Origin of the sequence: Mesobacterium hydrothermale (genome assembly GCF_035818635.1) — a bacterium.
GTDB classification, from domain to species: Bacteria; Pseudomonadota; Alphaproteobacteria; order Rhodobacterales; family Rhodobacteraceae; genus Mesobacterium_A; species Mesobacterium_A hydrothermale.
This window is the reverse complement of record NZ_JAYLLH010000009.1, coordinates 115,343-157,800: the sequence shown is the minus strand read 5'-3', so window position 1 is coordinate 157,800 and position 42,458 is coordinate 115,343. Positions and strand designations below refer to the sequence as shown.

The following is a 42,458-nucleotide window of genomic DNA, read 5'->3' as shown; positions in this document are numbered from 1 at the left end:
CGTCCCGTCGTGCGCCTCAGCGCCGCCGGTGAAGGGGCTTTTACGGTTACCCAACAAAACCCGCAACCCCTTTTTTTGACCAAATGCGAATTTTTTGCGAAGAAGTTCAAAGTTTGTTTGTTTTCAGTGAGTTGGTCTGAAAAATTTGTTCGTGTACCGCGGTTTTTCGGGGTTCTCGAAGGGCTTTGGAACGACTCACCAAAGCGCTTCCACAAGATGTAGGGGCAAATCACCAGACTCGCCCCTACAGGATGATTTCTCCGGTCGTTCGACCCCTCAGGCGAGGCGCAGTTTCCGCATCGGCGGCAGGCGCAAGGCCAGCAGAATCGCAACCAGTGTCAGGTAGACGACCGGCTCGATCTGGAATCCCTTTACCAGCATGGTGAAGTGTACGGCCCCCAGAAGCGCGACTGCATAGGTCAGCTTGTGAAGCTTGGCCCAAAGCGGACCCAGCTTTCGCACCGCAAAGTTATTCGAACTTAGCGCCAGCGGAATCATCAGCGCGAATGCGACCATACCGATGGTGATGTAGGGGCGTTTCAGAATGTCGGCCCAGACTTGCGCCAGGATTTGCACATCCAGCACCAGCCAAACGAGGAGGTGCAGCACGACATAGACAAATGCCATCACTCCGATCGCCCGGCGGAACCGTAGCAGGTTCAGCCGCAGGATCCGCCGCAGCGGTGTGATCGCCAGAACCAGCACCATCAGTTGCAGCGCCGTCAGTCCCAACTGGTGTTCCAGCGCCTTGACCGGGTCGATACCCAGCCCACCAGTGAAAAGCTGCACCAGCAACCATGCAAAGGGCAGCGTCAGCAAGCCATAGACCACAGGCACCGGCAGTTTGCGGACCGAACCATTGAAAGCTTCGACAAAGCCCATCAGAAGTTCGCCTTCAGGTCCATGCCTTCATAAAGCGAAGCCACCTCGGACTCGTAGCCGTTGAACATCAGCGTCGGCTGGCGCTTGGCAAAAAAGCCATCCCCGATGCGCCGTTCCGTGGCCTGAGACCAGCGCGGATGATCGACGTTTGGATTTACGTTGGAATAGAATCCGTACTCGCGATGGTTGGCCTTTTTCCAAGTTGTCGGCGGCTGGGTATGGGTCAGGGTAATCCGGACAACCGACTTGATCGACTTGAACCCATATTTCCACGGCACCACCAGCCGGATCGGTGCCCCGTTCTGATTTGCGATCGGGCGGTCATAGACGCCAGTTGCCATGATCGTCAGCGGATGCATCGCCTCGTCCAGGCGCAGACCTTCGACATAAGGCCATTCGATCACCGGAAAACGTGTCCCGGGCATTTCCTCCGGGCGATAGACGGTTTCGAAAGCGACGTATTTCGCACCGTCCTGAACCCCGGCCATGGTCAGCAAATCTGCCAGTTCAAACCCGTTCCAGGGCACGACCATTGACCACGCCTCGACACAGCGGAAGCGATAGATCCGCTCCTCCAACGTCATCTGCGACAGGACATCGGAAAGGGCATAGTCGCCCGGATTGTCGACCATTCCGTCGATGGTGATCGTCCATGGGTCGGTGGTCAGCATATGGGCGTATTTTGCCGGATCATCCTTGCCTGTGCCAAACTCATAGTAGTTGCAATACCCGGTGATCTGTTCCCAGCTGTTGGGCTCCAGATCCTCACCTGCGGCAAAGGCCCCGCGCGGCAATGCCGCGGCGATTGTGCCGGCCGCCACACCGGTCAGCAGCTTGCGCCGGTTGAAAAACAGCCCTTCCGGTGTGGTATCGTTTCGCGTCAGATCATTTTTCCAGCGGTGCGCCATCGGTTCCTCCGTTTGCCCCTGCCGGGAAAGTTAGGCGTCGGCACGCGTTTCGCCAAACCACAAAGACTCACGTTGAAGTGGCGGCATTGAAATATTTGCCGCCCGATCGCGTCAGCGACTAGGCTGACTCTGTTCGCAGCGACAGGAGCACGCCATGTCTGACCGTTACCTTTTGACGGCAGAAGAAATTGCCGAAATGCCCGGTCTGGAAAAGACCCACTTCCTGAACCCCAACGCCACCCGGATCAACAAGTCACTGGGCGACATGACCGGGCTGACCGGGCTGGGGTTTCATATCATCGAGGTGGAACCAGGCCGCGAAACCACCGAATACCACAAGCACCACCACGAGGATGAATGCATCTATGTGCTGTCGGGTCATGCCACGGCGGTGATCGGGGAAAAGGCGCATGCGATCAAGCCCGGCGATTTCATTGGCTACCGAAAAGGTGGGCTGGCACACACGATCAAGAACACCGGAGACAAGGTGCTTCGCTGTATCGTCGTCGGCCAACGGTTGCCACATGACGTGGGCGACTATCCGAACCGTGCCAAACGAATCTATCGCAACGTCGGGATGGACTGGAACCTGGTCGATCACGACGCGATTGCCACCCCCGACGCCGGGCGCAAGGTGTGAACAGAAAACCCCGGCGCGGACAGGACACGCCGGGGTCTCCGAAGGGGCCGTTCAGGGCAGCAAGGGTTAGTTGACCTTGGTGCCGTCAACCAGCGCGCCCTGGGCGGCGCTGGAGGACGCAATCTCGATCCGGCGGGGCTTCAGCGCTTCGGGGATTTCTCGCTTCAGGTCGATATGCAGCATCCCGTCGACATGGCTTGCGCCTTCGACACGGACATGGTCGGCAAGGTGGAACCGGCGCTCAAATGCACGTGTGGCAATCCCACGATGCAGGAACGTCCGGCTTTCGTCTTCGTCGGCCTTTCGTGCAGACACGACCAGCGCGTTTTCCTTGACCTCGACAGCAAGGTCAGAGCCCGAGAATCCGGCGACCGCAATCGAGATACGATAGCTGTCGTCATCGGTCTTTTCGATGTTGTAGGGCGGATAGGATTGGTTGCCGTGATCTGCGGACAGCACGCGGTCCATCATGTCGGCGATCTGATCGAAACCAACTGTGGCACGATACAGCGGGGCAAAGTCAAAGCGTTGCATGGGTCATCCTCCTATGAGCGATACCGATATGAAAGGCGCCTTCCCTTCGGGACAGGCGCAAGAGAGTTATCCAAGCCCATGATGGCGCCCGGATACCGGTTAGCTGGGGATGTTTTCAGGGGATTTCAAGGGGCCGTCAGGGGCGCACGAACCGTGCGCCTGAACTGCCGTTGCGCTGGCCCGCGGTGATCCGTTTGGCCCCGGCGCTGACCGTCGGTGCCTGCCCGCCGCCATAGCGCAGGTCCTGTTTCAGCTGGGCCACCACATCGGGCAGAACCATGCCGAACGACACCACGTTGTCGGTGCCGAAATCCGAACCGGCGGACACCAGCGACAAGATACGGAAGCGCGAACCGTACCGGACAAAGACCGGCGCCCCAGAAGACCCATAGGTCACGTCGCAGTCAAACGACATGATGCCTTCTTGATAGCGCGCTGTAACCTTGCAGGACCGTTGCTGCGACAGGACCTCCATCCGGCCAAGGCCATAGGACAACACGCTGACCACTTCGCCCTGCTGGGGGTCTTCGTGAATCCGGAACGGGTCGGCCTCGGACGACGAAATCGGACTCGACAGCCGGACCAGAGCCACGTCAGTAACCACGTCCTTCACCATGATCTGCCCTGTCCGTGACGGGGTATAGCCACGGGCGACGACAATTTTTTCTCCGCGGCGATCAACGATGGACTTTCCCTTTGCATAGCCCGCGCGGAACACGATCTGTTCCGGCGCGATCTGCCGGGCGTTCTTGTCGAACAAGCAATGCGCCGCTGTCAGCACCAGGTCACTGGAAATCAACACGCCTGTGCAATGCCCGCCCGGTAGATCCAGCCGACCCACCGCTTCCCAGCCAAGAATGTCTCCGCGCCAGTCCAGCGCGTTCAGCGGGTCGTTGGCCAGAACGGCGGATGGCGCTGCAATCGGCAGCGCCAGCGCAAGAAATACGATCAGCCGCGTGATCATGGCTTGATAAACTTCGCGCCGGTCCCGTCCCGGGCCGACTGACTCGATGTATCCGCGATGTTCCGGAACGGGCTCGCTTCGGCGATCATTGCGCGCAATTGGGTCAGCGGGTCCAGCAACTGGGTGCCCAGGGACACCTGCTGACCCTCGACCTTGGCCTTACCCGACACAATGGACACGATCCGCGGCGCGCCACTGGCAAAGCTGAACACCGGCGACCCGGAACTGCCAAAGTCGACCTCGCAGGACATCACCAGAACGCCCTGTTCGCGCGCGAGGATATTGCAGGTTTCTTGCAATGACGGCGCCTCTGACCGGTCGTGCGTATAGGACACCACGCCAATATCCGCGCCGTTGTCCGGCTGGGTGTCGGTTTCAAACGGAACGATGGTGGTGTTGCGGATCGGGTGTTGCAGTTCGAGCAACGCAATGTCGTTGCGCACACGATCCGGCCCCGGCTTGGCGGAGTATTCATAGGCGGGCAAGTGCACCGCGTTGCGGACATAGCGATAAGCCGCAGCCCGCCCGTTGCGCCAGCCGGCCAGGAACTGGATATCCTTGATCGGCACCCGCTCCTTGGTTTTGGGATCATACAGGCAATGCGCGGCGGTCAGCACCAGCTTGGGGGCAATCAGCGCACCGGTGCAAAACGCCTCGCCCGCGATTTCCAGACGGCCGACAGCCTCCCATGACCGGCCTTCCTCGATCGATTCCATCGAGAACAGCCCAAACCCCTGTGCAGAGACCATCGACGACCAAAGGGCCATCAGCGCCACGATCCATGCTGCTTTCATTACCTGCTCCCCGAATTTGACGTCCGGGGACCGGCTTAGCTTTGTGTTTGGGCAAAATTTAGGCGCAACAAGGGTCGTCGCGCGCCCAAATCCTTAACCGTCAGTCAACGCCCGGGGCTTCGGTCCCCCCGTCGCCCAATCCAGCAGTTCGACCGTATGCACCACCGGCACGCCGGTACCGGACCCGATCTGCATCATGCACCCGATGTTCCCAGCGGCGATGATATCGGGGGTCTTTGCCTCCAGCGTCTTGATCTTGCGTGCCTTCAACTGCTTGGAAATCTCGGGCTGCAACAGGTTGTAGGTCCCGGCGGAACCGCAGCACAGGTGGCTGTCGGCAGGTTCGACCACCTTGAACCCGGCCTTTTTCAACAGATCCTTCGGATGTGTCTTGATCTTTTGCCCATGCTGCAACGAACAGGCCGCATGATACGCCACGGTGATACCCTTGTCTTCGCCCTTGGGCACGTCCAGCTTGACCAGCAGTTCCGAAATATCCATCGCCAGCCCCGACACCCGCGCCGCGTCCGCCGCCAGCGGATCGTTGCGGAACATGTGGCCATAGTCCTTGACCGTCGTGCCGCAGCCGCTGGTATTGATGACGATCGCATCCAGACCGTCACCGTCCATCTCGGCCACCCAAGCGCGGATATTGGCGGCGGCGCTGGCATGCGCCTGGTCCGACTTGCCCATGTGATGGGTCAGCGCCCCGCAGCAGCCTGCCCCCTTGGCCACCACCACCTCGCAGCCCAGCCGGGTCAGCAGACGGATGGTGGCGTCGTTGATATCCGTGTTCAGCGCCTTTTGCGCGCAACCGGTCATCAATGCCACGCGCTTCTTCTTCGGCTCAACCGGGGCAAAACTTTGCGGATCGTCGTTGCGGCTGACCGGCGGAATGGTCTTGGGCGCCATTTCCAGCATCGCACGCAGACGCGCATCCGGCATCAGAAAGGCAAACGGCCGGCCGATCTTGGCCCCCAGCAACGCCAGTCGGAACCGCGTCGGATAGGGGATGATCTGCGCCAGCACCCAGCGCAACAGCCGGTCTGACAAGGGGCGCTTGTAATTGTTTTCCACGTATTCCCGCGCATGGTCGATCAGGTGCATGTAGTGCACCCCCGACGGACAGGTCGTCATGCAGGCCAAGCAGCTCAGGCAGCGGTCGATGTGCTTGACCGTCTTTTCATCAGGCGTGCGCTGGTTTTCCAGCATGTCCTTGATCAGGTAGATGCGCCCGCGCGGGCTGTCCAGTTCATCCCCCAGCACCTGGTAGGTGGGGCATGTCGCGGTACAGAACCCGCAATGCACGCAGGTGCGCAAGATCTCGTTCGCACGCTGGATCCCCGGCTCTTTCAGTTGCTGTTCGGTAAAATTCGTCTGCATGTCAGGTCGCCATCATTCGGGCCGTGGCCAAACCGAACCACGGAAGTGTCGTTGCAAGAAGCCCGGCCAGAAACAGTCGGCGCTTTCCGCGATGTGTGGTGAACCGGGATCGGAATGACAGTGCCACCATTGACACCGCCAGAACCCAGGACAACCAGATGAAGAACAGCGCCACCAACGGGCCCGGCGTCGCTGAACCCGTCAGGCTGTGGCGCATTTGGGAAAGCGCGATCCCCGCCGTCGCGATCACCAAACCCGCAAGGATCAGCACCGCCCAAAGCCCCCCTTTCAGCCGCATCAAGACGGAATAAAGCGCGGGCCCGCCGACAAAGGTCGATGCATACCCTATGAGCAGCTCTGCCGTCATCCGGCCATCAGCCCCGGGTTCAGAACCCCCTTTGGATCAAACCTCTGGCGCAGCCCCGCCTCGATCGCCGCGATCGGCGCCGGTTGCGGTTGGAACACGGGCACGCGGGCACGCAGGTCCGCAGACCCCCGGATTAGGGTCGCATGGCCGCCAAGGCGCGCCACCTCTTGCCGGATGCGCGCGGCCCCGGCGTCGCCTGCCTCGGGTATCAACAGCCAGATCAGCCCGCCACCCCAGTCATACATCGCCTTGAATCCCAGCCCCTGAGCGCGCAACGCGGCGGTCAGCGCAGGCGCGTCGCCCGGCTTGACCGAAACTTTCCAGACCGCGCCCTCGTGCCCTGCAAAGGGCGTAACATCTCGCACCTCTTGCCATAGCCTGGCGCTGTCTTCACCGGTGACCGCGTCGAACCCGGCCAGCACCCCGCCCTGCAGCGCCTTCACGCGATAGCTGACAGATGCCTCCATCCCCTCGATCCGCACCTGCGTACGCGCACTGTCGCCGTCCAGCCCGGCCTCAAGATGCGACGCGCCGGTGATGTCGAACGGCGTGCCCAGCGCCGCGCACAGCGCCGCGACGCCCGCCGCCGGTTCCTTGCCACGGAAGACCAGCGTCGCCTCGGTCTCGGGTTCGGCCAGAACCTTGAACGCCACCTCGGTCAGCACGCCCAGCGTGCCCCAGCTGCCGGCCATCAGCTTGACCAGGTCATAACCGGTGACGTTCTTCATCACCCGGCCGCCGTTTTTCAGAATCGTACCGTTTCCGTCCACGAACCGTACGCCCAGCATCACGTCCCGGCAGGCCCCAGTCTGGATCCGTCGCGGGCCGGATACGTTGCCCGCCACCATGCCTCCGACGGTCGGTGTCCCGCTTGTCCCCAGAAGCGCGCGGTGATCCATCGGCTCGAACGGCAGGCGCTGCCCTTCCGCGGCCAGAACCTGTTCCAGTTCCGCCACCGGCGTGCCGGCCTGCACCACGACGGTCAGCGCGCCCGGTTCGTACAGCGTAACCCCCGAAAGCCCCCCGGTTTCCAGAACGCTGCCGTCAAGCTCCGCACCGATCGGTCGTGTCCCACCGCCCCGGACCCGCAAGGGCCCGTTGGCGGCCTTGATCAACTCGGCCAGATCGGCCTCCGACTCAGGTCTCATGCTTTCATCTTTCCAATAAATACTCCGGGGGGAATCGCGGTTCGCCGCGATGGGGGGCAGCGCCCCCCTATTCCGCCGCCATCCGGACGTTGCGCCTCGATTCCGACGATCCAAGCGGGAACACCTTGGCCGGGTTCAACAGCCAGCTGGGGTCGAACACATCCTTCACCGCCATCTGGATTTCCAGGTCCTCGGCCGCGTATTGATCCGTCATCAGGTCGCGCTTCTCGATCCCGACGCCGTGTTCGCCGGTCAGGCATCCCCCCACTTCGACGCACAGCCGCAGGATATCGGCGCCGAACGCCTCGCACAGTTCCAGATCGCCCGGCTTGTTGGCATCAAACAGGATCAGCGGATGCATATTGCCATCCCCCGCGTGGAACACATTGGCCACGCCCAGCCCGTATTGCTTCGACATCTCGCCGATCCGGCGCAGAACATAGGGCAATTCGTTCACCGGGATCGTGCCGTCCAGGCACATGTAATCGTTGATCTGCCCCATCGCGCCAAAGGCGGATTTCCGGCCGAGCCAGATGCGCCCGGCCTCATCGGCATCCTTTGCCTCGCGCAGTTCCACCGGGTTGTGGCGGCGGGCAATCTCCAGAATACGTTCCAGCTGCGCTGCGATCTCGGTCACGCTGCCCTCGACTTCGACAATCAGCAACGCCTCGCACATCGGGTAGCCGGCCTTGGCAAACGCCTCGGTTGCTTCGATGCAGGGTCGGTCCATGAACTCGATGGCCACTGGCAGGATTCCCGCCTTGATGATGTCGGACACGCAGGCGCCTGCCACTTCGTTTTCATCAAACCCCATCAGCACAGGCCGCGCGCCTTCGGGCTTGCGCAGGATGCGCAGCGTGGCCTCGGTGACCACGCCCAACTGGCCTTCGGATCCGCAGATCACGCCCAGCAGGTCATAGCCGCCCGAATCCAGATGCGCGCCGCCCAGTTCGACGATGGTGCCGTCCATCTGCACAAGGGTGACACCCATCAGGTTGTTGGTCGTCACACCGTATTTCAGGCAATGCGCCCCGCCGGAATTCATCGCGATATTGCCGGCAATCGCGCAGGCCAGCTGTGACGACGGGTCAGGCGCGTAAAAGAAATCTTCTTCCTCGACCGCACCGGTGACCGACAGGTTGGTGCGCCCGGTCTGAACCCGGATGAACCGGTTTTCGTAATCGGTCTCGATCACGTCGTTCATTCGCGCCACGCCAAGGATGACCGAATCCGCTGTCGGAAGCGCACCGCCGGCCAGCGATGTGCCGGATCCGCGCGGCACCACGGGCACGCCTTCCTCGTGGCAGATGCGCAGCACGTCGGAGACTTCCTGTGTACTCGCAGGCAACACCGCGGCCAGTGGCGGGCAGCGATACGCAGTCAGCGCGTCGCATTCATAGGCGCGCGTTTCCATCTCGTCCTCGATCACCGCGTCGGCGGGCAGAACGGTGCGCAGGCGCGCCACGATCTGGGCCTTGCGGGACAGGATTGAAGGGTCGGGCTCCGGCATCTGCATGGGTATTCCTCCTGAATTGGTAAAATTATATAACCAAAATTCGCTGTTTGACCAGAGTTTTTCGCGTGCGACGTCTGCTCAGTCTTGCATGTTTTCGCGCAAAAGGATCAGTTGCCGCCATGGATTGGGTCAAGATCATACATATTCTCTGCGTGATGGGGTGGATGACCTCTATCTTCGCAGTTCCCCGCGCGATCATTTACTGGAAGCGTGATTATGCCCTTAAGGGTGAATTCGGGCCGCTGGGTGACCTGACCTATCGTCTTTACCGGTTTTCCGCGGGTCTTGCCGTGATCGCGGTCATCACCGGTCTCTGGTTGGCGTGGGATTGGGGTTTCCCGGTCTGGGTGCTTGTGAAAATCGCAGCCGTCACGCTGCTGGCCGCGCATTACGTCTGGACCGGCGTCCTTGTCGCACGCGCGAAACAAGGCATGTTTCGCGAATCCGACCTTTACCTGCGCATCTTCAACGAGATCAGCGTCTTCGGTGCGATCTTCATTCTCTGGCTTGTCGTCGTAAAGCCGTTCTGAACGATGACCTGGGTTGAGCGGTTCAGCTTTTTCTCGACCCCCGACATCGTTGCGCTGACCGTTTTGGCGATTGTCTGGCTGGGGTCGTCGCGCATCATCGAACACCCGCCCAAATCGCGCCCGTCGGTGTCCATGTTGATGGCCGATTATCGCCGGACCTGGATGACAGCGTTCGTGCAACGCGATCCCCGCATATTCGATGCGCAGATCGTTGCCAGCCTGCGGCAGGGGACGGCGTTCTTTGCCTCGGCCAGCATGATCGCGATTGGCGGCGGGTTCGCCTTGATCGGGAACGCCGACCTGCTGCGCGGCGTGACCGAAGACCTGACCCATGATTCCGATCCTGCGATCCTGCTGGAACTGAAACTGGTCCTGCTGCTGATCTTTGCCACCAACGCCTTTCTGAAATTCGTCTGGTCGCACAGGCTGTTCGGCTATTGCTCTGTCCTGATGGCCGCCGTGCCGAATGAAGTCAGCGATCTGGCCTATGCCCGTGCCGCCAAGGCCGGGGAAATCAATGTCTTTGCCGCGCGGGGATATAACCGTGGGCTGCGGTCGGTCTATTTCGGGATCGCGGCGTCGGCGTGGTTACTGGGGGCCGTGCCGTTGATGGCCGCAACCGTGTTCACCGTTCTGGTCATCCTGCGCCGTGAATTCGCGTCAAACAGCCGCCAGGTGCTGTTGGAAACGACGGATCGCTAGCTCCGCCCTTCGCGCAACCAGGCGCCCACGATCATCGCCGATGCCAGAAGCAGCACCAACCACGCCGGCAACAGCGGAGTCTTGGTCACATCCAGCGTTTCGAACGCATCGCGCGGCGTGATCCCCAGCCAGCCTCGACCCGCCGCAGGCCGGCCATCGCGCACCTCGCGGATGCTTGGCAGACCGTCCTGAAGCGCAACGACACCGCCCCGCTTGCTGTCGATCAACGGTTGCAGCGCGTCACCCGTGGCGATGGTTTCCTCAAATTCCTTAGGGGATGCGGGGCCAAGTCCGACAACCGCGCTTTGATCGCCTTCGGCCAAGCGATACAGCCCGATTTCCGGGCCTTCGTAGACCGCTTCGAACCGGCCCGGGGCAACCTCTTCCAGTTGCACCTGGTCTTCGGTCCCGTCCGGACGGGTGACGGTCACCTGCCCGACGGAATCGCCCAGCGTGCGGCGGATGATGCGCATGGTCTGCCCGGTGGGTTCGGCCCAAAGCGCCTCTTCCTCCAGCTCGGGTTCCTTCATCATCCAATGCGCCAAACGGCGCAACAGTTCCAGCTGCGGCCCCCCGCCTTCGAACCCGCGCGACCACAGCCAGGCGTGGTCCGATGCCATCATCGCAACACGCCCTTCGCCAACGCGATCAAGGATCAGCAGCGGCTTGTCATCGACCCCGGTCATGACAACTTCGCCTTCCAGCGGGTCAACCTCTATCTGGCGCATCCAGCGTCCCCAGGTTTCCTGCCCCAGCAGGTCTGCCGTGACCGGATGGCGATGGCCTAGATCGGTCACCTTGGGGCGGAACGCCTCTTCGATCACGCGGGCAGTGGGTTCGGCGGGCAGGATCGCGGACAAGGGCGACCGATAGATGCTGTCGGCGCTGGCGAAATCCGGCCCCGCCGCAATCAGCACAGCGCCACCTTGTTCGACATAGTTGCGCACGTTGTCCAGATAGATCGCCGGAAGGATGCCGCGCCGCTTGTAGCGGTCAAAGATGATCAGGTCAAAATCCTCGATCTTTTCAAGGAACAGTTCGCGCGTCGGAAAGGCGATCAGCGACAGTTCGGTCACCGGCACGCCGTCTTGCTTTTCGGGCGGACGAAGGATGGTGAAATGCACCAGATCGACCGACGAATCCGATTTCAGCAGGTTGCGCCAGGTCCGACCGCCGGCGTGCGGTTCACCGCTGACCAGAAGAACGCGCAACCGGTCGCGCACGCCGTTGATCTGGACTAGCGCGGTGTTGTTGCGGTCTGTCAGTTCGCCCGCGGCTTCGGGCAGGGTGAATTGAATGACATTCAGCCCGCCATGCGGCAGCGTGACCGGAATCTCTATATCTTCCCCGATCGGCACATCAAACGATTGCGGCGTGTCCCCGTCGATCGAGATCCGCATCTCGCTCAGAGTGTCGCCGGGTGCGGCACCGTCATCCTCGACCCGAAGGATCAGGGTCACCGGTTCACCCAGAATGGCAAAGGCCGGGGCGCTTTTGACGATCAGCCGGCGGTCCCAGTCACCCTGCCGCCCGGTGTGCAGCAGGTGCAGCGGCGCCGGCAGGTCGGGCGCCTGCAACATATCGTGTACACGCCCGTCCGACACCATGAAGATACCTGCCACCCGCGCGCGCGGCTCTTCCGCCAGCGCAGCATTCAGCGCCGCCATCGCCAATGTGCCGGTGTTGTCCTCTCCATCCCCGATGTCGACGCGGCGCAGTTCGGTGTTGGGGCGCGCAACGATCCGCGCGGCCAGCGCCTGAGCAGCATCTTCGGTATCGGTGGCTCGGTCGGCCAGCGTCTGGCTGGCGGACTGGTCCACCAGCATCAGCACGATATCCGACAGCGGCGCGCGGTCCTCGGTCTGGAACGACGGTTGCGCCAGCGCACCCACCAGCACCACAGCCGCCAGCGCGCGCAGCAGCCATCCGGGCAGCCCGCGCCACAGCGCCAGCAAAACGCCCAACGCGGCGATCACGGCCAGGACAGCAAGCAAGGGCCAGGGCAGAAGCGGGTCGAAAACGATAGAGCTTGTCATTGGCCCAACCTGTCCAGCAACGCAGGCACATGCACCTGGTCGGATTTGTAGTTGCCGGTCAGCACGTACATCACAAGGTTCACACCGAACCGAAACGCGATTTCGCGCTGGCGTTCACCGGTAAAGCCGCGCCCCATCGGATAGATCGGGTTGCCACCGTCGTCGAGCGCCCAGGCAGTGGCCCAGTCGTTTCCGCCAATCACCACCGGGGTCACGTTGTCGTTCAGGTTGCGAAACGGCATCCCTTCGACCAGTTCGGCATCCGGCGGCGCAGCTTCGACCCAGACATCGCGGCTGGCATAGCGGCCCGGAAAATCCTGCAGCAGGTAAAAGGTGCGAGTCAGGACGTGATCGCCCGGCACCGGTTCCAGCGGCGGAATATCCAGCGGCGCGGCCAGTTGTTGCAGCTTCCGACCATTGGGGCTGGCGCCGCCAAAGCGCGCAATGTCAGAGTCACGCGTATCGAACAGGATCATCCCGCCCGACCGCAGATAGGTGTTCAGTCGAGCATAGGCTTCGGCCGAGGGTTGCGGCTGGCTGGCGGTGACCGGCCAATACAGCATCGGGTAAAACGCCAGTTCGTCGGTTTCCAGATTCACGCCCACCGGCTCTTCGGGTTCAACCGAGGTGCGGAAGAACAACGCCTCTGACAGGCCCCGCATCCCGGCGTGGGCGCGGTCATCCAGTGCGGCATCACCGGTCAGGACATGAGCCAAACGCAATTCCTCTGTCGCCGCGACGGGGTCGATTTCGGCCCGCGCGTGCTGTGGGGTGACCAGAGTCAGCGCAACCAGCACGCTTGCCGCCGTCGCCCGCGCCCCGCGCAAACGGCCCGACAGCGCAAGCGAGGCAAGAATATCGACCAACAGCAACAGGATCGCTGTTGTCAGAAAATATCCGGCAAGTGGGCGCTCCTGCGGGCGCTGCAAGCCTTCGACCGGGATCCGCGCAGGCCAGTTTGTCGGCGCCAACAGAGTTTCAGGCGTCACCACGTTGCGCGCCATGCTGCGATCCTCGCTGTCATACAGGCCCGGGCGCAGGTCCGGCCCCAACGGATCGGACAGCAGCGCCAAACCATCGACCCCCGGCAGGCGGTCGGCATCGCGCACGCGGCCAAACCCGTCCAGAACCATCCGCGGCTGCCAGACGGTTTCGGCAAGATCGGCTTCGGTGAAATGGGTCGGGGCAGTCGATACGGCCAGCCGTTCCAGCATCTGGACGAACAGGCCCGACAGCGGCAGCGTAGACCATTCGGCATTGGCGGTTACGTGAAACAGGACCACCTGCCCCTGCCCGATCCGCTTGCGTGTGACCAGCGGGGTGCCATCGGTCAGCTGCGCGATCACCCGTTCGGCCAGCGTCGGATCCGGCTGCGCCATGACCTGCGCGCTGACGCGCACGTCGTCGGGCACCGGCAATCCGAAGAACGGGCTTTCCGCAGGGAAGGTGGCCAGCGACTTCGGCTCACCCCAGCTCATCGCGCCGCCAACCGTACGGCCGCCGGCCCGCAACCGTACGGGCATCAGGGCGTCTTCGGTTTCGCGGCTGACATCGCTGGACGCCAGTCGTGGCCCGGCAAACCGCAACAGCATCCCACCCTGATCCACCCAATCCAGCAGGTCTGCGGTTTCACCGCCCGAGAGCGTGGCCACATCGGCCAGAACGATTACATCGGGATTGGCGGGAAGCACGTCGGCCAAACCGCCGGACAACAAGTCGGTCGTCGGCTGCAAAGCTTTGGCCAGGTAATGCAGCGGCGACAACAGCTCCAGCCCTTCGCGATCGTCGCGACTGGCGATCAGCGCAACCTCGCGCCGGCGCAGGCTGTCGTCGGGCAGGGTCACGGCCCCGGCGCTGCGCTGGCCGTCGATTTCAAATCGCGTGATGCGGGCACGAAGTTCGGCAGGCAGCGACAATTCCAGTTCGGCCTCTGTCGCGCTGTTTTCAAAGATCACCGGGGTACGCACCAGTATCGCGGGATTGCCTGCCGGATCAGTGCCGTGGCCAGCAACCGAAACCTCGGTTTCCGGACCGGGTCGCAGGCGGCGCAGGGTCAGTTGTACGTTTCCGTCGACAAACCGTGCGGGGGTCAGGGCAAACACATTGCGTGGGCTTTCGAACACCGTCACCGCGCCGCGATCTTCCAGCGTGGCCAACAAGGTGGATCGCGTTTCACGGTCGATCCCGTCAGAGAACCAGTAGGTGTCGAAATCCATGTCGGGCAGGCTGTCGGCGAACCGCGCCGCCATATCGCCCGTGGGCGTCCACGGGTCAGGTTGCAAACCGGGCAAGCGGGTGGCCCAGGTCTCGGCCGATTGGAACAGCGGTTCCTGCGGGTCGGTGAGCCGGGCAATGGCCACGGGTCGCGCGGATTGCGCGGCCTCGGACAACAGCCCCTCGACCGCGCCGATCCGTGTTTGCCAGTCGGTTGCGCTGGCCCAACTGCCATCCATGAGGATCAGCAGCGGGCCGGAGCCGGCTGGTTCGCCATCCGCTTTCGGGTTCAGGATCGGGCCCGACAGGCCAATGATGACGGCCGCCACCGCCAGCATCCGCAACAGCAACAGCCACCACGGCGTGCGGTCGCTGACCTGATCTTCGTCCTTCAGCCCCAGCAGCAGGACCACACCGGGAAAGATCCGGCGGATCGGCGCAGGCGGCACGGCGCGCAGAATGATCCAGAGGATCGGCAACGCCAGAAGCGACAGCAGCAGCCAGGGGGTGGTGAATCCAAGTGCGCCGAACAGGGTCATCCGTGGCCTCCGTCCATGGCGCGGTAAATCCACAAAAGCGCGGATTGCGCGCTGTCGCCGGTGTGGTGACAGGTGTATTGCCAGCCGGTCAGGCGGCAAAGCTGCGACAGCCGATCCTTGCGTTCAGCCAGACGCGCCAGGTATTTTTCGCGCAACTCGCCCGCCTTGAGCGTTTCATGCGCCATGGTCTTGCCCACGCTTTCGAAAATCGTGCGGCCTTCGAAGGGAAAATTTTCCTCGGCCGGATCAAGCACCTGCAACAGCACACCGCGCACACCGCGATCGGCAGCCTTGGTCAAAGCCGCTTCGACCGGCGTCAGGTCGCCCATGAAATCCGACACGAACATCGCGCGCGAGTGCGGCAGCATGCCCCGCGATTCGGGTTCGCTGTAATCTTCGGGCTGGTCGCTGGAAAACGCTTCGGCCAGGCGCATCACCTGCACGTTTCCACTGCGGGGCGGCAGGCTGGCGCCGGTCAGGCCAACCCGTTCACCGGCCCGCAACAGCAAGATCGCTGTGGCCAGAGTCAGAAGCCGCGCGCGGTCGGCCTTGGTCACGCCCTTCTTGTCAGACGCAAAGCGCATTGACGCGCCCTGATCCAGCCAGAGCATGACGCTTTGCGCGATCTGCCATTCGCGTTCGCGCACGAATTGCGCATCGCCGCGCGCGGACCTGCGCCAGTCGATCATGCGATAGCTGTCGCCCGCCCGCAGCGGCCGGTACTGCCAGAAATCGTCCCCCATCCCGGACCGGCGGCGGCCGTGTTCACCCAGCAGGACCGTACCCGCAAGGTGTTCGGCCCGCGCCAAAAGCGCCGGAAGGCGGCTGGCCTCTTCCTCGGACCGCTGGCGCAGGTGGGCGACGGTGGTCAAGCGGCAGCCTCGGAATGCAGCAGGGTTTCGGTAACGCTGTCGATGATTGCACCAAGGTCTTCACCACGCGCACGAGCCGAGAAGGACAAGGCCATCCGGTGGACCAGTACAGGCTTGGCCATGTCCAGCACATCCTCGGGTGCAGGGGCCAGGCGGCCCTGCAACAACGCCCGCGCCCGTACGGTCAGCATCAAGGCCTGCGCGGCGCGGGGGCCGGGGCCCCAGGCCACAGTTTCACGCACCCGTTCGGATGACGACGGATCGCCGGGACGGAAGGCGCGGACGAGATCGAGGATCATTTCAACCACCGAATCCCCCACCGGCATCCGGCGCAGCAACTGCTGCGCAGCAATCAGCGCTTCGGGGGTAAAGACCTGGTGCGCCTCTTCCTCGGCCACACCGGTGGTGGCCAGCAGGATATCGCGTTCGGTCTGGCGATCCGGATAGCTGACGTCGATCTGGACAAGGAAACGGTCAAGCTGCGCTTCTGGAAGGGGATAGGTGCCTTCTTGCTCGATCGGGTTTTGCGTGGCCAGAACGTGAAACGGCGCAGTCAGGGCGCGGGTTTCCCCGGCAACGGTCACGACCTTTTCCTGCATCGCCTGCAACAGCGCCGATTGCGTGCGCGGGCTGGCGCGGTTGATTTCGTCGGCCATCAGAAGCTGGCAGAAGATCGGGCCAGGAATGAACTTGAACGCGCGGCTGCCATCGGCACCGGTTTCCAGAACCTCGGAGCCAAGGATATCTGCGGGCATCAGGTCTGGCGTGAACTGGACGCGATTGCCATCAAGGCCCATCACGGTGGACAGGGTTTCGACCAGCCGAGTCTTGCCCAGGCCCGGCAGACCGATCAGCAGGCCATGACCGCCGCAAAGAAGCGCCGACAAGGTCAGGTCGACCACCCGTTCCTGCCCGATGAACCGTTTCGTGATCGCGGCCTTCGCTTCGGCCAGCTTGGCCTCCAACGCCTCGATTTCCGCGACCAGATCGGTGGCATCCGCCATGACAGCACTCCCTTTGCGCCTTATGTATTTGCTAAGAGTGTATCGCGCGCGAAAGAAATGGCAAAACCTATGAGCACACAAAAAGGTGTAACCCCCTCCGCCGAAGGGCTTGCTGCCTCTGCAAGGGCAGCAGGCAAGAAAGGCCCCCCGCCAGTTCACCTGTGGAACCCGCCGTTCTGCGGCGATCTGGATATGCGCATCGCGCGGGACGGAACGTGGTTCTACCTGGGTACGCCGATCGGACGCTATGAACTGGTCAAGCTGTTCTCGTCGATCCTGCGCAAGGATGGGGACGATTACTTCCTTGTGACCCCAGTTGAAAAGGTGGGCATCACCGTCGATGACGCGCCCTTTGTTGCCACCGATTTCGACGTGACGGGCGAAGGGCAGGACCAGGTCTTGACCTTTCATACCCATGTCGAGGACGTGGCGGTCGCCGGACCCGATCATCCGATCCGGGTGGTCCGCGATCCCGAAACCGACGAGCCATCGCCCTATATCCTGATCCGCCGCAACCTCGAGGCGCTGATCGACCGAAAAAGTTTCTACCGGCTGGTCGAACTGGGCACGCATCAGGACGGGTGGTTCGGGGTCTGGTCGTCGGGGCAGTTCTTCCCGATCATCCCTTCACAAGATCTGGAGGTATGATTGCTGGCAGGTTCCGACCCTTGACCTTCCAGTTACTGGAAGTGTTATCTGGACCGGATAGACCGGAGGTCATCATGGAACAGGTATTGAAATTCGATGTCGAACGCCTGAGCTGCGCAGGCTGCGCCGGGCGGGCCCAGCGCGCTTTGCAGGGTGTGGAGGGCGTCGAGGATGCCAGCGTCAACATCGCGACCAAGGCCGCGACCGTCACCGGCGCGGTGTCTGCGGGTGCATTGCAGGCGGCGTTGACCAAGGCGGGCTATCCCGGGCGCGAGACCAGATCGCGTTTGTCGATCACCGGCATGACCTGTGCATCCTGTTCGGCGCGGGTCGAAACCGCGTTGCAAAAGGTGCCGGGGGTTTTGTCCGCCACCGTCAACCTGGCCAACCAGAGCGCCGAGATTCGTCACCTGCACGGGTCCGTTGATCCGGCGACCCTGGCTAGAACGGTGTCGAACACGGGCTATCCTGCCGAACCCGTCACCACAGGAGCAGAGGCCGATGACCGCAGCGCCAAAGAGCACGATGCCCTGCGCCGCGACCTGATCATCGCCGGTACGTTGACATTCCCTGTATTCGTCGCGGAAATGGGGGGGCATCTGTTTCCACCGTTGCATCACTGGCTGTTGGGAACACTCGGGCAAGGAACCTTCTGGTTTTTCCAGTTTGTTCTGATCACGGCCGTTCTGGCATGGCCCGGCCTGCGGTTCTATCGCATCGGCCTGCCGCTTCTGGCCAAGGGGGCGCCGGACATGAACAGCCTTGTTGCGCTGGGCACGCTTGCGGCCTGGAGCTATTCCACCGTCGCGCTGTTTGCGCCTGCGTTGCTGCCAGACGGAGCGCGCGCGGTCTATTTCGAAGCGGCGGGGGTGATCGTGACGTTGATCCTGCTGGGCCGCTGGCTGGAATCGCGGGCCAAGGGTCAAACCGGCGCGGCGATTCGTGCGCTGATCGGGCTGCGCCCGGATACCGCGCGCGTCGAACGGGATGGCACGGTGGTGGAAATCCCGGTGGAAGACGTGGTGCCCGGCGACCTGTTGCACCTGCGCCCAGGCGAACGCGTGGCCGTTGATGGCACGGTGCAGTCCGGCGGATCGTGGATCGACGAAAGCATGATCACCGGCGAACCGATTCCGGTACAGAAATCCGAAGGCGCGTCAGTTGTGGCCGGCACGATAAACGGTCAGGGTGCACTGACCTATCGCGCAACCAGCGTGGGTGCCGACACGTTGTTGGCCCGTATCGTCGCGATGGTCGAGGACGCACAAGGCGCCCGGCTTCCGGTGCAGGCGCTTGCCGACAAGGTGGTGCTTTGGTTCGTGCCCGCGGTGCTGTTGGTGGCGGCGATCACCTTTGCCTTCTGGTTCGACCTTGGGCCGCAGCCGTCGCTTGGGCTTGCGCTTGTGGCGGGCGTGTCAGTGCTGATCATCGCCTGCCCCTGCGCCATGGGTCTGGCCACGCCGACCTCGATCATGGTGGGCACAGGGCGTGCGGCGCAGATGGGTGTACTGTTTCGCAAGGGTGATGCGTTGCAGCGGTTGCAGGACGTGCGCGTCGTGGCATTTGACAAGACCGGTACGTTGACCGAAGGCAAGCCGGTGCTGACTGGACGGGCCGCTGCTGCCGGCTTTGATGCCGACAAGGTGCTGCACCTTGCGGCAAGCGCCGAAGCCGGGTCAGAACACCCAATTGCCCGCGCGATGGAGGCGGCCTGCCCCGACCCGCTGCTGCCAGCCGAGAATGTGCAGGCGATTGCCGGGTTCGGGCTGTCAGCAACGGTTGACGGCAAAGCGCTGCTGATCGGCGCGCCGCGCCTGATGGAGCGGGAAGGCATCGCGATGGATCCGCTGACCGATGCGTTGACCACGTTCGAAACCAGGGGTGAAACGCCGATCCTTGTGGCGGTGGACGGTCAGTTGGCCGCCGTGTTTTCCGTCTCGGACCCGCTGAAATCCACTGCGCGAAACGCCATCGCCGCGCTGCATGACGCCGGGCTGGCCGTCGCGCTGATCACCGGAGACACCGAAGCGACCGCAAGCGCCATTGCCCGGCAAGCCGGGATTGACCACGTGGTCGCGGGAGTCCTGCCCGATGGCAAGGTCAAAGCGTTGGAAAACCTGCGCAAGGCGCATGGCGCGGTCGCCTTTGTCGGCGACGGCATCAATGATGCACCTGCGCTGGCAGCAGCGGAAGTCGGTATCGCGATGGGCACAGGCACCGATGTCGCAATTGAAACCGGTGACATCGTGCTGGTGTCGGGCGACCCGCAAGCGGTGGTGAACGCGCGCCATATCTCGGCCCGGACAATGCGGAACATCCGGCAGAACCTGTTCTGGGCATTCGGCTACAACATCGTGCTGATCCCCGTTGCAGCGGGAGTTTTCTATCCGCTCACGGGGCTGATGCTGTCGCCGATGCTGGCCGCCGGAGCGATGGCGTTGTCGTCGGTTTTCGTGGTCAGCAACGCGCTGCGCCTGCGCCGGATCGACCCGGTGACCGCCCCCGCCACGCACCACCACCGGGCAGCAACAGCGCAACCGGCAGAGTAATCAGGAGAGGCACAATGAACATCGGTCAAGTTGCGGAACGGTCGGGTCTGCCGGCCAAAACCATCCGATATTACGAAGACATCGGGCTGATCACACCGCAACGGCTGTCGAACGGGTACCGCAGCTTTCAGGAAAGCGACCTGCACAAGCTTGCGTTTCTGGGCCGGGCCAGGGCGCTGGGCTTTTCGATCGAAGATTGCCGGGCGCTGATGGCGCTGTACGAAGACAAGAAACGCGCCAGCGCGGATGTAAAACGGATCGCACAGGAAAACCTTGTGCGGATCGACGAAAAGATCGCGCAGCTGCAATCCATGCGCGACACGCTGGCCGGGTTGGTTTCGTGCTGCAAGGGTGACAACCGGCCAGATTGCCCGATCCTTCAAGATCTGGCCGAACAACTGGGCGCGCCTTGAGCCCCGCGCAAAAAAGAGGGGGCCCGTCGGCCCCCAAGGTCTGCTCGTTTGCAGTTCTGCCTGCTTACGAACCGAAACTTCCCGCTTGACCTGCGGCTGCTGCAAGGTACGGGGCGTTTTCGGATTCCGGAAATGGGGGGTGTTCGCTGCTCGACGCGAAGCGCTGACACGGTAAGGCCTGCACAGCTGCCTTGACACAATACATACAGATGTCCCCCGACGCGCCATACCCAACACATTCCGATGGCGTTTCGTCAACGTATAGGAGAAGCGAATCGAATCAGTCAACATCTGGTGATTCGCAAACCACGGTTTCTCGTCGAATCAGCCGTTTTCGCGCAAAACCTGCCCAGCCAGATAGAGCGAACCACAAATCAGGATGCGCGCGGCCGGCGATCTGGCCACGATCCCGGCAACGGCTTTGTCCAGCGACGGCGCGGTTTCGGCCGAAATCCCGACCCTGCGGGCGGCAGCTGCGGTTTCCGCAGCGGGCAGGGTGTTGATTTCGCCAGCGATGTCGACAGCGGTCAGGCTGTCGACCACGTCGGCCAGATGCACAAGATATCCGCCAACGTCCTTGGTGTTCAGCATGCCGCAAATCAGATGCGTCGGTCGTTCCGGCTGGCGCGCCAGATAGGCCGCAATTGCCTGACCTGCGTGGGGGTTGTGGCCGCCGTCCAGCCACATCTCGGCCTTCGGGGCGGCATCGACCAGCGGACCATGGCGAAGGCGCTGCATCCGGGCCGGCCAATAGGCGTTGGTCACCGCTGCTTCGCAGGCCTCTGCGTCGACCCCGATATGACGCAATGCAGCCAGCGCCGCACCGGCGTTCTGCACCTGATGCGCGCCGGGCAGGTTCGGCAAGGGCAGGTCCAACAGGCCGGTTTCGTCCTGATAGACCATGCGTCCGCGTTCTTCCCAGACATGCCAGTGCTGACCATGCACGATCAGCGGCGCCCCCAGCCGGGCAGCTTGCGCTTCGATCACCTCCAGCGCCTCATCCTGCTGCGGGCCGACAACGCAGGGCACGCCGCGCTTCACGATCCCGGCCTTCTCACCGGCAATTTCCGCCAGCGTTTCGCCAAGGTACTGTTGATGGTCGATGGACACCGGCGTGATGATCGTCAGCGCGGGCGTGTCAACCACATTGGTCGCATCCAGACGTCCGCCAAGGCCAACCTCCAGCAGGGTGTAATCCGCCGGGGTGCGGGCAAAAGCCAGCAGCGCGGCACAGGTTGTGATCTCGAAATAGGTGATGCTGCCCCCGCCGTTGGCGGCATAGCATTCGTCCAGGAACGCGGTCAGCGCAGGTTCGGAAATCAGCTCTCCGGCAAGGCGGATCCGTTCGTGGAACTTCACAAGGTGGGGCGAAGTGTAGGCATGCACGCGTTTTCCACCGGCTTCGAGCCCGGCCCGGATCATCGCCTGGGTGCTGCCCTTGCCGTTGGTGCCGGCAATGTGGATGACCGGCGGCAAGATCTGTTGCGGATTGCCCAGCGCGGCCAGAAGGCGCCAGACCCGGTCCAGCGTCAGATCAATGATCTTTGGGTGCAGCGCCATCATCCGTTGCAGGATGATGTCAGATGTCGGCGCGGTCATTCCGTGGCGTCTTGCGGCGTTGGCAATTCGGGCGACCCGGACGGCGCGGGCAATTCGCCTTTGATCGGCGGCGTCATTTTCATCATCATGCGGATAATGGTGGCCAGCTCTTCCTTCAGCTCGCGCCGGTCTGTCACGCGGTCCAGCATCCCGTGTTCCAGAAGGTATTCAGCGCGCTGAAACCCTTCGGGCAGCTTTTCGCGAATGGTCTGTTCAATCACGCGCGGACCGGCAAAACAGATCAACGCGCCGGGTTCGGCGATCTGGACATCCCCCAGCATGGCATAGGATGCGGTGACGCCTCCGGTCGTCGGATGGGTCAGCACAACGATGTACGGCAGATTTGCCTCTTTCAGCATCTGCACGGCAACGGTGGTGCGCGGCATCTGCATCAGGCTCAGGATACCTTCCTGCATCCGCGCGCCACCAGCGGCGGAAAACAACACGAGCGGACGACGCAGGGCAACAGCACGTTCGGCGGCGGCGATGATCGCGTTGCCCACGTACATCCCCATCGATCCCCCCATAAAGGTGAAATCCTGGGCGGCCGCGACGATAGGCGTCCGCAGGATCTCGCCCTCGGCGACCAGCATTGCTTCTTTTTCGCCAGTGCCCTTCTGGGCTGCCTTCATACGGTCGGGATATTTCTTCTGGTCGCGGAATTGCAGAGGGTCGGCCACCGGTTCCGGCACCGCCACCTCGGTGAACACGCCGCCGTCGAACAGCGCGTGGAACCGTTCACGCGGGGTGATCCCCATATGGTGGCCGCAGCTTGTGCAGACGTTCAGGTTGTCCGACAGTTCCCGGTGAAACAGCATCGTGCCGCAGCCATCGCACTTCGACCACAGGTTTTCCGGCACCTCGCGGCGGGAAAAGATCGAGTTGATCCGGGGACGGACATAGTTGGTGATCCAGTTCATGCGGCGGTTCCAGCGGCTGCAATTTGGCGGTGACTTAAGCCGGTCGGGGCCGAATTGCAATGATATCGGTACCGGGGGCCTTTGCCTATGCTACAGGAAAACCGTCCCTGCGGCACTTCTGACCTGCCGTTGATCCTTGTGCAGTCAAGGGCGCTTTTGTATTCCGGGACAAATCTTCTGCCATTGGGAGGCGCGTCATGCTCAAGCGACCGTTCGACAAATCCAAACTGCCCAGCCGCCACGTTACCGAAGGTCCCGCGCGCGCGCCGCATCGTTCCTACTATTATGCCATGGGCATGACCGAGGAAGAAATCCATCAGCCGCTGGTCGGCGTGGCCACCTGCTGGAACGAGGCAGCGCCGTGTAACATCGCGCTGAACCGCCAGGCACAAGCGGTCAAGATGGGTGTGAAGCAGGCCTACGGCACCCCGCGTGAATTCACCACGATCACCGTGACCGACGGCATCGCGATGGGTCACGAAGGGATGCGCAGTTCCCTTGCGTCGCGCGAAGCGATTGCCGACACCGTGGAACTGACGATGCGCGGCCACTGCTATGACGCGATTGTCGGCCTTGCCGGTTGTGACAAGTCGCTGCCGGGCATGATGATGGCGATGGTGCGTTTGAACGTGCCATCGGTCTTCATCTACGGCGGGTCGATCCTGCCGGGCCGGTTGCATGGCAAGGACGTGACCGTTCAGGACGTGTTTGAAGCGGTTGGCCGTCACCAGGCCGGTGACTATTCCGATGAAGAGCTGGAAATCCTCGAACGCGTGGCCTGCCCGTCGGCCGGTGCCTGCGGCGGCCAGTTCACCGCCAACACCATGGCCTGCGTGTCCGAAGCCATTGGCCTTGCGTTGTTGAATTCGTCGGGCGCCCCCGCGCCTTATGAATCGCGTGACCAGTATGGCGAAGCCTCGGGCCGGGCCGTTATGGACCTGGTAGAGCGGAACATCCGTGCGCGCGATGTCGTCACCCGCAAGTCGTTGGAAAACGCGGCCCGCGTCGTGGCCTGCACCGGCGGGTCGACCAATGCCGGACTGCACCTGCCTGCCATCGCGCACGAAGCCGGGATTGACTTCTTCCTTGACGACGTTTGCGAAATCTTCCGCGATACGCCCTACTTCGTCGATCTGAAGCCGGGCGGCCAATATGTGGCCAAGGACCTGTACGAGGCAGGCGGCGTGCCTGTTGTGATGAAGGAACTGCGCAAAGCGGGCCTGATCCACGAAGACTGCATGACCGCCAGCGGCAAAACCATGGGCGAAGAACTGGACATGATCCAGGGCGAAGCCGACGGCAAGGTCATCTACCCGGTTGAAACCCCGATCACCGCCACCGGCGGCGTGGTGGGCCTGAAGGGGAACCTGGCCCCGCAAGGTGCCATTGTGAAGGTCGCGGGCATGGAAATGCAGCACCAGCGCTTTACCGGTCCGGCCCGCGTGTTCGAATGCGAAGAAGACGCGTTCGAAGCGGTCAAGAAGCGGGAATACGAAGAAGGCGAAGTCATCGTGATCCGCAATGAAGGCCCGGCAGGCGGCCCGGGTATGCGCGAAATGCTGGCCACCACCGCGGCCCTGTCCGGTCAGGGCATGGGCAAGAAAGTGGCGCTGATCACAGATGGCCGGTTCTCTGGCGCGACCCGCGGTTTCTGCGTCGGCCACGTTGGGCCCGAAGCGGCGCACGGCGGCCCGATCGCGCTGATCCAGAACGGTGACGTGATCACCATCGACGCCATCGAAGGCAAGATCGACGTGGCGCTGACCGATGATGAATTGGCCGCTCGCAAGGAAGCCTGGAAAGGCCCGCTCGAAACCATCTATGCCTCGGGCGCCCTGTGGAAATACGCGCAGCTGGTGGGCGAGACCTACAAGGGCGCGGTCACCCATCCGGGCGGCAAGGACGAAAAACACGTTTACGCCGACCTGTGAACCGATGATCCGGGGGGCAGCGGTAACAATTGCGGTCTTGGTTTTGACCGGTTGTACAACAGGGGTGCCGAATTCGGCCCCCGAAGCGCGTGACGCAACGCCTGCCAAACGCGGATTCTTCGCCGCGTTTCTGCCCACCGATACCGATAACGGGGCGCTGTTCAACAGCGCCCCGAAACCTTTGGCCACCGCCCGTGTCGCCAATGGCGATGTGGTGATCGCAGGCCCAAGTGGATATTGCGTCGATCCCGAAACGCTGGATGACCGTGGGCGACAGGGCTTTGCCGTGATTGCCAGCTGCCGCATCCTGAGCAATGGCGCGGTCGGTCCGGTGGTCACGCCCGTGGTTGTCACCGCATCGATCGGCCCTACCGGCAAAGAACCCGACCTGCCCAGCGCCGAAGCCCTTGCCGCCAGCCTGGAGGTTCCGCTTTTGCAGGCGCTGGATGCCGAAGGCGCTGTTCTGGCGCATCTGGGCGGTGGCGGCAGCGAAGTGATCGACAATGGCGACACCCGTCACTGGCGGGCTGCGATGCACGTCAACGATCACCTGGTCGGACTGGCGCTCTATGCCCCAAGCGGCAGCGCGCTGGCCGGGCCGGACGGCGCACGGTTCCTTGCGGATACGGTGGGCATGATCCGCGCAAACAGCCCAAAACAGGCCCCCGCCACCGGACCAATTTCAGGTGCCGCACCAGAATCGCCCGGGCAACAGGGGCTTTTACCTGGCCTTGGCGTCTTCGGGCGATTGTTCAGCGGCCGGTCTTCGCAATAAACTTTGGGCCGCAAGTACAGGGACACCATGGCAGGACGCGACAACAGCAGGATCGACCAGTTCATGGACCGCGCCGCCCTGCGCCGCTGGACGCGCCGCGCAATCCAGGCCGATCAGCTGTCACTTGAGGCGCTGCACGACACCCGAACCATCGCCCGGAAAGTGCGCCACCAGCTGAATGCGTTTCTGCACACCGCTGACGAACGGCTGGCCAAGCCCCGGATCGGCTCGACCTCGTTTCCGACGCCGCGCGGTACCGACTGGTCCTGGCGCCCGGGGCTGTGGCGCGCACCGATGCCGCTGCCGGGCGTGGCCGGTGTCGTCAGTGGTGCGCGGTTCGGGGAAGAGGTGGCGTTGTTTCACGATTGCCCCTTGTCGGAACTGACTTTGCGCCAGCGGCGCAACACGCGCGGCACCGATCTGGCCGCTTTTGGCCTGCAAATGGATGTTCTGCGCTTCGACGGAAGTTACCTGTCATTGGCCATCGATCTGCCCGCAGCGGCGCGGCAGGGGCTGACCCGCGAACACATCGTACAGATAGACCTGCTGGCAGAGGTCGAGCACCCGCTGGACATTTTTGCCCGGCTCAACCTTCATCAGGGGCCGAACGCCGAGCAACTTGTACAAGAAGTCGTCGGTGGTGTGGTCGAATTTGACCTATCCGGGTCCGGCATGTCTGACGCACCGGTGGAAAGCGCCTGGATCGACCTGATCTTTGACCGACCGACGATGAATCAGGTCGTCTTGCGTGACCTGACGGTCTCTCGCCGCCTGCGCGCACAGTTTTAGGGAACCGCCATGACACTTTTCACCCTGACCCCGACCCGCCTGCGTGAAGGTATCTGGGATGGCGAGATCGCTGGCACGGACAGCGATCTGCGGGTCAGCGTCAGTCATATGGGGCAACGTTTGGACGGCGTCGAACTGACCAAGACCGCGCCGGGCGCATGGGCGCTGCGCGTCCCGATCCCGGCGACGGCAATCAGCGACGGTGTACAGACATTCGTTGTCTGCGATGCGGACGGCATGACATTGGGCAGTTTTGCGATCGTCGCCGGCGACGTGCTGGCCCACGATTTGCGGGCTGAAATCGACCTGCTGCGCACCGAGCTGGACATGCTCAAACGCGCCTTCCGACAGCACTGCGCGGACAGCGCATAAGGCAATTTCAGACCCTATTTCGCCTTGAATGCATCTGAATACGTATAGCGCAGCACCTTTTTCTGGACCTTTCCCATGGTGTTGCGCGGCAAAGCATCAACAAGATGCCAGATGCGGGGCTGCTTGAACCGGGCAAGCTTTTCCCCGATCGCGGCCTGTAGCGCATCAACAGCAAGTTCCCCTTCGGCAACAACTACTGCCACCACACCTTCACCCATGTCCGGGTGTGGCACACCAATGACGGCGCTTTCCTTGACGCCGGGCTGAGCATCGATCAGCGACTCGACTTCTTTCGGATAGACGTTGAAACCGCCGGTGATGATCATATCCTTGGCGCGACCGACGATGGTGACATAGCCGTCGGCATCCACCATCCCCTGATCGCCGGTAATGAACCAGCCGTCCGGGCGCAACTCTTCCGCGGTTTTTTCCGGCATCTGCCAATAGCCCTGGAACACGTTCGGGCCACGCACCTCGATCACACCGATCTCGTCCGGCCCGACCTCTGCCCCGTTTGCCATGACACGCAGTTCGACTGCCGGCAACGGAAAGCCCACGGTCCCCGCGCGGCGTTCGCCTTCATAGGGGTTCGACGTGTTCATGTTGGTTTCGGTCATGCCATAACGTTCAAGGATCCGGTGGCCGGTCCTGGCCTCCCACTCGCGGTGCGTGCTGGCCAACAGCGGCGCAGAGCCCGAGATGAAGAGCCGCATGTTCGCCGCATGCTCTGGCGTCAGGCGCGGGTCAGCCAGAAGGCGGGTGTAGAACGTTGGCACCCCCATCAGCGCGGTGGCCCCTGGCATGGCATGCACGATCGCGTCGGCATCGAATTTCGGCAGGAAATGGATCGCCGCGCCAGCCAGAAGCGCAACGTTGGTCGCGACGAACAGGCCATGGGTGTGAAAGATCGGCAGCGCGTGGATCAACACGTCGTCAGATGTGAACCGCCAATAGTCACGCAGGGTTTCCGAATTCGACAACAGGTTCGCATGGCTCAACATCGCCCCCTTGGACCGGCCCGTGGTGCCAGAGGTATAAAGGATCGCCGCCAGGTCCTGCGGTCCGCGCGCGACTGGGGTCAACGGCCCCTGCCCCGCCCAGTCGAAATCGGTTGCGCCATTCGCATCCATCGTCAGCACCCGGGCACCGGCAGCATGCGGCGCCAGCGCATCCTTGCGCGCAGGATCGCAGACCAGAATCCGCGGCGTGGCATCCCCCAGGAAATATGCAACCTCATCCGCGGTATAGGCGGTGTTGAGCGGCAGAAAGACACCGCCCGCCATCACCGTGGCCAGGTAAAGCTGTAACGCCTCGACCGATTTTTCCACCTGCACCGCGACACGATCACCGGGAGCCAGGCCCAGCGCGACAAGGCGGCCAGCCATACGGGCGGCGCCATCGAACAGCGCGGCATAGCTGCGCTGCGCTCCTTTGTTAACAACGAAGTGCTTCTCCGGCGTTTCGCGCAGGCCCTGCGACAGGGCGTCGATCAGATGGTTTTGCGGCATGTCCGTCCCCCTTTGCCCCCCGGCATAGCGCGGGGCGCGGGGCGGCTTCAATCCTTACGGATTCTAAATCAATCGCCCGTAGTCCGGTGGATGACACGCAACACCAGTCACGGACAGAATGTCGATGCGCTTTTCCTTCTTTCGCCGGGTTGTTCCCGGATCGCTGCCCCCTGCCCTTTTGTTGCTGCTTCTGATCCTGGCCGCCGTGCCTGCATTGGCCCGCGATGTCGGCCAGGCCGCTATTTGCGACAGCGCCGCGATCCGCGCCGCGACAGAGGCAAACATCCCCCGCAAGGTCATGCTGGCCGTAACACGGCTGGAAACAGGGCAACGTATTGACGGTGAATTGCAGCCCTGGCCCTGGGCCGTGAACATGGAGGGCGAAGGTCGGTATTTCGACAGTGAAGATGCGCTGCGCAAGTTCGTTTTCGGCAAGTTCAAGGAAGGCCGCCGCAATTTCGACGTCGGGTGTTTCCAGATCAACTATCGCTGGCACGGGGACCAGTTCGCGTCACTTGACGAAATGGTCGATCCCGAAGCCAATGCCCGCTATGCCGCCCGGTTCTTGCAGGACTTGTATGAAGAAACCGGTGACTGGACGGCAGCGGTTGGCGCTTATCATTCGCGCACCCCCGCCAATGCCGAACGCTATACCCGGAAATACCAAACGATCCGGCAAGGCCTGCAGGATATGGGCAAACCGCCGACCCTGCAGATCAGCCGAAACGACTTCGCCCTGCTGCGGCGGGGCGCGACGGCCGGGGCCGGATCTCTGGTGCCGATCGACGCGGCCCGCCCTGCGTTAGTGGATTGATCCATGCCAGAGGTCGGATTGGCGCGGCGCAACCTGCGCCTGAACGGATCGCTGTTGATGGCGCTGGCGCTGATGGCGGTGATCGTGATGATGATCCTGCCGGTACCCTCCTGGGTGCTGGATGTCGGGCTGGCCGCGTCATTTGCTTTGGCAATCCTGATCTTCACCATCTCGCTTTTTGCAGAAAAGCCGTTGGATTTCTCGGCCTTCCCGACGGTTCTGCTTGCGTCACTGATGCTGCGGCTGTCGCTGAACGTATCCTCCACCAAGCTGATCATCGGTCAGGGGCACACCGGCACCGACGCCGCCGGCAATGTGATCGAAGGATTCGCCAGTTTTGTCATGGCCGGGTCCGTGTTCCTTGGGCTTGTGGTGTTCGGCGTTCTGATGATCGTGAACTTCACCGTCATCACCAAGGGCGCCACCCGCATGGCCGAAGTTGGCGCGCGCTTCGCGTTGGACGGGATGCCGGGCAAGCAGCTGGCCATCGACAGTGATCTGAGTTCCGGTGCGATCACCCATGAAGAGGCCAAGCACAGGCGAGAGACCGAACAACAGGAAACCACATTCTATGGCTCACTCGACGGGGCATCGAAATTCGTTCGGGGCGATGCGGTGGCGGGGCTGCTGATCACGCTGCTGAACCTGTTGATGGGGCTGGGCATGGGGGTTTTTGCCCACGGCATGCCCGTGGGTGCGGCGTTCGAAACCTATGCCATCCTGACGGTGGGTGACGGGCTGGTCAGCCAGATTCCGTCGGTGATCATTTCCTTCGCCTCAGCCTTGCTGTTGTCGCGCGGCGGTACTAAGGGCGCAATGGATATGGCGGTTGTGGCCCAATTGGGAAAGAATCCGCAGGCACTTTCGACCGTCGCTGTCCTGATGGCGCTATTCGCGCTGGTGCCCGGCCTACCCTTCATTCCGTTCATGGCCGGGGCGCTGATACTGGGCGGCGCGGCGGAACTTATCCGGCGCAAACCTGTGCCCGGCGAAGACATCGCACCGCCCGGCGATGCGGTGGCCCCGGCGCGGCAGACCATGGGCGACACGTTGGACCTGGACGATATCCATGTGCAATTCGCCACTGATCTGGTGGGCATGGTTCTGGATCCTTCGACCGGGCTGGAAACCCGGATCACCAATATGCGCAACCACGTGGCAGAGAATTTCGGCTTCATCATGCCGGAAATCCGCCTGACCGATGATGCCGGATCGGATCCCGGCACTTATGTCATCCGCATTCAGGGGGTCGAGGCCGGGCGTGGCGTGCTGCACCCTGATATGGTTCTGGCGCTGCTGCAAGGCCAGACAGACTCCCTGCCCTCTGGCACCGATGTCAAAGAGCCAGTCTACGGTGCACCGGCGCGCTGGATCAAATCCCGCGATCAGGAAAGGGCCGGCATGATGGGTGCGACCATCGTCTCCCCGACAGAGGTTCTGGCCACCCACCTGCTGGAAATCACCAAGGGCAATTTCCAACGTCTTCTGACGCTCAAGGCACTGCGCCGCATCCTGGATGAAATGGTCGCCCTGACCAATTCCGACCGCGCCGCTGCCAATCGCCGGCTGTTGGATGAACTGATCCCCGACCGCGTGCCGGTGGAATCCCTGCACGCGGTTTTGCGATTGCTGCTGGCAGAACGGGTGTCGATCCGCAACATGCCCGTAATCCTTGAAACACTGGCCGAGGCGCGCAGCATGTCGGCCCAGCCCGAAGCCCTGTGCGAACTGGTTCGCCAGCGGCTTGGCCCGCAGATCATTGCCGGGTTGAAACGCGTCGATGGAACGATACCCCTGATCCAGCTGGCCGCCGATTGGGAAGATGTGTTCATCAGCCACCAGATCGAAGGTGATCGTGGCGGGTATGACGTGGCTCTGCCCCCCGACCAGTTTGAAAAACTGACCAAGGGCATCGCCGAACAGATCGACGCCGCCGCCAATCGCGGTATCGCCGCCGCCATCGTCACCACGGCCCGCAGGCGACGATTCCTGTCGACGTTGGTACAGGTCAAGGGTCTGTCCGCCCCCGTCCTGTCATTCGAGGAAATCGGGTTCGAAGCCAATCCATCGCTTGTCGGCATGGTCCCGGCATGACGCTTCTGGACTTCGTCCTGGAACAAGCAAGCGCGCTGGGCTGGTCCTTTGTGCTGGTGTTCCTGCGGGTTGGTGCGGCGGTCAGCGTGATGCCGGGATTTGGCGAACGCAGTATCCCGATGCGCTACAAGCTGATGTTGGCAGCGGCACTGACCGTTGCGGTCGGAGCGTCGAACCCGGCGCTGCCGCCAATACAATCCGGTGTTGCCGGGCTGGCCTGGCCGATTGTCAGCGAAACGGCTGTGGGGCTGCTGCTGGGCCTGATGCTGCGTCTGTTCATCCTTGCGATGCAGACCGCCGGCTCCATTGCTGCGCAAAGCACGTCTTTGGCGCAAATCGCCGGCGGCGCCTTTCCAGAACCCCTGCCCGCCATCGGGCACATCCTGTCGCTGGCTGCACTGACTTTGCTGATGATCACCGGGTTTCACGTCAAGACAGTGCTGTTTCTGACGCTCAGTTATGACCTGTTCCCGGCGGGTTCTATGCCCGATCCGCAGATCGTCGGACAATGGGGTACAGCGCTGGTCGGACGCGCCTTCGCACTGGCGTTTCAACTGGCCGCGCCGTTCCTGCTGTTGTCGTTGGCCTATAACCTTGTGCTGGGGGCAATCAACCGCGCGATGCCGCAGCTGATGGTTGCCTTTGTGGGCGCACCCGTAATCACGTGGGGCTCGCTGGCAGTGCTGTTGCTGGTGGCCCCGATGCTGTTGTCGGTCTGGGCCGGACAGGTTGATGCCTTCCTTGCCAACCCGGTTGCGGGGGCGCGATGAGCAGCGAAAGCGACGACAGCGACAAGTCTCATGAGCCGACACCGAAAAAGCTTCAGGATGCGCGCAAGAAAGGTGAAATCATCCGTTCTGCCGATGTGTCTGTCGCGGCAAGTTACGCCGGGCTTTGGCTGGGCCTGCTGGCCTTTGGGGCGCTTTGGGTGCAATCCTTGGGTGGTGTACTAACGGTGTTCCTGTCCCGCGCCGACGATCTGGCCAATCGGTTCGTGCAGGATCCGGCCAGCCAATCCATTGGTTCTATCCTGCAGGACACGGTACCGGGGCTGTTCGGTTGGGCCGCGCTGCCTGCCACGTTGGTGCTGGCGTCGCTTGCGGCCCAACGCGGATTTGCCTTTGCACCATCGAAACTCGCCTTCAAAGCACAGCGGTTATCACCGCTGTCGAACGCCAAGAACAAATTCGGGCGGCGCGGGTTGTTCGAGTTCGTCAAAAGCTTTGCCAAACTGCTGCTCTATTCGCTGTGCCTTGCGGTGTTTCTGCGTGCCAATCTGGACCGGCTGACCGGCAGCCTGCTGCTGGAACCGCGGCAGGTCGTGATGGTGATGGGCCAGGTCATGCTGGAACTTTTGGCCGTCATCACGGGAATTGCCACGGCGTTGGCGGTGCTGGACTACATGTGGCAGCGTGCCGATTTTCTGCGCCGGAACCGCATGTCGCACAAGGAACTGCGTGATGAACAAAAAGAGGCCGAGGGCGACCCGACGATGAAGGCCCAGCGCCGGGCCAAGGCACAGGCCATCGCCTCTAACCGGATGATGGCAGACGTGCCCGGCGCCGAGGTGGTGATCGTGAACCCGACGCATTTTGCCGTGGCGCTGCGCTGGGATCGGACACCTGGCTCTGCCCCCGTTTGCGTGGCCAAGGGTGTTGATGAAATGGCGCTGAAAATTCGTGAAATCGCAACAGACGCTGGCGTCCCGATCCATTCCGATCCGCCAACAGCACGTGCGATTTATGCAACGGTCGAGATCGGTGAACAGATCGCGCCGGATCACTACGGCCCCGTCGCGCTGGCCATCCGCTTTGCCGAGGAACTGCGCCAGCGCGCGCGGCGCGGTTGGTGATGATGCAAGACCTGCGTGCCTTGGTCCAGATCACAGCGTTGCAACGCCGAAGTGATGAACAACGCCTGGCAGCGGTGCGGGCGGAAATTGACGGTCACCAGCAGCAGATCGCTGAAATCGATGCGCTCGGTCGGCAGGCGTTTTCCCCTGATCCATCTGCCTTCGCCCGGCAAAGCTTGGGCGCGGACGTGGCGTGGCGCGATCACCTGTCGCGGCAGCGGGTGCGCCTTGTGGGCGCCTTGGCAAGCTTGCGGGCGCAGGAACTGGCGGTGCAGGATCAGTTGCGCAACAGTTTTGGCCGCGATCAGGCGATGCACAATCTGTTGCAACAGGAACAGGATCGCCTGCGTCGTCACGATCAAACGAAACGTGCCAAAGCACTGGAGGATCTGGTGTTGATGTCCGTCACCCGAAATAGCCCGACATGAAAAAGGCGCGCCGGGGTGTCCGGGCGCGCCTTGAAAACCGTTTGCGTCCTGCCGGACGCCGGTCGGATTATTCCGCCGGCTTCAGGCTGGCCAGGTAGGCATAAACGTCTTCGCCACCCTTCTTCAGCTTGTACGACATCTTGGAACGCGCGCCGCTGTCGCCCAGGTAATCGGCCAGAAACGCCTTGGGGTCCTGAACGTAGTTGGCAAAATGCTCTGCGTCCCAAACCAGGCCTTTTTCACCAGCAGCAACGATCGAGTCGCCATACTTGAAGCCTTCGTAGGTGCCTGCGGCGCGGCCCGCGACGCCATAAAGGTTCGGGCCGGTCTTGCCGCCCTTGACGATCGTGGTGCCGTCATCGGCAACGATCATGTGGCAGGATTTGCACTTCTTGAATTCTTTCTCGCCTTTCGCTGCGTCGCCTTCTGCAAAGGCCACGGTCGAGAGGGAAGCGGCTGCAAATGCCGTCGCGATCATCAGTTTCATGCGTTTACTCCAGAGAGGTGAGTTCATGGGTGGGACCTTAGCCGAACCAGATAGGAGCGAACAACACGGATTCATCCGGTTTGCCTGCGACGAATGGCTATAGTTCAGGACATTTTCGCCCAAACTGCGGGGATTTGTCCCATGAAATCACGGGAACTTGACGTTTGTGCCGATCCTTCGCATGGAGCACCCGCGCAACACGCAAGCCAGGAGCCCACAGATGTCTGACCAAATTCCCGCATGGATCGACGGAGTTCTGACCCCGGTGGACAAACTGCGCGCGCATCATGACGGCATTCGGCACAAAGCGGTGTCGGTCTTTGTGCTGCGCGGGGACGCGGTGCTGATCCAGCGCCGCGCGCTGTCGAAATACCATACGCCGGGACTGTGGGCGAACACCTGCTGTACCCACCCGCACTGGGACGAAGCCGCCACAGACTGCGCAAGGCGCCGGTTGCAGGAAGAGTTGGGCATCACCGGGCTTGACCTACAGTTCCGCGACCAAGTCGAATATCGTGCGGATGTCGGTGGTGGCATGATCGAACATGAACTAGTGGATATCTTCGCGGCACATGCGGACAACACGCTAACCGTTGTCCCCAATCCGGACGAGGTACTCGAGGTCGACTGGATCAGCCTGGACGCGTTGCACCGGCAGATTGCCAATGATCCTGACCGGTTCACCCCTTGGCTGCGGATCTACCTGGACCAGCACTCGGCACGTATTTTCTTGCCCGATACCGCGGGCTGACATCGTTTCCGCTTGCCAGCCGGGCGGCCACGCGACACCACTTTGCGGATGAGCCTGGTATCGTTTCTGCGCGAAAATGCCCGATGGCTGGCGGCCGGTGCGCTGCTCAGCTTCTTATCCAGCTTTGGCCAGACGTTTTTCATCTCGATCTTCGCAGGAGAAATCCGTGCAGAGTTCGGCCTGAGCCATGGTCAATGGGGCGGGATCTATACGCTGGGCACGTCGGTTTCGGCGGCGGTCATGGTCTGGGCCGGGGGCCTGACCGACCGGTATCGCAGTGTCAGCCTGGGCACCATAGTCCTTTTGGCATTGGCGTTGGCGTGCCTGTTCATGGCGTCAAACCCGGCGGTCTGGTTGCTGCCCGCGGTCATCTTTGCCCTGCGGTTCACCGGGCAGGGCATGGTCAGCCATATCGCTGTGGTGTCGATGTCGCGCTGGTTCATCGCCACACGGGGGCGGGCATTGTCGGTGGCTGGACTTGGGTTTGCCGGCGCAGAGGCGCTCTTGCCACTGATCTTCGTGACCTTGATGATCTTTGTTCCGTGGCGTGGGCTTTGGATTATGTCCGCAGGGATCGTCCTTTTGGGGATCGTCGCGTTGCGCATCCTTTTGCGCGAAGAACGCACCCCCCAATCCCATGCAGAGTCGTCGGTTTCGCTGGGAATGCAAGCGCGGCACTGGACACGGGGCGAAACCCTGCGGCACTGGCTGTTCTGGTTCATGGTGCCGGCGTTGCTTGGACCGGCAGCGTTCAACACCGCATTCTTCTTTCACCAGGTGCATTTCGCCACCCTCAAGGGATGGTCACACCTAGAATTGGTGGCGCTTTTCCCTTTGTATACCGTGTTGGCGGTGGCTGCGATGGTCGGCTCTGGCTGGATGTTGGACAAGTTCGGTACGCCGCGCGTGATCCCGTGGTTCCAACTTCCGATCGTGGTCGCCTTTGTTCTGTTTTCACAGGCCACGACCCTGCCTATTGCTGCAATTGGAATGGTGTTTCTTGCGGTGACGACAGGTGCAAACACCACGCTGCCCAACGCGTTCTGGGCAGAGTTCTATGGCACGCGGCACCTGGGCGCGATCAAGGCAATGGCAGCCGCGGTCATGGTGCTGGGTTCGGCGCTTGGGCCGGGGATAACGGGCGTCTTGATCGACAAGGGGATCGGACTGGAAACGCAGTATCTGGGCGTTGCCGTCTATTTCCTCTTTGCGACCGCGATGATGGTGATCGGCGTAGGCTGGGCGCGGCATTTGCTGACCGTTTAACGCCGCTTGCGCAAGTAGACGTAGTAGGCGCCGCCACCGCCGTGCCTGAGATGTGCCTCGGACACTTGCAAGACCATTGTTCCTAGCGGTGCCATCTTCAGCCATTGCGGCACTTGCTGTTTCAGTACGCCACGGCGCAGAGGCATCGGATCGTAGGGGTCGTGGCGCTGGCCCTTGCCGGTGATGACCAGAACCAGCCGAAGACCCCGAGCCTGAGAGGTCATGATGAACCGCACCAATTCCGGGTGTGCCTGATCCAGGGTCATCCCGTGCAGATCGATCCGCGCCTCCGGTACCAGCTTGCCACGCTTCATCCGGCCAAAGGCCTTGCTGTCCATATGCACCGGTGCCTGCGCCAGCCGGTCTGAAACGGACATCGGCGGCAGGTGGCTTTCGTTGCGGCTGGGGTGTTTTTCCCCAATCGTGAAACGGGGCAGGGGGGCGACAGGCGTTTCGCCCGGTTCCGGCTGCGGTTTTCGCGGGGTCGAGCGTGGCGACAGGTCAAGTTCCCGTCCGGCGCGGCGCTCGATGGATCGTGCCACCGTTTGCCAAAGCTCCAGCTCTTCCGGTTTGACGCGCCGCCGGGTCATTGGATGTTTTCGGGCAACAGGGCGTAAGCGCGTTGAATCGGCATCAGAACGACCATCCGACCGCCATCCTTGATCCGGCCCGCTTCACGCCCGGCCTGATCGCCGGTGCCCATGAAAATGTCGGCGCGCTGCGCCCCCTTGATGGCCGAACCGGTGTCTTGCGCGATCATCAGCCGATGCATCGGGTCGCGGCCAGCCTTTTCTATCCAGACCGGCGCGCCCAGTGGCGTAAATGCCGGATCGACGGCAATCGACCGTTTCGTGGTAATCGACCGGTTCATCGCACCCAGCGGTCCAAGCTCCGAAGGCACCTGGTTCACTTCACGAAAGAAGACATAGGACGGGTTGTGATACAGCAATTCCAGCCCTGCGGCTGGATTGCGGCGGACCCAGTTCTTGATCACCTGCGCCGACACCTGATGCGCCTTGAACACTCCGCGCCGGACCAGTTCCTGCCCGATCGACCGGTAAGGGTGTCCGTTCGCCCCGGCATATCCGACACGGATGTAGCTGCCGTCGGGAAGGTGGACCCGGCCAGAGCCCTGGACCTGAAGAAAGAACAGTTCGACCGGGTCATCGACCCAGGCAATTTCCAGCCCTCGGCCTTGCAGTGCAGTCCCTGACATGATTTCGCGCCGGGTCAGCCAGGTTCCGCGCCGCGCTTCTGGCGGCATTCGGTAAAGTGGATAGCGGTACCGGGCGTCCGGACGCCGCGCCCCGTCCAGTTCCGGTTCGAAATAGCCTGTAAACAACGGGTCCGCCCCGTCGGTGATCCGGACGGGGCGAAAGAAAAGTTCAAAAAACGTCTTGCCGGATTTGGCATCCCGCGCGGCGTTGCAGATCGCGCGCCAGTCGGGATCATCCATGTCGCCGCAGGTGTTGAGGAACACTTTCAGCGCGGCGTCATGGTCGTCATCGTCCCACCCGTCAAGCGCGTCGAAAGACAGGATTTCGTAGGCCGGTTGTGTCTCTGCCATGGCGTCCGGCCCGGTGAGTAAAAGGATTGCCAGCGCTGCTGTTGCGACGCGTCCGATCATTCGCCGGTTGCGACAAGCTGCCAGTTGGGGTCGTCGCTGCCCATGTGCCGGCCATAGGTCCAGATGTCTTTCTGGCGTTTTACCTGGGTCGGGCTGCCTTCGACAATCTCGCCCGAACGGTCCCGCACCACGGCCGTCATTTCGCCGACATAGCGCACGGTGATTTCTGCCGCGCCTGTGGCTTCGTCAAAGGTGGCGTTCACCAGTTCCAGTTCCCGCACGCCGACAAACTGGGATTCAATGGTAAGGCCCTGCGCTTCGCGGGCTTCGACCACCTCGGCAAAACTTTCATAGACGTCTTCGTCTAGGAACGGCTTGATCGCCGCCAGATCCCCCTTGTCGAAGGCCATCAGGATCATCTCGTACGCGCCACGCGCGCCGGACAGGAACTCTGACACACCAAAAGACGGCTCGACCCGTTTCATCCGGGCCAGCGCGTCCGCGCTTGGGCTGTCAGAGGGCACATGGTCAACGATATCGCGATCCGGCCCGCCTTCGATCACCTCAAAGTCGCGGCGTGTCTCTGGCTGCTCCAGCGGACGAGGCACCGGCGGCTTTTCGAAACCGTCCCGGGTTCCAAGCACACTTTTCAGGCGCAAAATCAGAAAAATGGCGATTCCGGCCAGAACCAGAAGTTGCAGAATGGGCGACGGCATGGATGTCCTCTTTGCGGGCACACTTGGAATTAAGCAGTTCGCATCCTTATGTAGGTGAGGGGGTGCTGCGAGTCCACCTTAGCGCCCCGGGAAAAGGAGCATGATGATGTGGTTGTTTCTGGCCTTCCTGGCCGTTCCCCTGATCGAGATCGCACTGTTCATCCAGGTTGGCGGCATGATCGGGCTTTGGCCGACGCTGGGCATCGTGATCCTGACCGCGATCATCGGCACGTCGTTGATGCGCAGTCAGGGGGCAATGGCGATGAACAACTTGCGCGGATCGTTTTCGCGACTGGACGATCCGACAGAGCCTCTGGCGCATGGTGCGATGATCCTGCTGGCCGGTGCCTTGCTGCTGACACCGGGGTTTTTTACCGACGCGGTGGGTTTTGCCCTGCTGACACCGCCGTTCCGTGCAATGGTTCTGGCCTGGGCGCGCAAGCGGGTGAATGTGCAAACCTTTCAGATGGGACCGCAAGCCGACCCGTTCGCGCAACGGCCACGCACACCGACATCAGACGCAAATCGCGGTGCTGACGTGATCGATGGTGAATTTACCGAGGTCGAGCCGCCCAGACGTCCAACGCACACGCCGTCTGGCTGGACAAAGCATTGAGACCCGCTGTCTGACCTGCTAAGCGATGTGCCAATTAATTTAACCTGGAGTGATCTCAAATGGCCGAAACTGAAAACGGCGCTGCCGCCGCGCAGCCCCCGCAGGTCAAGATGAACGTGCTTGCGCAATTCGTGCGCGACATGTCGTTCGAAAACATCCTGGCACAAAAAGGCGCCTCTGGCGAAGTTCAGCCTGACGTCACCGTGCAGGTGAACCTGGATGCCAAGAAGCGCACCGCCGATCATCAGTTCGAGGTTGTGCTGAAACTGCGCGTCGACTCCAAATCCAAAGACGCGGGCGAACAGCTGTTCCTGTTGGAGCTGGACTATGCCGGTGTGTTCCACATCGAAAATGTTCCGGACGAACAGATGCATCCGTTCCTGCTGATCGAATGCCCGCGGATGCTGTTCCCGTTTGTGCGCCGGATCGTGTCGGACGTGACCCGCGACGGCGGCTTCCCGCCGCTCAACCTGGAAAATATCGACTTCCTGGCACTGTACCGCAATGAGCTGGCCCGTCGCACCGCGGCCGCCGCACAGGAAAACGAACAGACAGCCGACGCCTGATCGGCTACGGCTTGCGCCAAAGCGCAGCGTCCCCGAGCTTTTCGACAAAGGCGGCGTGAGCCGCCTTTTCGTTGTCCGAAATCCGCGGGGGCAGGGGTTTTGGCCGACGGCCGGGCCTCCAGTCGACATCGCCGCTGGCAGCGCCACTTCCCGCATTGGTCGTGGACAGGCCGAAGTCTGGTTGCTTGCCGCCGATCAGTTCAAGATACACCTCGGCCAGAATTTCGCTGTCCAGAAGCGCGCCGTGCAATGTCCGGGCAGAGTTGTCGATGCCAAACCGCCGGCACAAGGCGTCCAGCGACGCAGGAGAACCGGGAAATTTCTGCCGGGCAATCGCCAGCGTATCGACCGCACGTTCCCATGCGATCTGCGGGCGTTTGACCCAACGCAATTCGGCATTCAGGAATTTCACATCGAATGCGGCGTTGTGGATCACCAGGTTTGCACCCTCGATGAATTCCAGGAACGCGTCGGCAATTTCAGCGAAGACCGGTTTGTCCGACAGGAACTGTTCGCTCAGGCCGTGCACCTCGAATGCGGATTGCGGCATGTCGCGCTGAGGGTTGATGTACTGATGATAGGTCCGACCGGTGGGCACATGATTGTGCAACTCGACCGCGCCGATTTCAACGATCCGGTCCCCCTGTTCAGGGTCGAAACCGGTGGTTTCCGTATCCAGTACGATTTCACGCATCGGCCTGTACCTTCCTGATCCTGCCCAGAATGTCCCGCACCTGCGCACGGGCATGGTCCACCGTATCGGTTTCGATGACATAGTCTGCACGCGCGCATTTTTCCGAAATCGGCATCTGTTTGGCCAGAATAGTCTCGAATTGCGCCTCTGTCATGGTGCCCCGCTCCAGAACCCGCGCACGCTGGGTTTCAGCATCGACATAGACGCAGGCAACCGCATCGAATTCGGTTTCCGCACCAGTTTCGAACAGCAGCGGGATGTCAAAAACCAGCACGTCCGCAGCGGCTGTTCCGGCGAATTCAGAACGGTCCTGTCGGACCAGCGGGTGCACGATCTGTTCCAGCGTTTTCAACACCGACACATCGGCAGAGATCATCCGCTTCAGCGCCTCACGTGAAACGCCGCCCTGTTCGATCGCGTCTGGCAGCGCGGCAGCAATGGGGGCGACGGCCAATCCGCCCGGCGCGTACAACCGGTGCACCGCGGCATCAGCATCCCAGACGGTGCAACCTTCCTCGGCAAAGAATTGCGCCGTGGTCGATTTTCCCATTCCGATGGACCCAGTCAGGCCAAGCCGAAAGCTCATCCCAGAACGGCCCGACGCAGCGCATCATCGACGACGGGGCGTTTTCCGAACCAGCGTTCAAACCCAGGTACGGCCTGGTGCAACAGCATGCCAAATCCATCGACCGTGCGGCATCCCTTTTCCTTGGCCGTGCGCAGGAAATGGGTCTCTAGCGGGGCGTAGACAAGATCATTCACTACGGTGCCCGGACGCAATCCATCCAGCGGCACACGCATTTCGGGCTTGCCCACCATTCCCAGCGAGGTGGTGTTCACCACCATTGCCGCATCTTCCAGGACGTTGCCGGCCTGAAGCCAATCGACAACCTCGATCCGCTGTCCCAGATCATCGCGCAAGCGATCGGCGCGCGCTCGGGTACGGTTGGTCAGAATTACTTTCGGCGCACCCGCGTCCAGCAAGGTCGCCACAATCGCCCGCGATGCACCGCCTGCGCCCAGAACCACCGCTGGCCCAGCCTTTGCATCCCAGTCCGGCACGTTCTGGCGAATATTCTCGATGAAACCATACCCGTCGGTGTTGTCGGCATGGATCCTGCCATCACGCCGAAAGATCAACGTATTCGCAGCCCCGATAATCGTGGCGCGGTCAGTGATCAGATCAGCGATTTCCATCACCCGTTCCTTGTAAGGAATCGTGACGTTCAACCCGACGAACCCAAGCTGGGGCAACAAGCGCAAAGTCTCTTCGAGCTTGTCAGAGGGAACTTCCATCGGGATGTAATGCCCGGGCAAACCCATCGTCCGCAGCCAGTGCCCGTGCAGGCGCGGCGACTTGGAATGCGCGATCGGGGATCCGATCACCCCGGCCAATGGTACGTTCTCTTCGCTCATCCGTCGATTTCCCCAATCAAAGCAAGGTGGGACAGCAGTTCCAGAAGCGGCAGACCCAGAACATTGAAATAGTCGCCTTCGATCCTGTGGAACAGGCGCACGCCTTCCTCTTCGAGTTTGTAGCAACCGACGGCGTGACGCACACTGTTCCAGTTCCGGTCAAGATACGCGTCAAGATACGCGTCGGAAAAGTCCCGCATGTAAAGCCGAACCTGCCCGACGTGACGCCAGAGCGGTTTGCCATCCCGACAGATCACCGCCGCCGACAGCAACATGTGGCGCGACCCGCGCAAGCGTTGCAACTGGTCGCGCGCCTGTTCAAGGGTATCAGCCTTGGTAAACAACGTACCTTGATGGTCCAGCACCTGGTCACAACCCAGTACCAGCGCGCCGGGTGTCTTGTCGCTCACCTTCAGCGCCTTCATTTCGGCCAGGGTGTCGGCAATGTCACGGGGTGGGGCAGATTCGGCCAGAAGCGATTCGCGCACCATGTCTTCGTCGATCCGGGCCGGAAAAATCTGCGGGTCGAGCCCTGCATTTCGCAACAGTTGGGCACGAATTTCGGACCCGGATGCTAGAACAAGAGGGGAGCCCATGTGGATAACTGCCTGAAAAACCCTGTGCGTGATCGCTTGCAAGGTTTTGGGGAAAACA

Annotated in this window: 44 protein-coding genes; 20 read left to right on the top strand and 24 right to left on the bottom strand. The window is 62.1% G+C overall.

What is annotated here, in order from left to right; genetic code table 11:
• Positions 1-222: hypothetical protein (locus VK792_RS08840; protein ID WP_326297106.1), on the top strand; the 222-nt coding region annotated here is incomplete at its 5' end.
• Between the two features lie 54 nt (positions 223-276).
• On the opposite strand, the gene msrQ is transcribed toward VK792_RS08840, so the two are convergent.
• On the bottom strand, positions 277-882 hold the full coding sequence (gene msrQ / locus VK792_RS08835) for a protein-methionine-sulfoxide reductase heme-binding subunit MsrQ (protein WP_326297105.1): 606 nt from the start codon (positions 880-882) through the stop codon (positions 277-279).
• Positions 882-1,790: a protein-methionine-sulfoxide reductase catalytic subunit MsrP gene (gene msrP, locus VK792_RS08830; protein ID WP_326297104.1), complete on the bottom strand. Its 909-nt coding sequence runs from the start codon at positions 1,788-1,790 to the stop codon at positions 882-884. Before msrP ends, msrQ begins: the two co-directional genes overlap by 1 nt.
• 154 nt (positions 1,791-1,944) lie before the next feature.
• Between msrP and VK792_RS08825 the strand changes: the two genes are divergently transcribed.
• Positions 1,945-2,430: a cupin domain-containing protein gene (locus VK792_RS08825; protein WP_326297103.1), complete on the top strand. Its 486-nt coding sequence runs from the start codon at positions 1,945-1,947 to the stop codon at positions 2,428-2,430.
• A 66-nt stretch (positions 2,431-2,496) separates the two neighbouring features.
• Here the strand turns inward: VK792_RS08825 and VK792_RS08820 are convergent, their stop codons facing one another.
• From VK792_RS08820 to VK792_RS08790, 7 genes are all read right to left on the bottom strand, one after another.
• A complete protein-coding gene (locus VK792_RS08820) occupies positions 2,497-2,964 on the bottom strand; it encodes an Hsp20 family protein (protein ID WP_326297102.1) in 468 nt (155 codons plus the stop codon).
• Positions 2,965-3,100: 136 nt separating this feature from the next.
• Positions 3,101-3,928: a trypsin-like serine peptidase gene (locus VK792_RS08815; RefSeq protein ID WP_326297101.1), complete on the bottom strand. Its 828-nt coding sequence runs from the start codon at positions 3,926-3,928 to the stop codon at positions 3,101-3,103.
• Positions 3,925-4,722 carry a trypsin-like serine peptidase gene (locus VK792_RS08810; RefSeq protein WP_326297100.1) on the bottom strand — a complete coding sequence of 266 codons (798 nt, stop codon included), beginning with the start codon at positions 4,720-4,722 and terminating at the stop codon, positions 3,925-3,927. Before VK792_RS08810 ends, VK792_RS08815 begins: the two co-directional genes overlap by 4 nt.
• A 93-nt stretch (positions 4,723-4,815) precedes the next feature.
• Entirely contained in the window at positions 4,816-6,105 is a 1,290-nt protein-coding gene (glcF, locus tag VK792_RS08805; RefSeq protein ID WP_326297099.1) for a glycolate oxidase subunit GlcF, read from the bottom strand.
• 1 nt (position 6,106) lies between these two features.
• Entirely contained in the window at positions 6,107-6,472 is a 366-nt protein-coding gene (locus tag VK792_RS08800) for a hypothetical protein (protein WP_326297098.1), read from the bottom strand.
• On the bottom strand, positions 6,469-7,620 hold the full coding sequence (locus tag VK792_RS08795; RefSeq protein ID WP_326297097.1) for an FAD-binding protein: 1,152 nt from the start codon (positions 7,618-7,620) through the stop codon (positions 6,469-6,471). The genes VK792_RS08800 and VK792_RS08795 overlap by 4 nt, the downstream gene beginning before the upstream one ends.
• A gap of 67 nt (positions 7,621-7,687) precedes the next feature.
• Positions 7,688-9,136, bottom strand: a complete 1,449-nt coding sequence (locus tag VK792_RS08790; RefSeq protein WP_326297096.1) for an FAD-linked oxidase C-terminal domain-containing protein — start codon at positions 9,134-9,136, stop codon at positions 7,688-7,690.
• A 119-nt stretch (positions 9,137-9,255) separates the two neighbouring features.
• Between VK792_RS08790 and VK792_RS08785 the strand changes: the two genes are divergently transcribed.
• Positions 9,256-9,666, top strand: a complete 411-nt coding sequence (locus tag VK792_RS08785) for a CopD family protein (protein ID WP_326297095.1) — start codon at positions 9,256-9,258, stop codon at positions 9,664-9,666.
• Positions 9,667-9,669: 3 nt separating this feature from the next.
• Positions 9,670-10,368 (top strand): DUF599 domain-containing protein, encoded by a 699-nt coding sequence (locus VK792_RS08780; RefSeq protein WP_326297094.1) that lies wholly within the window; start codon positions 9,670-9,672, stop codon positions 10,366-10,368.
• Here the strand turns inward: VK792_RS08780 and VK792_RS08775 are convergent.
• From VK792_RS08775 to VK792_RS08760, 4 genes are read right to left on the bottom strand one after another with little or no spacing between them, the layout of a single operon-like run.
• The gene (locus tag VK792_RS08775; RefSeq protein WP_326297093.1) at positions 10,365-12,404 is read right to left on the bottom strand and encodes a hypothetical protein; all 2,040 of its coding nucleotides are present in this window, start codon (positions 12,402-12,404) and stop codon (positions 10,365-10,367) included. The genes VK792_RS08780 and VK792_RS08775 overlap by 4 nt on opposite strands.
• Complete coding sequence (locus VK792_RS08770; protein WP_326297092.1) at positions 12,401-15,157, bottom strand: DUF4159 domain-containing protein; 2,757 nt, start codon at positions 15,155-15,157, stop codon at positions 12,401-12,403. Before VK792_RS08770 ends, VK792_RS08775 begins: the two co-directional genes overlap by 4 nt.
• Positions 15,154-16,029: a DUF58 domain-containing protein gene (locus tag VK792_RS08765; protein ID WP_326297091.1), complete on the bottom strand. Its 876-nt coding sequence runs from the start codon at positions 16,027-16,029 to the stop codon at positions 15,154-15,156. Before VK792_RS08765 ends, VK792_RS08770 begins: the two co-directional genes overlap by 4 nt.
• Positions 16,026-17,033: an AAA family ATPase gene (locus VK792_RS08760; protein WP_326297090.1), complete on the bottom strand. Its 1,008-nt coding sequence runs from the start codon at positions 17,031-17,033 to the stop codon at positions 16,026-16,028. Before VK792_RS08760 ends, VK792_RS08765 begins: the two co-directional genes overlap by 4 nt.
• Positions 17,034-17,102: 69 nt before the next feature.
• Between VK792_RS08760 and VK792_RS08755 the strand changes: the two genes are divergently transcribed.
• The 3 genes from VK792_RS08755 to cueR all read left to right on the top strand — a co-directional run bounded on the left by VK792_RS08755 (position 17,103) and on the right by cueR (position 20,643).
• A complete protein-coding gene (locus tag VK792_RS08755) occupies positions 17,103-17,681 on the top strand; it encodes a DUF1285 domain-containing protein (RefSeq protein WP_326297089.1) in 579 nt (192 codons plus the stop codon).
• Between the two features lie 74 nt (positions 17,682-17,755).
• Positions 17,756-20,230, top strand: a complete 2,475-nt coding sequence (locus VK792_RS08750; RefSeq protein WP_326297088.1) for a heavy metal translocating P-type ATPase — start codon at positions 17,756-17,758, stop codon at positions 20,228-20,230.
• A gap of 14 nt (positions 20,231-20,244) precedes the next feature.
• Positions 20,245-20,643 (top strand): Cu(I)-responsive transcriptional regulator, encoded by a 399-nt coding sequence (gene cueR, locus VK792_RS08745; RefSeq protein WP_326297087.1) that lies wholly within the window; start codon positions 20,245-20,247, stop codon positions 20,641-20,643.
• Between the two features lie 324 nt (positions 20,644-20,967).
• Here the strand turns inward: cueR and VK792_RS08740 are convergent, their stop codons facing one another.
• Together VK792_RS08740 and accD are read right to left on the bottom strand one after the other, a co-directional pair.
• Positions 20,968-22,242, bottom strand: coding sequence for a bifunctional folylpolyglutamate synthase/dihydrofolate synthase (locus VK792_RS08740; RefSeq protein WP_326297086.1), 1,275 nt, complete (start codon positions 22,240-22,242; stop codon positions 20,968-20,970).
• The gene (gene accD / locus VK792_RS08735) at positions 22,239-23,162 is read right to left on the bottom strand and encodes an acetyl-CoA carboxylase, carboxyltransferase subunit beta (RefSeq protein ID WP_326297085.1); all 924 of its coding nucleotides are present in this window, start codon (positions 23,160-23,162) and stop codon (positions 22,239-22,241) included. The genes VK792_RS08740 and accD overlap by 4 nt, the downstream gene beginning before the upstream one ends.
• 197 nt (positions 23,163-23,359) lie before the next feature.
• Here accD and ilvD point away from each other — a divergent pair, with 197 nt between their 5' ends.
• The 4 genes from ilvD to VK792_RS08715 all read left to right on the top strand — a co-directional run bounded on the left by ilvD (position 23,360) and on the right by VK792_RS08715 (position 27,029).
• On the top strand, positions 23,360-25,093 hold the full coding sequence (ilvD, locus tag VK792_RS08730) for a dihydroxy-acid dehydratase (RefSeq protein WP_326297084.1): 1,734 nt from the start codon (positions 23,360-23,362) through the stop codon (positions 25,091-25,093).
• Between the two features lie 64 nt (positions 25,094-25,157).
• Positions 25,158-25,868: a dihydroxy-acid dehydratase gene (locus VK792_RS08725; protein ID WP_326297083.1), complete on the top strand. Its 711-nt coding sequence runs from the start codon at positions 25,158-25,160 to the stop codon at positions 25,866-25,868.
• A 27-nt stretch (positions 25,869-25,895) separates the two neighbouring features.
• Positions 25,896-26,657 (top strand): DUF6478 family protein, encoded by a 762-nt coding sequence (locus VK792_RS08720; RefSeq protein ID WP_326297082.1) that lies wholly within the window; start codon positions 25,896-25,898, stop codon positions 26,655-26,657.
• Positions 26,658-26,666: 9 nt separating this feature from the next.
• Complete coding sequence (locus tag VK792_RS08715) at positions 26,667-27,029, top strand: hypothetical protein (RefSeq protein WP_326297081.1); 363 nt, start codon at positions 26,667-26,669, stop codon at positions 27,027-27,029.
• A 14-nt stretch (positions 27,030-27,043) separates the two neighbouring features.
• Here VK792_RS08715 and VK792_RS08710 read toward each other — a convergent pair whose 3' ends face one another.
• Positions 27,044-28,537, bottom strand: a complete 1,494-nt coding sequence (locus VK792_RS08710) for a malonate--CoA ligase (protein ID WP_326297080.1) — start codon at positions 28,535-28,537, stop codon at positions 27,044-27,046.
• A 181-nt stretch (positions 28,538-28,718) separates the two neighbouring features.
• Here VK792_RS08710 and VK792_RS08705 point away from each other — a divergent pair, with 181 nt between their 5' ends.
• From VK792_RS08705 to VK792_RS08685, 5 genes are read left to right on the top strand one after another with little or no spacing between them, the layout of a single operon-like run.
• The gene (locus VK792_RS08705; RefSeq protein WP_326297079.1) at positions 28,719-29,351 is read left to right on the top strand and encodes a transglycosylase SLT domain-containing protein; all 633 of its coding nucleotides are present in this window, start codon (positions 28,719-28,721) and stop codon (positions 29,349-29,351) included.
• 3 nt (positions 29,352-29,354) lie between these two features.
• On the top strand, positions 29,355-31,445 hold the full coding sequence (gene flhA / locus VK792_RS08700) for a flagellar biosynthesis protein FlhA (RefSeq protein ID WP_326297078.1): 2,091 nt from the start codon (positions 29,355-29,357) through the stop codon (positions 31,443-31,445).
• A complete protein-coding gene (locus VK792_RS08695; protein WP_326297077.1) occupies positions 31,442-32,215 on the top strand; it encodes a flagellar biosynthetic protein FliR in 774 nt (257 codons plus the stop codon). Before flhA ends, VK792_RS08695 begins: the two co-directional genes overlap by 4 nt.
• Complete coding sequence (locus VK792_RS08690; RefSeq protein ID WP_326297076.1) at positions 32,212-33,297, top strand: EscU/YscU/HrcU family type III secretion system export apparatus switch protein; 1,086 nt, start codon at positions 32,212-32,214, stop codon at positions 33,295-33,297. The genes VK792_RS08695 and VK792_RS08690 overlap by 4 nt, the downstream gene beginning before the upstream one ends.
• Before the next feature lie 20 nt (positions 33,298-33,317).
• Positions 33,318-33,725, top strand: coding sequence for a hypothetical protein (locus VK792_RS08685; protein WP_326297075.1), 408 nt, complete (start codon positions 33,318-33,320; stop codon positions 33,723-33,725).
• Between the two features lie 67 nt (positions 33,726-33,792).
• Here the strand turns inward: VK792_RS08685 and VK792_RS08680 are convergent, their stop codons facing one another.
• Complete coding sequence (locus VK792_RS08680) at positions 33,793-34,212, bottom strand: c-type cytochrome (protein WP_326297074.1); 420 nt, start codon at positions 34,210-34,212, stop codon at positions 33,793-33,795.
• Between the two features lie 220 nt (positions 34,213-34,432).
• On the opposite strand from VK792_RS08680, the gene idi reads away from it, so the two are divergent.
• Together idi and VK792_RS08670 are read left to right on the top strand one after the other, a co-directional pair.
• Positions 34,433-34,963 carry an isopentenyl-diphosphate Delta-isomerase gene (idi, locus tag VK792_RS08675; protein WP_326297073.1) on the top strand — a complete coding sequence of 177 codons (531 nt, stop codon included), beginning with the start codon at positions 34,433-34,435 and terminating at the stop codon, positions 34,961-34,963.
• A 48-nt stretch (positions 34,964-35,011) separates the two neighbouring features.
• Positions 35,012-36,229, top strand: coding sequence for an MFS transporter (locus VK792_RS08670; RefSeq protein ID WP_326297071.1), 1,218 nt, complete (start codon positions 35,012-35,014; stop codon positions 36,227-36,229).
• Here VK792_RS08670 and VK792_RS08665 read toward each other — a convergent pair.
• From VK792_RS08665 to VK792_RS08655, 3 genes are read right to left on the bottom strand one after another with little or no spacing between them, the layout of a single operon-like run.
• The gene (locus VK792_RS08665; RefSeq protein ID WP_326297070.1) at positions 36,226-36,819 is read right to left on the bottom strand and encodes a Smr/MutS family protein; all 594 of its coding nucleotides are present in this window, start codon (positions 36,817-36,819) and stop codon (positions 36,226-36,228) included. The two genes, VK792_RS08670 and VK792_RS08665, sit on opposite strands and share 4 nt — an antisense overlap.
• Positions 36,816-37,856, bottom strand: a complete 1,041-nt coding sequence (gene mltA / locus VK792_RS08660) for a murein transglycosylase A (protein WP_326297069.1) — start codon at positions 37,854-37,856, stop codon at positions 36,816-36,818. Before mltA ends, VK792_RS08665 begins: the two co-directional genes overlap by 4 nt.
• Positions 37,853-38,512, bottom strand: coding sequence for a Tim44/TimA family putative adaptor protein (locus tag VK792_RS08655; RefSeq protein ID WP_326297068.1), 660 nt, complete (start codon positions 38,510-38,512; stop codon positions 37,853-37,855). Before VK792_RS08655 ends, mltA begins: the two co-directional genes overlap by 4 nt.
• 106 nt (positions 38,513-38,618) lie before the next feature.
• On the opposite strand from VK792_RS08655, the gene VK792_RS08650 reads away from it, so the two are divergent.
• The gene (locus tag VK792_RS08650) at positions 38,619-39,128 is read left to right on the top strand and encodes an FxsA family protein (protein WP_326297108.1); all 510 of its coding nucleotides are present in this window, start codon (positions 38,619-38,621) and stop codon (positions 39,126-39,128) included.
• A 59-nt stretch (positions 39,129-39,187) separates the two neighbouring features.
• On the top strand, positions 39,188-39,694 hold the full coding sequence (gene secB, locus VK792_RS08645) for a protein-export chaperone SecB (protein ID WP_326297067.1): 507 nt from the start codon (positions 39,188-39,190) through the stop codon (positions 39,692-39,694).
• A 4-nt stretch (positions 39,695-39,698) separates the two neighbouring features.
• On the opposite strand, the gene dnaQ is transcribed toward secB, so the two are convergent.
• From dnaQ to VK792_RS08625, 4 genes are read right to left on the bottom strand one after another with little or no spacing between them, the layout of a single operon-like run.
• A complete protein-coding gene (dnaQ, locus tag VK792_RS08640) occupies positions 39,699-40,388 on the bottom strand; it encodes a DNA polymerase III subunit epsilon (RefSeq protein ID WP_326297066.1) in 690 nt (229 codons plus the stop codon).
• Positions 40,381-40,974 (bottom strand): dephospho-CoA kinase, encoded by a 594-nt coding sequence (coaE, locus tag VK792_RS08635; RefSeq protein ID WP_326297065.1) that lies wholly within the window; start codon positions 40,972-40,974, stop codon positions 40,381-40,383. Before coaE ends, dnaQ begins: the two co-directional genes overlap by 8 nt.
• Positions 40,971-41,804, bottom strand: a complete 834-nt coding sequence (locus tag VK792_RS08630) for a shikimate dehydrogenase (RefSeq protein WP_326297064.1) — start codon at positions 41,802-41,804, stop codon at positions 40,971-40,973. Before VK792_RS08630 ends, coaE begins: the two co-directional genes overlap by 4 nt.
• Complete coding sequence (locus tag VK792_RS08625; RefSeq protein ID WP_326297063.1) at positions 41,801-42,400, bottom strand: Maf family protein; 600 nt, start codon at positions 42,398-42,400, stop codon at positions 41,801-41,803. The genes VK792_RS08630 and VK792_RS08625 overlap by 4 nt, the downstream gene beginning before the upstream one ends.
• Positions 42,401-42,458 lie beyond the last annotated feature (58 nt).

What these genes read in the sequence shown, in the direction of transcription:
- VK792_RS08770 (WP_326297092.1), bottom strand. Translation starts at nt 15,157, where the DNA reads ATGACCCTGTTCGGCGCACTTGGATTCACCACCCCCTGGCTGCTGCTG.
- VK792_RS08815 (WP_326297101.1), bottom strand. Translation starts at nt 3,928, where the DNA reads ATGATCACGCGGCTGATCGTATTTCTTGCGCTGGCGCTGCCGATTGCA.
- mltA (WP_326297069.1), bottom strand. Translation starts at nt 37,856, where the DNA reads ATGATCGGACGCGTCGCAACAGCAGCGCTGGCAATCCTTTTACTCACC.
- VK792_RS08715 (WP_326297081.1), top strand. Translation starts at nt 26,667, where the DNA reads ATGACACTTTTCACCCTGACCCCGACCCGCCTGCGTGAAGGTATCTGG.
- VK792_RS08790 (WP_326297096.1), bottom strand. Translation starts at nt 9,136, where the DNA reads ATGCAGATGCCGGAGCCCGACCCTTCAATCCTGTCCCGCAAGGCCCAG.
- cueR (WP_326297087.1), top strand. Translation starts at nt 20,245, where the DNA reads ATGAACATCGGTCAAGTTGCGGAACGGTCGGGTCTGCCGGCCAAAACC.
- VK792_RS08740 (WP_326297086.1), bottom strand. Translation starts at nt 22,242, where the DNA reads ATGACCGCGCCGACATCTGACATCATCCTGCAACGGATGATGGCGCTG.
- VK792_RS08785 (WP_326297095.1), top strand. Translation starts at nt 9,256, where the DNA reads ATGGATTGGGTCAAGATCATACATATTCTCTGCGTGATGGGGTGGATG.
- ilvD (WP_326297084.1), top strand. Translation starts at nt 23,360, where the DNA reads ATGCTCAAGCGACCGTTCGACAAATCCAAACTGCCCAGCCGCCACGTT.
- VK792_RS08810 (WP_326297100.1), bottom strand. Translation starts at nt 4,722, where the DNA reads ATGAAAGCAGCATGGATCGTGGCGCTGATGGCCCTTTGGTCGTCGATG.
- VK792_RS08720 (WP_326297082.1), top strand. Translation starts at nt 25,896, where the DNA reads ATGGCAGGACGCGACAACAGCAGGATCGACCAGTTCATGGACCGCGCC.
- VK792_RS08755 (WP_326297089.1), top strand. Translation starts at nt 17,103, where the DNA reads ATGAGCACACAAAAAGGTGTAACCCCCTCCGCCGAAGGGCTTGCTGCC.
- VK792_RS08655 (WP_326297068.1), bottom strand. Translation starts at nt 38,512, where the DNA reads ATGCCGTCGCCCATTCTGCAACTTCTGGTTCTGGCCGGAATCGCCATT.
- VK792_RS08630 (WP_326297064.1), bottom strand. Translation starts at nt 41,804, where the DNA reads ATGAGCGAAGAGAACGTACCATTGGCCGGGGTGATCGGATCCCCGATC.
- VK792_RS08800 (WP_326297098.1), bottom strand. Translation starts at nt 6,472, where the DNA reads ATGACGGCAGAGCTGCTCATAGGGTATGCATCGACCTTTGTCGGCGGG.
- VK792_RS08695 (WP_326297077.1), top strand. Translation starts at nt 31,442, where the DNA reads ATGACGCTTCTGGACTTCGTCCTGGAACAAGCAAGCGCGCTGGGCTGG.
- secB (WP_326297067.1), top strand. Translation starts at nt 39,188, where the DNA reads ATGGCCGAAACTGAAAACGGCGCTGCCGCCGCGCAGCCCCCGCAGGTC.
- VK792_RS08690 (WP_326297076.1), top strand. Translation starts at nt 32,212, where the DNA reads ATGAGCAGCGAAAGCGACGACAGCGACAAGTCTCATGAGCCGACACCG.
- VK792_RS08825 (WP_326297103.1), top strand. Translation starts at nt 1,945, where the DNA reads ATGTCTGACCGTTACCTTTTGACGGCAGAAGAAATTGCCGAAATGCCC.
- VK792_RS08775 (WP_326297093.1), bottom strand. Translation starts at nt 12,404, where the DNA reads ATGACAAGCTCTATCGTTTTCGACCCGCTTCTGCCCTGGCCCTTGCTT.
- VK792_RS08795 (WP_326297097.1), bottom strand. Translation starts at nt 7,620, where the DNA reads ATGAGACCTGAGTCGGAGGCCGATCTGGCCGAGTTGATCAAGGCCGCC.
- accD (WP_326297085.1), bottom strand. Translation starts at nt 23,162, where the DNA reads ATGAACTGGATCACCAACTATGTCCGTCCCCGGATCAACTCGATCTTT.
- coaE (WP_326297065.1), bottom strand. Translation starts at nt 40,974, where the DNA reads ATGAGCTTTCGGCTTGGCCTGACTGGGTCCATCGGAATGGGAAAATCG.
- VK792_RS08780 (WP_326297094.1), top strand. Translation starts at nt 9,670, where the DNA reads ATGACCTGGGTTGAGCGGTTCAGCTTTTTCTCGACCCCCGACATCGTT.
- VK792_RS08820 (WP_326297102.1), bottom strand. Translation starts at nt 2,964, where the DNA reads ATGCAACGCTTTGACTTTGCCCCGCTGTATCGTGCCACAGTTGGTTTC.
- msrP (WP_326297104.1), bottom strand. Translation starts at nt 1,790, where the DNA reads ATGGCGCACCGCTGGAAAAATGATCTGACGCGAAACGATACCACACCG.
- VK792_RS08750 (WP_326297088.1), top strand. Translation starts at nt 17,756, where the DNA reads ATGGAACAGGTATTGAAATTCGATGTCGAACGCCTGAGCTGCGCAGGC.
- VK792_RS08760 (WP_326297090.1), bottom strand. Translation starts at nt 17,033, where the DNA reads ATGGCGGATGCCACCGATCTGGTCGCGGAAATCGAGGCGTTGGAGGCC.
- VK792_RS08680 (WP_326297074.1), bottom strand. Translation starts at nt 34,212, where the DNA reads ATGAAACTGATGATCGCGACGGCATTTGCAGCCGCTTCCCTCTCGACC.
- VK792_RS08710 (WP_326297080.1), bottom strand. Translation starts at nt 28,537, where the DNA reads ATGCCGCAAAACCATCTGATCGACGCCCTGTCGCAGGGCCTGCGCGAA.
- msrQ (WP_326297105.1), bottom strand. Translation starts at nt 882, where the DNA reads ATGGGCTTTGTCGAAGCTTTCAATGGTTCGGTCCGCAAACTGCCGGTG.
- VK792_RS08625 (WP_326297063.1), bottom strand. Translation starts at nt 42,400, where the DNA reads ATGGGCTCCCCTCTTGTTCTAGCATCCGGGTCCGAAATTCGTGCCCAA.
- VK792_RS08650 (WP_326297108.1), top strand. Translation starts at nt 38,619, where the DNA reads ATGTGGTTGTTTCTGGCCTTCCTGGCCGTTCCCCTGATCGAGATCGCA.
- dnaQ (WP_326297066.1), bottom strand. Translation starts at nt 40,388, where the DNA reads ATGCGTGAAATCGTACTGGATACGGAAACCACCGGTTTCGACCCTGAA.
- idi (WP_326297073.1), top strand. Translation starts at nt 34,433, where the DNA reads ATGTCTGACCAAATTCCCGCATGGATCGACGGAGTTCTGACCCCGGTG.
- flhA (WP_326297078.1), top strand. Translation starts at nt 29,355, where the DNA reads ATGCCAGAGGTCGGATTGGCGCGGCGCAACCTGCGCCTGAACGGATCG.
- glcF (WP_326297099.1), bottom strand. Translation starts at nt 6,105, where the DNA reads ATGCAGACGAATTTTACCGAACAGCAACTGAAAGAGCCGGGGATCCAG.
- VK792_RS08670 (WP_326297071.1), top strand. Translation starts at nt 35,012, where the DNA reads ATGAGCCTGGTATCGTTTCTGCGCGAAAATGCCCGATGGCTGGCGGCC.
- VK792_RS08665 (WP_326297070.1), bottom strand. Translation starts at nt 36,819, where the DNA reads ATGACCCGGCGGCGCGTCAAACCGGAAGAGCTGGAGCTTTGGCAAACG.